The organism is Streptomyces sp. NPDC001933 (assembly GCF_042890955.1).
Lineage (GTDB): Bacteria > Actinomycetota > Actinomycetes > Streptomycetales > Streptomycetaceae > Streptomyces.
Map to the genome: position 1 here is coordinate 1 of NZ_JBIASS010000037.1, position 45,379 is coordinate 45,379.

Annotated in this window: 39 protein-coding genes and 8 pseudogenes; 28 read left to right on the forward strand and 19 right to left on the reverse strand. The window is 68.7% G+C overall.

The window, feature by feature from the left end; genetic code table 11:
* Positions 1-126, reverse strand: a pseudogene (locus tag ACFYY7_RS41120) (glutamine amidotransferase); the annotation flags it as partial.
* Positions 127-134: 8 nt separating this feature from the next.
* Between ACFYY7_RS41120 and ACFYY7_RS41125 the strand changes: the two are divergent.
* The 3 genes from ACFYY7_RS41125 to ACFYY7_RS41135 all read left to right on the forward strand — a co-directional run bounded on the left by ACFYY7_RS41125 (position 135) and on the right by ACFYY7_RS41135 (position 3,750).
* Positions 135-557: a hypothetical protein gene (locus ACFYY7_RS41125; RefSeq protein WP_388670322.1), complete on the forward strand. Its 423-nt coding sequence runs from the start codon at positions 135-137 to the stop codon at positions 555-557.
* A gap of 645 nt (positions 558-1,202) precedes the next feature.
* Positions 1,203-2,237: a hypothetical protein gene (locus ACFYY7_RS41130; protein WP_388670209.1), complete on the forward strand. Its 1,035-nt coding sequence runs from the start codon at positions 1,203-1,205 to the stop codon at positions 2,235-2,237.
* A gap of 64 nt (positions 2,238-2,301) precedes the next feature.
* The gene (locus tag ACFYY7_RS41135; RefSeq protein ID WP_388670212.1) at positions 2,302-3,750 is read left to right on the forward strand and encodes an amidase; all 1,449 of its coding nucleotides are present in this window, start codon (positions 2,302-2,304) and stop codon (positions 3,748-3,750) included.
* Between the two features lie 782 nt (positions 3,751-4,532).
* Here ACFYY7_RS41135 and ACFYY7_RS41140 read toward each other — a convergent pair.
* Entirely contained in the window at positions 4,533-5,156 is a 624-nt protein-coding gene (locus ACFYY7_RS41140) for a hypothetical protein (protein WP_388670215.1), read from the reverse strand.
* A 303-nt stretch (positions 5,157-5,459) separates the two neighbouring features.
* Between ACFYY7_RS41140 and ACFYY7_RS41145 the strand changes: the two genes are divergently transcribed.
* The gene (locus tag ACFYY7_RS41145) at positions 5,460-5,699 is read left to right on the forward strand and encodes a helicase associated domain-containing protein (RefSeq protein WP_388670218.1); all 240 of its coding nucleotides are present in this window, start codon (positions 5,460-5,462) and stop codon (positions 5,697-5,699) included.
* A 121-nt stretch (positions 5,700-5,820) separates the two neighbouring features.
* A complete protein-coding gene (locus ACFYY7_RS41150; RefSeq protein WP_388670221.1) occupies positions 5,821-6,246 on the forward strand; it encodes a hypothetical protein in 426 nt (141 codons plus the stop codon).
* A gap of 212 nt (positions 6,247-6,458) precedes the next feature.
* On the opposite strand, the gene ACFYY7_RS41155 is transcribed toward ACFYY7_RS41150, so the two are convergent.
* The 3 genes from ACFYY7_RS41155 to ACFYY7_RS41165 all read right to left on the reverse strand — a co-directional run bounded on the left by ACFYY7_RS41155 (position 6,459) and on the right by ACFYY7_RS41165 (position 9,396).
* The gene (locus ACFYY7_RS41155) at positions 6,459-7,286 is read right to left on the reverse strand and encodes a PhzF family phenazine biosynthesis protein (protein WP_388670224.1); all 828 of its coding nucleotides are present in this window, start codon (positions 7,284-7,286) and stop codon (positions 6,459-6,461) included.
* Positions 7,287-7,437: 151 nt separating this feature from the next.
* Positions 7,438-7,656 carry a hypothetical protein gene (locus ACFYY7_RS41160; protein WP_388670227.1) on the reverse strand — a complete coding sequence of 73 codons (219 nt, stop codon included), beginning with the start codon at positions 7,654-7,656 and terminating at the stop codon, positions 7,438-7,440.
* A 729-nt stretch (positions 7,657-8,385) separates the two neighbouring features.
* The gene (locus tag ACFYY7_RS41165; RefSeq protein WP_388670230.1) at positions 8,386-9,396 is read right to left on the reverse strand and encodes an alpha/beta hydrolase; all 1,011 of its coding nucleotides are present in this window, start codon (positions 9,394-9,396) and stop codon (positions 8,386-8,388) included.
* Between the two features lie 96 nt (positions 9,397-9,492).
* On the opposite strand from ACFYY7_RS41165, the gene ACFYY7_RS41170 reads away from it, so the two are divergent.
* On the forward strand, positions 9,493-9,873 hold the full coding sequence (locus tag ACFYY7_RS41170) for a MerR family transcriptional regulator (RefSeq protein WP_388670233.1): 381 nt from the start codon (positions 9,493-9,495) through the stop codon (positions 9,871-9,873).
* A 67-nt stretch (positions 9,874-9,940) separates the two neighbouring features.
* A complete protein-coding gene (locus tag ACFYY7_RS41175; RefSeq protein WP_388670236.1) occupies positions 9,941-11,206 on the forward strand; it encodes an MFS transporter in 1,266 nt (421 codons plus the stop codon).
* Between the two features lie 31 nt (positions 11,207-11,237).
* Here the strand turns inward: ACFYY7_RS41175 and ACFYY7_RS41180 are convergent.
* The 3 genes and pseudogenes from ACFYY7_RS41180 to ACFYY7_RS41190 all read right to left on the reverse strand — a co-directional run.
* Positions 11,238-11,471: pseudogene (locus ACFYY7_RS41180) on the reverse strand (transposase family protein); the annotation flags it as partial.
* Between the two features lie 396 nt (positions 11,472-11,867).
* On the reverse strand, positions 11,868-12,308 hold the full coding sequence (locus ACFYY7_RS41185) for a DUF6896 domain-containing protein (RefSeq protein WP_388670239.1): 441 nt from the start codon (positions 12,306-12,308) through the stop codon (positions 11,868-11,870).
* Positions 12,309-12,571: 263 nt separating this feature from the next.
* Positions 12,572-13,660, reverse strand: coding sequence for a serine hydrolase domain-containing protein (locus ACFYY7_RS41190; RefSeq protein ID WP_388670242.1), 1,089 nt, complete (start codon positions 13,658-13,660; stop codon positions 12,572-12,574).
* 787 nt (positions 13,661-14,447) lie between these two features.
* Between ACFYY7_RS41190 and ACFYY7_RS41195 the strand changes: the two genes are divergently transcribed.
* Positions 14,448-14,642, forward strand: a complete 195-nt coding sequence (locus ACFYY7_RS41195; protein ID WP_388670245.1) for a hypothetical protein — start codon at positions 14,448-14,450, stop codon at positions 14,640-14,642.
* A gap of 300 nt (positions 14,643-14,942) precedes the next feature.
* Here the strand turns inward: ACFYY7_RS41195 and ACFYY7_RS41200 are convergent.
* Positions 14,943-15,797, reverse strand: a pseudogene (locus ACFYY7_RS41200) (transposase); the annotation flags it as partial.
* A 94-nt stretch (positions 15,798-15,891) separates the two neighbouring features.
* On the opposite strand from ACFYY7_RS41200, the gene ACFYY7_RS41205 reads away from it, so the two are divergent.
* The 4 genes from ACFYY7_RS41205 (at position 15,892) to add (ending at position 18,161) form a co-directional block, all read left to right on the forward strand.
* The gene (locus ACFYY7_RS41205) at positions 15,892-16,464 is read left to right on the forward strand and encodes a winged helix-turn-helix domain-containing protein (RefSeq protein WP_388670302.1); all 573 of its coding nucleotides are present in this window, start codon (positions 15,892-15,894) and stop codon (positions 16,462-16,464) included.
* Complete coding sequence (locus ACFYY7_RS41210; RefSeq protein WP_388670304.1) at positions 16,380-16,946, forward strand: transposase; 567 nt, start codon at positions 16,380-16,382, stop codon at positions 16,944-16,946. Before ACFYY7_RS41205 ends, ACFYY7_RS41210 begins: the two co-directional genes overlap by 85 nt.
* 73 nt (positions 16,947-17,019) lie before the next feature.
* Positions 17,020-17,172 (forward strand): hypothetical protein, encoded by a 153-nt coding sequence (locus ACFYY7_RS41215; RefSeq protein ID WP_388670248.1) that lies wholly within the window; start codon positions 17,020-17,022, stop codon positions 17,170-17,172.
* Positions 17,173-17,186: 14 nt separating this feature from the next.
* Positions 17,187-18,161: an adenosine deaminase gene (gene add / locus ACFYY7_RS41220; protein WP_388670251.1), complete on the forward strand. Its 975-nt coding sequence runs from the start codon at positions 17,187-17,189 to the stop codon at positions 18,159-18,161.
* Positions 18,162-18,369: 208 nt separating this feature from the next.
* On the opposite strand, the gene ACFYY7_RS41225 is transcribed toward add, so the two are convergent.
* A complete protein-coding gene (locus tag ACFYY7_RS41225; protein ID WP_388670254.1) occupies positions 18,370-19,089 on the reverse strand; it encodes a DJ-1/PfpI family protein in 720 nt (239 codons plus the stop codon).
* Positions 19,090-19,235: 146 nt separating this feature from the next.
* Here ACFYY7_RS41225 and ACFYY7_RS41230 point away from each other — a divergent pair, with 146 nt between their 5' ends.
* Together ACFYY7_RS41230 and ACFYY7_RS41235 are read left to right on the forward strand one after the other, a co-directional pair.
* Entirely contained in the window at positions 19,236-20,207 is a 972-nt protein-coding gene (locus ACFYY7_RS41230) for a GlxA family transcriptional regulator (protein WP_388670257.1), read from the forward strand.
* 566 nt (positions 20,208-20,773) lie between these two features.
* Positions 20,774-21,448 carry a GNAT family N-acetyltransferase gene (locus tag ACFYY7_RS41235; protein WP_388670307.1) on the forward strand — a complete coding sequence of 225 codons (675 nt, stop codon included), beginning with the start codon at positions 20,774-20,776 and terminating at the stop codon, positions 21,446-21,448.
* A gap of 104 nt (positions 21,449-21,552) precedes the next feature.
* On the opposite strand, the gene ACFYY7_RS41240 is transcribed toward ACFYY7_RS41235, so the two are convergent.
* The gene (locus ACFYY7_RS41240) at positions 21,553-21,702 is read right to left on the reverse strand and encodes a hypothetical protein (protein ID WP_388670260.1); all 150 of its coding nucleotides are present in this window, start codon (positions 21,700-21,702) and stop codon (positions 21,553-21,555) included.
* Positions 21,703-21,924: 222 nt separating this feature from the next.
* Between ACFYY7_RS41240 and ACFYY7_RS41245 the strand changes: the two genes are divergently transcribed.
* Complete coding sequence (locus ACFYY7_RS41245; protein ID WP_388670263.1) at positions 21,925-22,422, forward strand: NUDIX domain-containing protein; 498 nt, start codon at positions 21,925-21,927, stop codon at positions 22,420-22,422.
* Positions 22,423-23,007: 585 nt separating this feature from the next.
* Here the strand turns inward: ACFYY7_RS41245 and ACFYY7_RS41250 are convergent.
* Positions 23,008-23,130, reverse strand: a pseudogene (locus ACFYY7_RS41250) (IS5/IS1182 family transposase); the annotation flags it as partial.
* A gap of 162 nt (positions 23,131-23,292) precedes the next feature.
* A pseudogene (locus tag ACFYY7_RS41255) lies at positions 23,293-23,496 on the reverse strand (hypothetical protein); the annotation flags it as partial.
* A gap of 122 nt (positions 23,497-23,618) precedes the next feature.
* Between ACFYY7_RS41255 and ACFYY7_RS41260 the strand changes: the two are divergent.
* The 5 genes from ACFYY7_RS41260 (at position 23,619) to ACFYY7_RS41280 (ending at position 29,369) form a co-directional block, all read left to right on the forward strand.
* Positions 23,619-24,095, forward strand: a complete 477-nt coding sequence (locus tag ACFYY7_RS41260; RefSeq protein ID WP_388670266.1) for a hypothetical protein — start codon at positions 23,619-23,621, stop codon at positions 24,093-24,095.
* Between the two features lie 101 nt (positions 24,096-24,196).
* Positions 24,197-25,519, forward strand: a complete 1,323-nt coding sequence (locus ACFYY7_RS41265) for a radical SAM protein (protein WP_388670269.1) — start codon at positions 24,197-24,199, stop codon at positions 25,517-25,519.
* Positions 25,516-26,097: a hypothetical protein gene (locus tag ACFYY7_RS41270; RefSeq protein ID WP_388670272.1), complete on the forward strand. Its 582-nt coding sequence runs from the start codon at positions 25,516-25,518 to the stop codon at positions 26,095-26,097. The genes ACFYY7_RS41265 and ACFYY7_RS41270 overlap by 4 nt, the downstream gene beginning before the upstream one ends.
* A gap of 455 nt (positions 26,098-26,552) precedes the next feature.
* Complete coding sequence (locus ACFYY7_RS41275; protein ID WP_388670310.1) at positions 26,553-27,275, forward strand: IS6 family transposase; 723 nt, start codon at positions 26,553-26,555, stop codon at positions 27,273-27,275.
* A gap of 516 nt (positions 27,276-27,791) precedes the next feature.
* On the forward strand, positions 27,792-29,369 hold the full coding sequence (locus ACFYY7_RS41280; RefSeq protein WP_388670313.1) for an alpha/beta fold hydrolase: 1,578 nt from the start codon (positions 27,792-27,794) through the stop codon (positions 29,367-29,369).
* 35 nt (positions 29,370-29,404) lie between these two features.
* Here ACFYY7_RS41280 and ACFYY7_RS41285 read toward each other — a convergent pair.
* The 4 genes and pseudogenes from ACFYY7_RS41285 to ACFYY7_RS41300 all read right to left on the reverse strand — a co-directional run.
* A pseudogene (locus ACFYY7_RS41285) lies at positions 29,405-29,829 on the reverse strand (transposase); the annotation flags it as partial.
* A 350-nt stretch (positions 29,830-30,179) separates the two neighbouring features.
* Positions 30,180-32,633, reverse strand: a complete 2,454-nt coding sequence (locus ACFYY7_RS41290) for a GH92 family glycosyl hydrolase (RefSeq protein ID WP_388670275.1) — start codon at positions 32,631-32,633, stop codon at positions 30,180-30,182.
* Between the two features lie 307 nt (positions 32,634-32,940).
* A complete protein-coding gene (locus ACFYY7_RS41295) occupies positions 32,941-33,282 on the reverse strand; it encodes a hypothetical protein (protein WP_388670278.1) in 342 nt (113 codons plus the stop codon).
* A gap of 194 nt (positions 33,283-33,476) precedes the next feature.
* Positions 33,477-33,820, reverse strand: a pseudogene (locus ACFYY7_RS41300) (IS110 family transposase); the annotation flags it as partial.
* Positions 33,821-34,127: 307 nt separating this feature from the next.
* Here ACFYY7_RS41300 and ACFYY7_RS41305 point away from each other — a divergent pair.
* Positions 34,128-34,427: a hypothetical protein gene (locus tag ACFYY7_RS41305; RefSeq protein ID WP_388670281.1), complete on the forward strand. Its 300-nt coding sequence runs from the start codon at positions 34,128-34,130 to the stop codon at positions 34,425-34,427.
* Positions 34,428-34,435: 8 nt separating this feature from the next.
* Here the strand turns inward: ACFYY7_RS41305 and ACFYY7_RS41310 are convergent, their stop codons facing one another.
* Positions 34,436-34,972, reverse strand: a complete 537-nt coding sequence (locus ACFYY7_RS41310) for a transposase (protein ID WP_388670284.1) — start codon at positions 34,970-34,972, stop codon at positions 34,436-34,438.
* A 358-nt stretch (positions 34,973-35,330) separates the two neighbouring features.
* Between ACFYY7_RS41310 and ACFYY7_RS41315 the strand changes: the two genes are divergently transcribed.
* The 3 genes from ACFYY7_RS41315 to ACFYY7_RS41325 all read left to right on the forward strand — a co-directional run bounded on the left by ACFYY7_RS41315 (position 35,331) and on the right by ACFYY7_RS41325 (position 37,559).
* A complete protein-coding gene (locus tag ACFYY7_RS41315; RefSeq protein ID WP_388670287.1) occupies positions 35,331-35,759 on the forward strand; it encodes a hypothetical protein in 429 nt (142 codons plus the stop codon).
* A gap of 4 nt (positions 35,760-35,763) precedes the next feature.
* Positions 35,764-36,036 (forward strand): DUF6529 family protein, encoded by a 273-nt coding sequence (locus ACFYY7_RS41320; RefSeq protein ID WP_388670290.1) that lies wholly within the window; start codon positions 35,764-35,766, stop codon positions 36,034-36,036.
* Positions 36,037-36,293: 257 nt separating this feature from the next.
* Positions 36,294-37,559 (forward strand): cytochrome P450, encoded by a 1,266-nt coding sequence (locus ACFYY7_RS41325; RefSeq protein WP_388670293.1) that lies wholly within the window; start codon positions 36,294-36,296, stop codon positions 37,557-37,559.
* A gap of 94 nt (positions 37,560-37,653) precedes the next feature.
* Here the strand turns inward: ACFYY7_RS41325 and ACFYY7_RS41330 are convergent, their stop codons facing one another.
* Positions 37,654-37,929, reverse strand: coding sequence for a GNAT family N-acetyltransferase (locus ACFYY7_RS41330; protein WP_388670316.1), 276 nt, complete (start codon positions 37,927-37,929; stop codon positions 37,654-37,656).
* Between the two features lie 806 nt (positions 37,930-38,735).
* Between ACFYY7_RS41330 and ACFYY7_RS41335 the strand changes: the two genes are divergently transcribed.
* The 4 genes and pseudogenes from ACFYY7_RS41335 to ACFYY7_RS41350 all read left to right on the forward strand — a co-directional run bounded on the left by ACFYY7_RS41335 (position 38,736) and on the right by ACFYY7_RS41350 (position 45,285).
* On the forward strand, positions 38,736-38,963 hold the full coding sequence (locus ACFYY7_RS41335) for a ferredoxin (protein ID WP_388670296.1): 228 nt from the start codon (positions 38,736-38,738) through the stop codon (positions 38,961-38,963).
* Positions 38,960-40,330, forward strand: a pseudogene (locus ACFYY7_RS41340) (NAD(P)/FAD-dependent oxidoreductase); the annotation flags it as partial. The gene ACFYY7_RS41335 and the pseudogene ACFYY7_RS41340, both read left to right, overlap by 4 nt.
* Positions 40,331-40,462: 132 nt before the next feature.
* Positions 40,463-41,584 (forward strand): cytochrome P450, encoded by a 1,122-nt coding sequence (locus ACFYY7_RS41345; RefSeq protein ID WP_388670319.1) that lies wholly within the window; start codon positions 40,463-40,465, stop codon positions 41,582-41,584.
* Between the two features lie 752 nt (positions 41,585-42,336).
* Complete coding sequence (locus ACFYY7_RS41350) at positions 42,337-45,285, forward strand: helix-turn-helix transcriptional regulator (RefSeq protein WP_388670299.1); 2,949 nt, start codon at positions 42,337-42,339, stop codon at positions 45,283-45,285.
* Positions 45,286-45,379 lie beyond the last annotated feature (94 nt).

Sequence of the window (45,379 nt, forward strand, 5' to 3'; positions counted from 1 at the left end):
GAGCCGTGCGAAGACCTCGCGGGCGAACGCGACCGGTTCGGTCGGCCCGGCCGTAATGAGGTCGCCGTCCGTCACCGCGTCCGCGTCGACGTAACACTCGCCGCCCTTGCACCCCGTGGCGGTGATCTCTGCTCGTGCCCAAGCGCACCGGCCGCACAGGCGGGACGGGGCGATGGGCCGCCGGGCGGGCCACCCGCTCGTTCGACACCATGCAGGTCGTCGCCCAGACCACGGCCCCGCTACCCGCGCGCCCGGGCTGGGCACCGGAAACCTTCATGGAAGGCTCCGACCTCCCCTTCGAGGACCTCTTGGCGGCCGACCCCCGCTTCACCGGCGCCGCCGCCCGTCCCGTCATCAAACCCGAAACACTCGTCATCGACCACGGCTCGCCGTTCATCTCCGCGGGCTTCACCCGCGCCTGCCACAGTCTGGGCATCGAAGTACACGAGGCACGGCTGCGCACCACCATCGACAAGGCCATCGTGGAGCGCGCCACCCGGCTTCAGCCAGTACTAGGTGTTCTGCCGATGGAGGTTGGTGACAGGGTTCACGGTTGAATGATCTTGAAATGGGTGAGGGCCTTCTGGCCTGGTGTGGATTGCGACATCTGCACCGGCGACCAGCAAGGCACTCGTGCCTCACCGTAATGCACCCCTGCCCGAGAGGACCTGGGGTTCAACGGTCTGACGACGCTGCCCGAGTCGTTCTACGCGCTCACCGAACTCGAAGACGTCACCATCGACTTCGGCCTTCTGAACCCGCCCGTCCGGCAGCGTCTCGCCGCCCTCGCCCGCAGCGAGCCCGACAACCCCACCCGCGACTGGATCCGCGCCGTACAGGTCAAGCTGTTCCTCAAGGCGGACCGTACGGACGACGCCTACCAGGCCGCCAACCGGACCCTCGCCCGCCGCCCGGACTTCCGCGGCCTCGCCGACGTAGCCGCCTCAGCCGGCTACCGGACCTGGCGAGGCGACGCCGCCTGACGGCGCGTTGAGGCCGGCCGACGGCTTCCCGTCGGCCCACCACCGGTGCCCGCCGCGTGCGGCACCACCGGAACAAAACCGCAAGAAGACCTCAAGATGAATGGAGCAGAGCGTTGATACACGACAGCCTGGCGATCCTCCGCCGCGCCGCCGGGGACGGCACCGTCACGCTCTCGGCCATCGGAGCCTGCCTCGGCCGAGGCCGTAGCGAACCGGGAAATGGGCCTTGCGCCGCACTTCGGAAGCGTCAACTGGACGGCGCCGCCCAGTTATCGGGCCTTCCTCGCCGAGCACAACACCTTGAGCTGTGGACGCGAGACGGACGGCGGATCGGCGGAGTTCACCATCGTCGATGACAAAGCCATCGCCGAGCTGAACACGGATCTGGTGCACCTGCCCGAGCATGTGGGCCGCGGGGACGGCCGCTGGCTGTCCACCAACCATCTGGTCGGATTCGGCGTCGACAGGGGCTACGAGGCGGTGTGGTGCTTCGATGTCACCCAGCCGGACGCGGAGGGCGAGTACCCGGTCTACTACCACCACCAGGACGCCCGGGAGGGGCTCGCACGCTATGCCGATGGCGGCGACTGGGAGTTCGCGGACGAGGCACGGCCGGACTATTCCTCGTTCGCGGCCTGGCTGGGCGCGATGAGTGCCACGTTCACCGCACGCCGGCCGCCCAGCTGGTTCCAGGATCTGGGCGCGCCGTTTCTGAGGTTCCACAACGCCGCGCGCCCGCCGAACGCGGCCTGCGAGCCGTGCACCAGCAGATCCTGCGCACTTCGCCGCCACCGGAACCGCCGCGATACAGAGATGCTGCAGACGGCCGGGGCCGGAAGGAACACGACCGAGGTGCTGGCGGACTGGCCGCAGAGGACTTCCTCACCCTGGACCGGGCAGGGAACATCCACGGCGCCTCGTCCTGCGCCACCCCCACCCGCTGTCTGCTGCGACGCGCTGAACTTCTTCACCGACGCCGAGAACGCTGGCGCCCGGATGTCCCTGGCCGTGTGGTCGATCAGCCGGAGGCGGAACACATTGCCCGGCAGACGTTCGGGCCCCTTCTGCTGCCGTAAGCGCCCCGAGCGTCCTCGGGCCGGGTGGGGGGGCCTCCCGTTTCTCGTGACCATTCCCGAGCCCGTCGGCCTCCAGTCGCTGCCCAGAGTGCTGGACAAAGCCGCTGCTGAAAGTGAGAAAGGCCACACCCCGACATGGTCCCCCGCGTCCGCTAAGGTCGACTTAGACCCGCCCTGAACTGGGATTTTGCGTCGGCCACAGCAATGTGATCGCCGCGGGTCTGGCCTTTTCTGGAGATTGCATGACCGATCTAGCATTTCGCTCCGCAGGTCAGCTCGCTGCCGCAGTCGCGGCGAAGGAGGTGTCGAGCGTTGAGTTGCTCGACCACTACCTCGCCCGTGTGGAGCGGCTCGACCCGAAGGTGAACGCCATTGTCGCCCGGGACGAGGAGGGTGCGAGGGCCGCAGCGCTGGAGGCCGACCGCACGGTCTCGCGCGGCGAACCGCTCGGCCGCCTGCACGGCGTCCCTGTGACGATCAAGGACAGTCTCGAAGTTGCGGGCATGCGGACCACCGGGGGTTCGGCTCGCTGGGGGGAGCATGTCTCGACGAACGACGCCGAGTCGGTCGCACGGCTCAAGAACGCGGGAGCGATCGTGTTCGGCAAGTCCAACATGCCGCCGGACGCCCGGGACTGGCAGACCTACAACGAGGTCTACGGGACCACGAACAATCCGTGGGACCCGACCCGCGGACCCGGCGGTTCGTCCGGCGGGTCCGCCGCGGCAGTCGCCGCAGGGCTGACCGGCCTGGAGCTCGGCGGCGACACGGCAGGCTCGATACGGGTGCCTGCCCACTTCTGCGGCGTCTACGGGCTGCGCACGTCATTCGGGATCGTGCCGAGGTACGGGAGCGTCTCGGGACATGCTCCTGGGACGCTGGCGGATTTCGACATGGCGGTACTCGGCCCGCTCGGCAGGCACGCCGACGACCTCGACCTGGGTCTCGACGTCCTCGCGGGAGCGGACCACGACCGCGCCCCGGGATGGCGGCTGGAGCTGCCCCCCGCCAGGTCGAGCACCCTGCGGGAGTTCCGGGTCGCAGCATGGCTGGACGACCCGTTCTGCCCCGTCGACAGCGAGCTGGCCGCGATCATGCAGACCACGCTGGAAGCGGTGCGGGCCGAGGGCGCCGTCGTGGTCGAGGGCAAGGGACCGGTCGGGCTCGAAGAGACGATGGCCCTCTACCAGCCGTTGCTGATGGCGCAGAGCGGGCTGGTCGAGCCGGACGAGTCGTATGCCGGGCTCGTGGAGCTCGCCTCGGCGGAAGGGGACGCGGGCGGGTTCGCGTCGGACCTGACGCTCCGCTTCCGTGACTGGCACGACCTCGACGAACGTCGGCAGCACTCTCGGCGCCGCTGGGCCGAGTTCTTCCGCGACGTCGACGTGCTCATCTGCCCGGTGAGCCCCACGGCCGCCTTCCCCCACGACCACCGACCCGACCCCGGCTGGTCGGTCCGGACACTGCGGGTCGACGGCACCGACCGGCCCTATCGCGAGATGCTCACGTGGATGGCGCCGTCGTCGCTCAACCATCTGCCCGCGGCGGTGGCACCTGTCGGGACGACCCGGGACGGGCTTCCTGTCGGCATCCAGGTGATCGCCCCCTACCTGCACGACCGCACCGCGGTCCAGTTCGTGCGGTGCCTTGCGAAGGTGATCGGCGGGTTCCGCCGGCCGCCGGGATTCTGAGAGCCGCCACCGGGCTGCCGGCCTGTGGCGTAGCGGCGGGCGACCTGGCCGCCGCGTTCTCGCCGTGTGCGGAGCACTTCCCTGGCCGAGGGTGCCTGCGGGCAGGCCGGGTCGGTCGTGGTCAACCCCCGTCGCAGATCGCGGGGGTGCCCCGCCAGGCCCGTCGATAGGGAAGGTGCAGTCTGCGGTCTGTGACCGGACAACCTGGGCTGCTACTCCTCGCACCGGGGCCGCACCACCCCCGGGACGCTGTTGGTCAATTCGGTCCCGCGCGTGACGTCGGCTTTCAAGACCTGGTTGTGGTCTTGAAGGCCGACGTTGTCGCATGGGTGTGGTGCGGGGCCGGCTTTGTGGGCGGCGCGGACGTCGTCGACGCTCGTGTCGGCGACGTCCCGCGACCAAGTCGGGAGAACGGGACTCTCCCCGGGGCCCTACCCCCCGATTCGGCATCCTTCGGGGTGGCGTCACCGGTGACGCCCCCTTCTTCTTCGGCTTCCGGCAGGTCCCCTCCTTGCACCGCTGCTCCTCGCGCTTGGCGCCCTGAACCCTCAGCGTCTCGTCGTACGCGGGCCGCTCCCTGGGCCGGGGAGACCTGAAGCGGCTGGCAGGCGCTCAGGGGAGGTGCAGGGCGGCCTACGCGGCGAGACCGATGTTGGTGACGTACTCGTACTGCCCCCCCACCGCGCCCCCGGGCGCTTCCTTCGGCCTTCGTCGGTTGGGCAGGCGGAGGACCGGGAGTCTGAGCCCGGGCCTGGTGTCCGGCTCAGTGCCGGTCCGCAGGCTCAGGCTGCCGAGGCCTTGACGCCGCCCTTGCCCCGGTAGTCCGGGGTCTGCGTCTTCTTCTGGGACTGCTTGTGCTGCTCGGTACGTGTCGTGGTCGTGGCGGTGGTTGTCTTCTTCTGGTCCCGGAGCTTGGCGACCCGGTCGGTGACGCAGGTGTCGTACCCGCCGCACTCCGTACGCGCCTGCTGGTAGAACGGGTCCGCGTTGGACTTGTCGGCGACCGCTTTCGCGGTGTCGATCGCCTTTTGGGACTTGATCAGCTCAGGAGCGACTTGGCGGGTGGCGTCCTGGGTGAATCCCTTGGAGGTGTCGAAGCCGCGGAAGAGGACCTCGATCTCGTTGTTGTCCTTGATCTCGTTGTAGTCGTCGATGATCCGTTTCGCCAGAGCCGGGTCCTTGCGTGCCTGCTCCAGCAGCTGCTGGTTCCTGCGGTCCAGGTGGGCCGCGTAGTCCTGGCTGATGCCGTCGGCGATGACCCCGGCAATGGCGTCAGCCATCTGATTGGTGCCCGTGCTGCCCCGGAACCCGGCCTTCGGGGTCTTGAGACTGCTCCACCCCTTCCAGGACATCGCGGGGTCGGTCGTGCTGGTGGTTCCCTTCGGCGTCACCGTGGGCCCGGTCACGGTCGTGCTCTTGGTCCCCTTCGATGTGGTCGGTGTGGTCGATGTGGTCGTCGGGTTGGTGGAGCCCGGTCCCTTCGGAGGCTGCTTCGGGTCGCGCGGTGTCGTCCGCGTGCCGCCGATGTCGCCGTCGTCGTCCGGCGGTCCCTGGAGCCGGCGGCGGTCGGCCTCGGCCTCGGCCAGGTTCGCACGGCCGTGTCCAGCTGCTGCAGCTTTTCCCGGCGGTCCGGACGGGACTTCTTCGTCTCTTCCTCAAGACTGGTGCACGAGTACGTCGATCGGCCGGTACGAAGGACACAAGACGATATGTGGGCACTCAACCTTGCGGCCGCACGTCAGTTCAATGGCCGTGAGGGGCACTTGCGGGTACCTCGCAAGCACGCCGAGCACGTGGAGTTTGAAGAAGGCATGGGAGGTCGTCAGGGCGGCGCTGAAGGGGTCGTGGTGGTCAAGCTCGGCACGTGGCTCGACAACGTCCGCAAACGGGCCGACAGGCTCACCGGGCATCGCCGTGGGGATGTGGATGCCCTCGGTATGCGCTGGTAGACGCGGGCGCGGCAGGGGAACGCGCGAGGGGCGGGCACAGAGTGCCCACACCTGTCAGAGAAACGGTGCCGTGGAGGGCGCGGCGGTCTGAGGTGAGGGCGTAGCGGCGGGCGGCGAGGGCGTGGTCGGGGTCGATGCCGATGTCGTTGCAGAACCGGGTGAGGGTGTCGGTGGCCTGGTCGTCGGAGAGGTAGGCGGGGGCGACTTCGAGGAGCAGTTCCCCGACCTGGTAAATGTGGGTGGCAAGGTCGCCTACGTGCTGATCCCACCCACCGCCGGCGCCAAGACCCTCGCCCTGGAATTCGCCCGCTACCTCGGCATCCCCGCGAGCGGGCACATGTCCCAGGCCCAGATCGTGAGCACGCTCCGCCGCACCTACACCGTGGCCGGCGTGCAACTGGTGATGATCGAGGAGATCCACCGGCTCAACCACCGTACGAGGCGCCTGTCGCAGGCATATGGACGGTGCGGTTTCCGTCTATGGCGCCAGGGCTGTTCCGGGTACAGCCGCTGCCGTTCGAAGCAACCGCTTCCTGCTCGGAGGTAAACCGGTCATCGCCTGCGTGGCGGCCAAGGTCACCGGCTCCGCATCGCCGGGCTGCGGGGCGATCCCGGGGGCCGGCCGCCACGGATCCGGATCGGGTGAGTCCTTCAGCAGGCCGTCGGACTTCACGTCCAGTGCGATGCCGAGGGAGTCCAACACAACGATGTTGGCCTCGCTCGTCCCATCAGCGTGGCTGATCCCTGGGAATCGGTCAGTTACGTGTGCAGGGTTCCGTCGAGAATGGTGACCGCGTACCCGGTGAGATGGACGCGGTCACCGAGCACGGCGGTCCTGACAAGCCCGGTGCGCGCGGATACCTGCAGGCCGGTGAGTACGTTGCGGCCGATCCGCGCCGACCAGTAGGGGGCCAGGGCGGTGTGGGCGCTTCCTGTGACCGGATCCTCGAGGATGCCCTCGGCGGGTGAGAAGAAGCGGGAGACGAAATCGTACTCCAGGCCGGGTCCGGGCGCCGGGGCCGTGATGATGACGCCGCGTAGGCTCTCACGGCGGGTGAGGTCGGCTATCGCGTTGAGGTCGGGGGTCACGGACCGGACGGTGGCCTCGTCGGGCAGGACGGTCAGCAGGTCACCGAGCGCACCGGTACGGAAGGCGGCCTCCGGCTTCACCCCCAGGGCCTCCGGCAAGCCTTCCGGCACCGGGACTTCCGTGCCGGGCGCGGCTGGGAAGTCCAGGGTGATGCTGCCGTCCTCGTGTGCATGCGCGGTGAGGATGCCGCTGAACCGGCTGCGGAAACGCAGCGCGCCGACAACCCCTCGCTCCCGCCGCAGCGTATGCGCCGTGGCCAATGTGGCATGGCCGCACAGATTGGTCTCGACGAGCGGAGCGAACCAGCGGATCTCCCAGTCCGCGCCGTCGCCTGCGGGGAGCTGCCGCGCGAAGGCGGTCTCCGAGTGATTCATCTCGGCAGCAATACGCTGCATCCAGGCAACTTCAGGCCAGTCTTCGGCATCAAGCAGGCACACGCCCGCAGGGTTGCCGGCGAAGGGCCGGTCGGTGAAGGCGTCTACGATGTGGATACGCATGGCGCGACTGTATCGGCACCAATCGCAGCGAAACCAAGTCCAATTCGAGATAAGTGGACTGTTTTTCAGTTCTGAGTCCCCACTCGTAATCCGATCCTGCCGAAGGTCGGTGCCTGGCCGATCTGCTGGGATGGGCCGACAGCCGCGCCGCCTATGCTCCCGGTACGGCTTTCGCCGCCGGCTGCTGTTGTACGGCCTGCCTGGCCACCAGCACCGCCGGCCTCACCACCCCGCCGGCCCGGACCGTACCGCAGCCGATCCTCGAGTCGGCGGGGTTCCACGCGCGCATCTCGACGACCTGGTCCCCGAAAGGCGCGAGGAACGGTGCTCCGGTGCGTCCGGTCACCGTCGGATCGACGTACCCGTCCATGGCCAGGTCACGCAGCCGACTGTCCGGGCGGTGAGCTGCGCCGCCGCATCCTGACCCCGCTCGTCGCCGCCGTCGAAGACGGTCTGGACCGCGGTGACTTCCACGACTGCGCCCCCAGGGCGTCGCCACCATCGCCATGGCATTCCTCGACGGCCTGACCAACCAATTCCTCACCGGCCCCGATGCCCCGTCCCTCGACGACGCCCGCCGCCTGGCCGGACACCAACTCGCACGCAGCCGGCCACCACATCACCCTCCCCTTCCCCCAACCCCCGCCCAGCCGGGCCACCCCCGCCGCCACGCACCACGAGCCCCCTCACCCCCACCACCAACACCTGAACACCCCGAACCGGATGCAGCCAGGCCCGGTGAACTGCTTCACGACGCCATCGGAATCGCAGACGCGCGCCCGCTGACCACGGACGAATGCTGGGCAATGAACAGTTCCGCCCGTGATGCAACCGTCCCGGCTGCGGTCGGCGAGGCGGTTTTGTGAAACCTCCGTCGCGAACGAGGCCTGAGTCGCGCCGTCCTGGGGGGTGCTGTCCGTACTCGTCGGCATTCGGGCCCGCTGGAGTGCGTGCACGCCTCCCGAACTGCCCGAGAAACGCTGCGCCTCGTCAGGCTCTGGCTCAGTTTCTGTGAAGTGGAGCCGTTCCTTGGTGCCCGACGGCGGGCAGACCGACACGACAGCGGTACGGAGCGCGGTTCCACCCGATATCGGTTGGGCTACAGGCATCCACCCGCTGCCGGGGGCGGGTTCAGGGCCCGGTTGAGTGCGGTCATGCGGTAGTTGGTGATGCGGGCGCTGAGCTCGGCGTCGGGGGCGAGCAGTTCGCTGGCGTGGATGCCGCCGGGGTAGACGTGGAGTTCTACGGGGACGCCTGCTTGCATGAGCCGGTTGGCGTAGGCGATGTCTTCGTCGCGGAAGAGGTCGAGGTCGCCGACGTCCAGGTATGTGGGCGGCAGTCCGCTGAGGTCCTCGGCCCGGGCGGGCGCGGCGTAGGCGCTGACGTGGTCGGTGCCGAGCCTGTCGCCCAGGAGGGACTGCCAGCCCTGGATGTTGGCGGCGCGGTCCCAGATGCCGATGTCGGTGATCTCGTGGCTGGACGGTGTCGTGTTGCGGTCGTCGAGCATCGGGTAGGGAAGCATCTGGAAGGCCAGGTGAGGGCCGCCGCGGTCGCGGGCGAGCAGGGCGACGCCGGCGGCCAGGCCGCCTCCCGCGCTGCCGCCGTAGAGGGCCAGTCTGCCGGGGTCGACACCGAGCGCGGAGGCATTGCGGGACATCCACAGCAGCGCGGCGTAGCAGTCCTCGACGGGGGCGGGGTCGGGGTGTTCGGGTGCCAGGCGGTATTCGACGGAGACGACGACCGCGTCGACCGCTTCGACGAGGGGCAGCACCTGCCGGTGGTCGGTCAGGATGCTGCCGGTGATCATGCCGCCGCCGTGGATGTACAGGATGCCTGGGAGGGGCGCGGTGTTCTTGCTTTCTGTGGGGCGGTAGACCCGTATGTTCACTTCTGGGCCGTAGGTCGGGCCGGGCACGGAGAGGTCTTCGTACTGCACTCGGTCATTGGGCGGCAGCGCCGCGAGGGCTGCCTGATTCATCTCCTCGTACAGCTTGCGCTGGCGCGGGATGTCGAAGTTGATGAGACCGCCTGGTCCGGTCAGCGTGTGCAGGTTCCGCAGACCCTGGTGGATCTGGGGGTCGATGCGGTCGGTCGTGCTCGGGTCGGACATGTGGGTGAGCCTTTCCTTTCGGAGGTCGAGGTGCAGTAACGTAAAACCCTCACGTGAGCGTGAGGGTCAAACGGAAGACGTTGTGAGGTGGGCCACATGAAGATCGGCGAGCTCTCGCGGATGACCGGTGTCAGCGTGCGCGCGCTGCGCTATTACGAGGAGGAGGGGCTGATCCGGCCCGCCCGGGGCAGCAACGGCTACCGCGACTTCTGTGACGGGGCCGACGAGGTGGTCCGGCAGATCCGCGGGCTGATCGAGTGCGGGCTGCCCACCCGGATCATCCGCGACATCCTGCCGTACCTCGACGGCCCGTCGGATCTGCTGCCGCAGGTCCCCTGTGCGCAAATGCTCGACCAGGTGTCTGCCGAGCGGGAGCACCTCGACAGTCGCATCCGGTGCCTGACCCGCAATCGCGATGCCGTCGACGCCTATCTCCGGGCCGCCCGGAAAGCGGCCCGCGCGACCGTGGAGGCGTGAGGGCGGGCGATGGGGCCCGGATCCGGATTTGACCCTCACGCAGACGTGAGGGTTTTAGCCTCCGGGCATGACCTCCGACACTCACTCTCCGCGTTCTACGAATCGCCCGTCCACCACTGCGGGTTGGCCCCTGAGTGGGCTCCTGGTGCTGGCCGGATCCGCGTTCGTCACCATCCTCACCGAGGCTCTGCCGGCCGGATTGCTGCCCGCGATGAGCGCCGACCTGGGCGTGAGCGAGGCGCGTGCGGGGCTGCTGATCACCGTCTACGCACTGGCCGCGGCCCTCACCGCGATCCCGATGACCGCCTGGACTCTGATCCTGCCCCGCCGCACCCTGCTGCTGGCACTGCTCCTCGGCTTCGCTGCCACCAACGTGGTGACGGCGATGTCCACCGGCTTCGCCCTGACGCTTGCCGCGCGGGTCTTCTCCGGGGTGTTCGCCGGCCTGCTGTGGGCCATGGTCCCGGCCTACGCCGCGCGGCTGGCCCCGCAGCGCAGCGGCAAGGCGATCGCCACCGCGCTGGCCGGCATGACCGTCGGGCTGTCGCTCGGTATTCCGGCAGGTACCGCGCTCGGCGGACTCATCGGCTGGCGCGCCACCTTCGGGCTGCTCACCGTGCTGGCCGTGGCCCTGGCCGCCACCGCGCTGTGGCATCTTCCGCAGCTGCCCGGCGAGACGGCGAACCGCGGCTCCGGGCTGATGCGCACAGTCCGTACGCCCGGAATCCCTGCCATCAACATCGCGTCGCTCCTGATGGTCCTCGGGTTTTACGTGCTCTACACCTACATCGCCCCCTTCGTGGAACAAGCGGAGCTGGCTGTCGGCACCGGCGCCGTGTTGTTCCTGTTCGGGCTGGGCTCCATGGGGGGCGTCTGGCTCGCCGGAGCCACCGCCGACCGCCGGCTGCGCGCCGCCACGGTCGGCCTGCTGGCCTTGGCCGCTGCGTGCCTGGCGGTATTCGGCGCGGTCGGGCAAAGCACCGTGGCCGTGGTGCTCGGTGCGGTGCTCTGGGGCGTTACGCATGGCGGCATTCCGACCCTGACGCAGACCGCGGGGGTGACGGCGGCCCCGTTCGATGCCGACACGGCCAACTCCCTCTGGGTCACCGGCTGGAACACCGGCATGGCCGGCGGCTCCCTGCTCGGCGGCGCCGTCCTGGACAGCGCCGGGACACGGGCCCTGCCGTGGACGGCCTCCGCCCTGCTGGCTGCCTCCGTACTGACTGCCGTGCTCGCCCGGCGCGACGGCTTCCCTTCCCCCGGCCGCATCCATGCCCGTGACCGCGATCGCGCCCAGCAGGGCTCTGCCGTCACTGCCGCGCCCGAGAGATGAGGCGGGGGCCCGCCCCGGCCGGGCGCGGGGCCTCGACGGCTTCGCGGACGTACCGGTACACGGCCGCGATCCCGATGCAAAACCCGGCCGCGAGGCGGGCGTAGGTGTCACCGCACCGCAGGTGCGCCAGGACGAGCAGGGCCTGTCGTCCCGGCGCCAGGCGCCGCCAGCGCGAACCGATCTCCCGACGATGTGCGGACAGCCGGCTGGCAACGTGCCACAGGTGAGTGTTGGACAGATCGATCGCCGACGGGCAGACAAGCACGCGAAGCTCCTGGTGAGCGGTGGATCTTGGCCGTGACACCGTCTGCCAGGAGCTTCGTCATTCAGCACAGCCGGGATTCCTCAACCCGACCAGCCCGTCAGCAGGTTGGAAAAGGCTCACTCCTCCGCGACGGACGGGCCTATGAACCCCTGCCACCCACCGCACTCGCGGCTTGACAGGCCGCGTTACTGAGGTTTTCCGGGTGGAGTCGGTGGTACGAGGGTCAGACCGGTGGCGGTGAGGCAGCCGTTGATCAGGTGGGGCCGGAGCTGGATCCTGCGTAACTCGCGGCGGAGGACACGGTCGAGGTCGTCAGGTGCGGGCTGACCAAGCTGAGACGGAGTAAAGGATCAGTCGAAGGCTGCTCTCACGTCAGCTGAACTGCGGAAACGCCGATCAACTTCGACTTGCGTTCGACGCCGGGCCTTCGAAGGTGTCTCGAAGCGGCCCTGCCGCAGTGAACCAACCCGGCCTGACCTCGGTCAGTACGTCCTCCAGTCCCTCGACCGCTGAGCGCAGGTCCTCCGCCAAGGGGTCAACAGGCGTCGGCAGACTCTGGCCGAAGAGGCGAAGGCGCCAGAAGTCGAAGATCTCCGTTCCATCCGCGGCGAAGTCCACGTCGATGTCGATCCCTTCCGGGCTTGCCAGTCGACAGCCCACCCCGTGCACCGCATACGAGTAGCCGCCGACGTCGCCGCGGCGGCTGATCTCGCCGGAGTGGGCAAGCACGAGCAGGTCCGCTAGCCGATTCAGCGAGGGCACGGACTTCCGAACCGCAGCGCGGGCAGCGCCGAGAGCGCCGACGAAGCCGAGCACCAGGTCCCGTGCTGCCAGCACCTGGTGTCTTGACGCACCCTCGCTCCCGGACTCCCGCAACACACCCTCCGGGCCGCTATCAGATGATCTGGGTTGGGATTTTTCCACGAGCCCAGCTAGGCCATGGTTAAACGACAAGCTAAGGGCTGTCGACCCAGTTCAACCTGTCTGCCCGGAGCATCGTGTGCTTGTCTACCCATCAGGGCTCGATCTTTCCAGTTCCACCCTTCGATGCCTGTCCGGTCTGCTGAGCGCCCGGCGTCGCGAACGCGGCACGCGGCTGTTCAGTTGCCGACCAGGGCGTCGTGGATGGCCCACCCCACGTCGCCGGCGCACCAGCTGATGTTGCCGAGGACGGCGACGTCCAGGCCTTGTTGCGGGTAGTGATAGAGGCGGGCACTGGCCCCGTCCTCCTCGCCCGTGTGGCCCCAGCGGACGATGGTTCCTTCGTCGTCGAGGATGTGGGTGAGGCCGAAGCCGTACATCCACCGGTAGCCGCGGACCTTCTCCTCACGCTCGTCGACCTGCGGAGTCAGCGCCAGGCGCGTGGTCTCCTCGTTCAGCAGCCGCCTGTGGCGCAGTGCGTGGGCGAAGGCCGTCAGATCGGCGGCGCTACAGGTAGCCCCTCCGTCGGCGGCGGCCCCGGGGGTGGTTGCGTAGTGATTGGTCCGGTACGGGGTGGGGCTGCCGGCGGTGGTGAGGTATCCCTCGGCAATGTCCGGCCCCAGGTCGTCCAGGGCCGGGAATCCTGCCGCGCTCATTCCGGCACGGGCGAATACATCGTTGGCGATGACCTCCTCGAAGGATCGGCCGGTCACCGATTCGATGAGCAGGCCGAGCAGGATGTAGCCGGCGCCGTTGTACAGATGACGCTCCCCGGGAGGGAAGTGGGGCTGCTTGCCGGCAAACAGCGACAGGTAGTCCTTGTTGCTCCGTAGCAGGTAGAGCGGGTGGGAGGAGGTCAGGGCGGCCCATTCGGCCTCCCAGTCGTCGCTGCCCTCCTCGAACCAGTCGCCGATGCCCGCCGTCATCGTCAGGGCGTGGTGGACCGTGACACGCGGATCGAGCTGGGGCATGTGCTCTTTCACGAAGCCCACCAGCGCGTCGTCGAGGCAGACCTGCTTCCGCTCGACGAGCTGCAGGACGGCCACCGCTGTGAACATCTTGGACACCGACGCCACCCGGAATCGCGTGTCGCACGTGTTCGGTATGGACCACCGCCGTGACGCCATCCCGAACGCACGGGTGAATACCGGCTCCCCATGACGCGTGACCCGGACCGTGCCGGAGAACCCCTTCCCCTGCGCCACTGCGGAGACGGCCTCCTCCAGGCAAACCGGATCGAATCCGTCAGCCCTCGTCACGATCGTCACCGCAGACCCCTCACAGAAGAAAGTTCACCAGTCATCAGTGATGATGATCGTCACCAGTCCGCCTGCGAGCAACCGCTTTACCCTGACCGCACGCGCCGCGGCGAGAGTGTCACCCAACCCGGGTCGGCCGCCGGTCCGTTGACCACGACGTACATTCCGTCACCTCGCGGATCGCGTGTCGTCGGTATCCCCTCCGGCCCCGCGGTTGAGCAAGCCACAACGCTGCCTTCCGAGCCCGCAACCGCCCTCAGTCGCCCCCCGCCCTCATGAGTAGATGACGACATGGGATGCGCCACCACCCCACCTGCTTCGGGCGCGACGTCATCAGAGCCCGAGAGTCACCTGTCATGTGTCCTGCTCGGCAGCCAGCGCCCAGACAGACCATGCATCCCGGCCCAGCGCCTGGTGAGCTGTTCCGAGTTTCGCGGCTGGTTTGTGTGGTTTCAGGCGGCGTTCGCGGTCGCCTGGCATCGGCATGCTGGGCTTCGAATTCCTCGGGCGGGAGGTAGCCGAATACTGAGTACAAGCGCTCGGTGTTGTATCAGCCGACCCACTGCTCGATGCCGGTTCGGGCTGCGAGCGCACGGGCGAGGCCCGCCTGCGGCGGGAGGGCGGGCGCCGACCCGGTGCGCAAGGGACGGCCGTGGGGTCTGCATGACCACTGTGCCGTCGTGGTTCCCGATCGGCCGCGGTAGCCACCATCGTCCTCGGCCTCTTCGTTTCTCGCGACGGAGAATCGTGCGGTTCCGCGGGAACTCCCACGGGGCAGCCAGCATCTCCAGTGATCATGAGGGAACGCGTTGAAGCACTGAGTGGTACCGGGGTGGCCCTGGCCGGCGGATTCGTCGGGCTGCTGGGATGGGCCGCAGATGCCGAACTCCGGGCGCGCGCCGGATTCGAAACAGGGCCGGACTGGAGCGTGCTGCACGCGGAGCTTCCGCTGACCGTTCTCGTCGGAGTGGTAGCCGCATTGTCAGCGTAGTTGCTGCCCCGACGGTGGATGATCGGACCGTCCGTTGTCGGGTACGCAGGACTCCCCGAGTCAGTGCCGGACCACAAGCCCTAAGGGGTCCCGCTCCTCGGTTCCTGTCTCGGTGGAGAGCATGCTTCACTCGCCGAAGTTGCCTCGACTGCAAGGAAGCGTCTCGTTGGATCGGAACCCCACCTGTTGCTTCTGCTGGCTTATCGTCGACCTCGAACAGGACGGGGAGGCGCAGGAGCTCCGGCTGGGCCTGGCGCACTCAAGTAAGGTGCGGCAGCTGGTCTACTCTCAGCTTGGCGTTTATCCTCGGCGGGCTTGGTGTTCCTTGATCGATTCGGCGCGTTTGACCGTCTTGCCGACATCGTGATGCCTGGCCCGGTTTTTCTTCTTCGAGCCTGCAGGCCGTCCCGGCCCTGGCCGGGACGGTTTCGGCGCGGCCGCGGGCCGGGCCGTGGCCGCGCGGACGTTGTGAAACCCCCGCCGCACCCGGGCGGGGGTGAGCCGGCGGGGCTCGGTCGGTCGTTCCCAGGGACGGCGAAGGTCCTCCGCGAGTGGCCGGGCCAGGCGGAGCTGGGTGTGGGCGGCGATGATGAGCCAGGTCCACAGGTCGGCGGTGTCCGCGTGACGGACCTTCGGGGCGGTCCAGCCGAGCGTCTGTTTCATGAGCCTGAAGGTGTGCTCCAGGTCGAATCTGCGGAGGAACGACTGCCACCAGCGCTCCACGTCCGCCGGGGTGGCGGCGGTGGCCGAGCACCACAGCCAGACCGGTTTCGGGTCACGGTCGCCCGGCATGCGCTCGACCTTCAGGCGGATCAACGCGCCGTGCAGAATGGGCAGTTCCTCTTCTGCGTGCTCCAGCCAGGGGCCGCGGTGGGTGAGCCGGGGGTGCATCCGGTCCCAGGCTCTGGCCTCGGCCTTGCCATAGCGGGTGGTGTCCGTGACCGTAGTGACGTCGGGTTCGTGCCAGCTTTCGGGCTTGGCGAAGGTCAGGGCGCCGCCGTGCCGACGCGGCCGTCCGCCCTTCGGCCCGCAGCGGACGGGACCGGGGTCGCGGAGCATGACGCGGTCCGAGCGCAGGCGTCCGACCAGGACGACGGGCAGGTCCGCCAGGGCGTGGGAGAGGTAGGTGACGTCGTAGCCGGAGTCCATACTGACTTCGGCTCGTTGGGGTGAATCTGCGCGAAGTCCCTGAAGGGCCTGGAGTGGTGGCTGTATCCCGTGGTGTGTGAGGTATGCGGATGGGGGCGGGCTGACCGCCGCGGGACGTCGGCGCCGGGAGACGGTGCGTATGCAGGCAGCCGAGCTGTTCGAGCAGAGGATCAAGCCGCCGGAGGCCGCGCGGCGGCTGCGGGTGAGCCTGAAATCGGCCTACCAGTGGCACCAGCGGTGGCGGGAGGGCGGTGTTCAGGCTCTGGCCTCCCGTGGTCCGAGCAGGTCGCGATGCCCCCTGTCCCCGCGCTGCTTGGAGAATCTGGCCGTGTATCTCCAGCAGGGGCCGGCCGCGCACGGCTGGGTGGAGGACCAGGTGTGGACGGCCGCTCGGGTGACCACGCTGATCGGCAGGAAGTTCCACGTCTCCTACAGCATCTCGGGTGCCACCCGGCTGATGCACCGGCTCGGGTTCTCCCCGCAGGTCCCCGCCCGGCGGGTCGCCGAGCGCGACGAGCAGGCCGTCACCGTGTGGAAGGAGGCGACCCGGGCGGAGGTAAAAGGGCGAGGGCGGCCTGCGGGGGTTACATCTGCTTCGAGGACGAGGCAGGCTTCACCCGCAGACCGCCGCGAGGCCGGACCTGGGGCCGACGCGGCCGCACCCCGGTCGTGACGGTGAGCGGACGGCGCTCGGGACGCCTGTCGGTGGCCGGGCTGATTGCGATGCGGCCCGGCTCCCGCACCCGGCTCTGCCACCGCCTGCGCACCCACCCCTCGGGCAAGGGCAAGCGCCGCAGCATGAGCGAGCGCGACTTCATCACCCTGGCCGACGGCACCCACCAGCTCATCAAGGCACCGATCGTGCTGGTGTGGGACCGGCTCAACACCCATGTCTCCCGCACGATACGAGAGTTGATCGACGCACGGGAATGGCTGACGGTGTTCCTGCTGCCCGCTTACTCGCCCGACCTGAACCCGGTCGAGGGGGTGTGGGCGCACGTCAAACGCAGCCTGGCAAACCTCGCCGTCGTCGCCCTGGACAGGCTCGAAGTCCTCGTACGCAACCGGCTCAAACGCCTTCAATACCGGCCAGAAACCCTCGACGGCTTCATAGCCGGCACCGGCCTGGCCCTCGACCACCCAGCCTCACCCTGACGAGCTGAAGTCAGAAACGGAGCAGGAAGAAGCCCATGTCGACATCGCTGTGGGCGACGAAGCACGCTGCCAGATGCTCATCGACCGACGTGTGGCCGCGCCCGCTCCCAACATGACCCTGGTACGCCGTGTCGACGAGGCCGGCTTCAAGAAGCTCCTCTTCGACACCGTCGCAGCACCGGTCCCGGTCCCGGCGTCCGCGCCCACCATCCCCGCGACCCCGTGAGCTGGAAGCAAACGATGAACATCCTCTCAAGCACACCCACACCGCGCTACGAACTCCACTGCCATCTGGACGGATCCGTGCGTCCCGGCACGGTCGCAGACCTGGCTCGCGAGCAGGGCATCGTGCTGAATAGACCCGTCGAGGAACTGGTCGTCGCCCCGGCCAACTGCGACAGCCTCACCACTTTCCTCACCTACATCGACACCCCTCTGCAGGTGCTGCAGACCCCCGACGCGCTCACCCGAGCCGCACGCGAACTCGTCGAGGACTGGGACGCCGACGGCGTGGTCCACGGCGAAGTCCGCTTCGCACCCCAGTTGCACGGCCGCGAGGGGATGACCCTCGACGAGGCCGTGCAGGCAGTGGCCGAGGGCCTGGCCGCAGGACGTGAGACGACAAGTGTGCGTACAGGGCTGCTGCTGTGCTGCCTGCGCCACCAGAACCCCGACGGGAGCGTCGCCGTCGCCGAGACCGCGCTGCGTCAACGCGAGCATGTCGCCGGACTCGACCTCGCCGGCGACGAGAAACGTTTCACCGCCCGCTCCCACCGCGCCGCCTTCGACCTCGCCCACGCAGGCGGCCTCCCCTGCACCGCGCATGCGGGGGAGGCCGCCGGGCCCGAGAGCATGTGGGAGGCGATCGACATCCTCGGCGTCCGACGCATCGGTCACGGCGTCCGCTGCACCACCGACCCCGCGCTCCTCGACCGGCTGCGGGCCGACCGCATCGCCCTGGAGATGTGCCCCACCAGCAACGTGCAGACAGGCGCCGTACCCACCCTCGCCGAACACCCGGCCGCCCGCCTGCTGGCCGACGGCCTCCCGGTCACCATCAGCACCGACACCCGCACCACCTCCGCCACCAACCTGAAGCGCGAGTTCGACGCACTTCGGCACAGCGCTGGCTGGCACGCGGACCAAGAGGCACTGGCACAGAGAAACGCAGCCCGTGCTGTCTTCGCCGCGCCTTCCGAACCCAGCACGGCGTAACAGCACCTCGGGACACGCGAAGACGCCCGTGCCGCCGGGGCATCCCGGCGGCACGGGCCCCACAGGCCCGGTCGCCGGGCCGCGACACAATTCCGGGTGCCGTGTCCGCCTCCTCCGGCCCGGCCGGGTCTGGGCTCCGACCTGGCCATCGGGCCTCATGACCACTGCGCCGTATGCCTTCCCCCTCCCGCCCAGCAGCCCACGGCGCTCAGTTACTCAGGTGCGCCAGCAGGGCAGGGTGGTCGGTGAGAGCGTTCTGGAGCAGCTGTCGGGCGAAGGGCGCGTACTGGCCGCTGTCGGCAGCTGTCCAGTCGATCGGGCCGAAGGGCGGCTCGGGGTCGTACTCGATGAACAGCTGGACCATGCGCGCGACCTTGTTGCCGGCGAGGCGGCCGACAAGGTGCAGTGCCATGTCGATGCCGGCCGAGACGCCGGCGGCGGTGATGAAGTGCCCGTCCTCGACCCAGCGCCGGGTGACCGGCGTTGCCCCGAAGCGGGCGAGCAAGTCGCGGTACATCCAGTGCGTGGTGGCCTGGCGGCCCTCCAGGAGCCCTGCCGCCGCGAGCAGTAGCGAGCCCGTGCACACCGAGCCGACGATCTGTGACCGCGCCGCGGTCTCGCGTAGGTTCCCCAGCAGATTCTCGTCGGCCATCGCGGCAAGGGTGGGGACGAGGCCGCCGGGCACGATCATTGTGTGCGGATCCGCTATTTCCTCGAAGGTGTGACTGGGTACCAGGGACAGCGGGGTGTCGCTTCCTATCGGCTCGATCCGCTCGCCGATCACGACGGTGCGGTAGCCGGGAACCAGATCAGCCAGCGCTGCGAAGACCTGCAGCGGGCCGACGATGTCCAGCGGCGTGAGGCCCGGGTACAGCACGAAGACAATGGTTTTCACCGGGGCCGACGGCACGGGCGAGGTTTCGGTCATGACAGGACTCCTGAATGTCGGTGGGTGGCCGGTGGCCGGCCTGACCACCCTCACCCACCACCGCAACCAGAGACGGGAGCCTCTGGACTCTATGTCCGGAATCCTGGGATACCTGTCCTGCAGACGGATTCGGTAGGGTCGTAGGCATGACGACAGCTGTCCGCCACCGCGTGGTGGTCGTGGCCTACGACGACGTCGAACTCGTTGAGGTCGCCTGCGTGACCAGCGCCTTCGACGGGGCGAACCGCCTCGGTGCGAGTCCGCCCTACGATGTCCGCCTGGTCACCCCGGAGGGCCGCCCGGTGCGCTGCTCCTCAGGACTGGTCCTGGGTGCGCAGGCGGCGCTGGAGCGTACCCACGGACCGATCGACACGCTGCTGGTCGTCGGCGGGCCGGGCCACGCCGCGGCGGCGCAGAACACCTGGCTGGTCGAGCACGTGCGCCACCTGGCCGGAATCAGCCGTCGGGTCGCATCGGTGTGCACGGGCGCCAGTGTTCTGGCGGCGACCGGGCTGCTCGACGGCCGGCGCGCCACGACCCACTGGGCGTACGCGCACGACCTCGCGCAGCGTCACCCGGCCGTCCAAGTCGACCCCGCGCCGCTGTACCTCCGCGACGAGCACGTCTGCACATCGGCCGGGGTCACCGGGGCGCTCGACCTCACCCTCGCGTTCGTCGAGGAGGACCACAACCCGGCCCTCGCCCGGACGCTGGCCCGGATGATGGTGACCTACCTCCAACGGCCCGGCAACCAGGCCCAGATCAGCATGTTCGTCGACGCACCGGCTCCGGAACACCGGACCGTGCGACGGACCGTAGAGCACATCACCGGGCACCTCGACGGCGACCTCAGTGCCACCGCGCTCGCCTCGTACGCGGGAGTCAGCGGGCGTCATCTGGCCCGGCTGTTCCTCGACCACCTCGGACAGACACCGGCCCAGTTCGTACGGACCGCCCGAGCCGAGTCGGCCTCACAACTCCTCGTCTCCACAGCGCTGCCGCTGGCATCGATCGCGAGGCGCTGCGGGTTCAGCTCCGCCGAGACGATGCGGCAGGTCTTCCTGGACCGCTACGGGACCACACCCAGCCAGCACCGCGCGGTCCACAGCTCCGCGTGAGCCGAACCTGCAACGCGAGCGGCCGGCCCCGAACGTGATCGCTACGCGAACCAGCAGTGGACGCCTCGCCCCTGGCCGTTTGCCCCTGGCCGTCGGCACTTCTGACGAAGGCAGCCGATTCACTCACGGTCTCGTCAGCGGTCTCGGCCTCGGCCACCTCGCCGTCCCCCGAATGCTGTTCGACCCACGATGCGGCAACGTCACGCAATCGGAACCGCCCGGCTCCACCGCGATGCGCGATACCGGAACCGAAACCCTGGCAAACCATCACGCTTCGGCCGCGCCCGACCGATCGCACGCATGCGCTACAGTTGATCTTGCCGGTTCACCGAAACTCGCGGTGACCGACGATGCGTTGGTGGTCCAAGGAAAGACGCTCCACTTCCCGTGGGGAAATGCAGGTGCAAGGCTTGCCCGAGCGCTCGCTCACGTAGCCCTTCCCTCCACCGGGAAGGGCTACGTCACGTTCCCCTGATGCGACGCCTGGAGAGGGCCACCTGAGCCCTGCCCCGCCTTCGCCGCCAGGACCCGCTCGCGACGGGGAATCTCAGCCCCGTGGTCGAACCATCGCCGACTTCGGCGTCCTGACGCTGCCCGCGTTCCGTGGGAACGGCCACGGTCGCCATGTCGTACGTGCCCTCGCCCGGCATGCGCTCTCCCGCGGCCACGAACCGCAGTACCGGTGTCAACTCGACAACCACGCTTCCGTCGCGCCGCACCGCGCCGGTACGACGAAACCAGCGATCTACCGGCGCTGGGGCACCCTGCCGGACCTGGCGCTCGACGCCCTGACCGCCCGTCTGGGCCGGCTCAGGGCACCCAGTAGCGACTGCACGATCTGCGACCTCAGCGACGCGATCAAGCTGTATGTTGCCGCGTTCCAGCGCATGCCGCCGGAGGCGCTCGCCTCGCTGCTCGCCGACTGCGGAGACGACCCTCAGCGGCGGGAGGACTTCATGGCCGCACTGTTCGACCCGCCACGGGCCGCTGTCGGCCAGGTGCTCGACGGCGCTCTCGCACGCGGAGACCTGCGTGACGACGTCGACCGCGGCCTGCTGCTCGACCTGCTCGCCTCACTCGTCCACGACCGCGCGCTGTTCGGTCACGCCGTGACCAGCGACGACGAGGTGGAACAAGCCGTGCACACCCTGCTGCGCGGAGTCGCCGTCGACTACCCGAAGCTGGTGGAGATCAGCCGCAAGAAGGACGGGGACCCGCAGATCCACCACCGTCACGCGTGAGAACAGTGACCCGGGCTGTTGAACGGCCCCGGTTCTCGAAGGCTCTGCGGGTCGGGCGGCCCCGCAGAGCGAGCTTCGAAGAGCAATGCCTTTTGCGGGCCGACCTACGGCTGCAACGCGACGCCGGCCTCGCGGAGCAGGGCGGCGAGGTCGTCCGGGATCGGCATGGGAGTGTTGATCCCGACCCGGGTACGACCGGTGCTGCGGGTCGGCCCCGCGGAGACGCCCGTGGACCTCTCGGTCCGCGTGGTCACCTCTACCCCAGCCGTAGTGGTGCTGCGGGCCGAACCCGCAGAGACGCCGGCATGGCTTTCTCCCCTGGAATGATCTCTGCCGCTTGGTGAACCTGGCGTACGCCAGGGGCTGCGGAGATGGTCTGAGGCATGGCAAGTCCCCGACCGGACAGTTCATGCCAGGTCGATCACCTGCGGTGGTCCGCCGGGGCCTTCTCCCCCGACGCCCGATATCGTTCCCGGATGTCCCTGGTGAACCTGCGTCACGCAGTCCGCGCGATCATCCTCGACCAAGACGACCGCATCCTGCTGTGTCGGTTCGCCATCCCGAAGCCAGAGGGCACGACAGTCGTCTGGGCTGCCCCCGGCGGAGGTGTCGAATCCGGCGAAACTCTCCTTACGGCCCTGCGTCGGGAACTGCGGGAGGAGGTGGGCCTAACCCTCGACGCAGACCCGCCCCACGTGTGGCACCAAGAGGTCGTCGCCCCCGGACACGCGGCCGGTTACGACGGTGTAATCAACGACTACTTCCTCATACGCACCGCGTTCTTCAATCCTCGCGGCGCGCTGTCCGACGATGAACTCGCCGCCGAGAACATCACCAGGCTGGAGTGGTGGTGGCCGCAGGACATCACCGACTACCACGGCACCGACCTGTTCTCCCCCCGCGACCTCGCCGGCCCGCTGGCAGCACTCATCTCCAGCGGCCTTCCCGACAGGCCGGTACCCCTGGGCCTGTGAGTCGTGGCCACCACCCCAGCCGATCGCCTCGCAGGCTCAACACGGCTTGGACACGTGAAATTCTCCCTGCAGATTTTCGTGACCGTCCATGAACCGCCCCAGGTTCGGTAGAGATCTCAGCTTGTTGTTGTGACCTGGAGTTTCGTCGTGGCGAGGTAGTGGATGGCTTCCCCCAAAGGAGTGGCGGCCTGGGCGGGCCTGCCCGCCGTGCGGGAGGCCAACGCTCGGGCGAGACCGAGCAGGTGGTGCCGGTCCGGTGCGGTATACACGAGGAGATCACAGACTGCCGCACTGCGAGGCGGCGCATCGGGGGTGGGGAATGACCGTGCCGCACGTGAGTACTGCGCTTCGCCCGGGGGACTACCTCCAGATCTCTTCGGAGCGGATGGCCGTCGACGGGGTACCGGACGGAGAGGGGTACGCCCGGATCGAGCGGGTGGAGCTCATCTCCGACATCGGCTTCCTGGCACGAGGCTCCGCCCACATGCGGACCCGGGCAGCCCGGGAGATCGCGGTCGTGCTCTGCCACGGCATGCCGGGCCCGGTCATGCTGCGCGAGGGTGATCAGTGGAGCCTCGACGAGGTGGACGGCGACCGGGCCCGGCCTCGCCGCAGGCGGTGGCCGATCTGGTCGGCGGGCTGCGGGATGACCGCACGGATGCCGCGTCGGCGGAGGCGCCTGCGGATCGCGCGGGAGGAGGATGTTCGGGGCCTCGTCGATTGCTGCATCAGGTAGTACGACATCGACGCTGTCAGGGACTCCCCGCGCACCAGCATGGTCACCGACTTCGCGCCCCGAGCCAGGAACACCGCCGCCTGCCCGGCGGAATTCGCGCCAGGCTCCCTTCCGTCCTTGCGTCCGGCACTGGCCACCTCGTGGGTGAAGCCGGAAGGCCGCCCGAGGTCTACGTCGTCCAGAGCACGAGCGACCTCCGGCCAGGAGCTGACGTCCGGGCAGTATCCGGTGAACTGGTTACTGACCTCGCTCACGGCCCATCGGTCTGCCTCGCGCATGAGGCTGACCTCGCCGGCACCCAGAACCATGTCTCCGCCGGAACAGGCCAATAACTCCGCCCCCGCGCACTCACGTCAGCCAACCTAGGTCACTCCGACACACGCCCTAGTGCTTTCTTCCGAGGCCGGGTGCGACCGAGGACCGATCCGGAAGAGGAACCTCCACCTTTAGCGTGGTGGTCATGAGTGAAGCTGGGCAGATAGCCGCCTCGGACTGCGCCGTTGCCCTTGTGCGCGGGTACGCGGAGCGGGACGCCGTCGCGGTGGCGAGTTCCCTCGTCACGCTGGACACGTCCGGTCAGGAGAGGGCGTACGCAATCCTCGGGGCGCAGCTCCAGTCGACTCTGAGCATCGTCGAGGTTGTCGGCCGGGACATCGAGGTCTGCCGTCTGGTGCGTCTGGCTGACTCCGTCGCTTCGGCCGCGCCGCCGCACTACGAGTTCGCCGTCACCGAGGCCGTACGTGCCTGGGCTCGCGACGACCCGGGTGGGGTTCGGCAGGTGTGCGGCAAGGACCTGGTGGGTGCCCTGCATGTGTCGGCCGTCTTCGTCGCGGCGCTGGGACTGGCGCTGTGGGGCCAGGACACTTTCCTGGGCGTTCTGACCGAGTACGGGCAGACCACCCAGGACCTCATGACGGGACACCGGCCCGACTTCTAGCCGACTCGCACCCAAAGAACTCTCGCCGGCTTCGTCGTCGATGCCCCCATCCCTGACCGAGGCCGGCGAGAACCCCCACGTAGTGAAGGAGAGTTCCGCGTATGCCCAGCCGCGCCACCTTGGTCGAAGGTCTCATGGATCGCTTCCCGGACCTGCCTCGGGAAGCGGTGATCAAGGAGGACCTGCTGCGCGGCGGCATCGCCTTCGATGCCGCCGCGCTGAGTGACAACCACGACGGGGACGTCAAACCGAAGTCGTACTTCATCTTCTCCTTCGACCATGGCACCCTGCCCGAGCTGGGCCAGGCCGCGCTGCGCCGCCCGCCGGAGGAGATCGTGCTGACTGGCGGGCCCTATGGGCTGCGCCGCACGGTGGTGTCGGTTCGGGTGAACCCTGCCTCGCCCTATCGGGTGGCTCCCGGCGCTGAGGGGAGGCTGGGTCTGTATCTGGATGGGGAGCGGATCGCCGATGTCGGTCTGCCGCCGATGCCGGACTATTACCGGCACACCCTGGCGAGCGGGAAATCGGTGATGGAGGTCGCCCCGACCATCCAGTGGGGCTATCTGATCTATTTGACGGTGTTCCGCGTCTGCCAGTACTTCGGCGCCAAGCAGGAGTGCCAGTACTGCGACATCAACCACAACTGGCACCAGCACAAGGCCGCGGGTCGCCCCTACACCGGTGTCAAGCCCGTCGAGGAGGTACTGGAGGCGCTGGAGATCATCGACCGGCACGATGTCGCCGGCACTTCAACCGCTTACACGCTGACCGGCGGGGCGATCACCTCACGGGTCGGAGGGCTGGACGAAGCCGATTTCTACGGGCAGTACGCCAGGGCGATCGAGGAGCGGTTCCCCGGCCGCTGGATCGGCAAGGTCGTCGCCCAGGCCCTGCCCGAGGACGCCGTGCGGCGCTTCCACCACCACGGGATACGGATCTACCACCCCAACTACGAGGTGTGGGACCGGCGTCTGTTCGAGCTGTACTGCCCCGGCAAGGAACGGCACGTCGGACGCGACGAATGGCACCGGCGCATCCTGGACTCCGCCGAGATCTTCGGGCCGCGCAACGTGATCCCGAACTTCGTCGCGGGGGTCGAGATGGCCGAGCCCTTCGGTTTCACCGGTGTCGGCGAGGCCATCGACTCCACCGTCGAGGGCCTGCGGTTCTTCATGTCGCACGGCATCACCCCGCGCTTCACCACCTGGTGCCCGGAGCCCACCACCCCACTGGGCAAGGCCAACCCGCACGGAGCACCGCTGGAATACCACGTCCGGCTCCTTGAGGCGTACCGGGCGACGATGCAGGAGTTCGGACTGAGCTCGCCGCCCGGATACGGCCCGGCCGGCCCCGGGAACGCCGTCTTCTCCGTCAGCTCCTTCATGGACGCCCTCCCCGCGCAACCGCGGGAGGCGAAGAAGTGAACTTCCGTACACCGATCCCGGCGCTGTTCCCCGGCGCCTCGGGCCGTATCGTCACCGCGCTGACCGCCCACCAGGCGACGAACACCGAGGCACCGCTGTCGCCGACGGACCTGGCCCGTGACGCGTCCGTTGCCGCCACCCAAGTGGAGGCCACGCTCTTCCGCCTCGGTCTCCTGGGCCTGATCGAGCCACGTGAGCGTGGAGGGGATGTGCGGCTGGTCGCAGGGCACGTCGTGTGGAAGGCACTGGACGGCTTGACCGACTTGCGGCAGCGCGTGGTGGAGGAAGTCCGCGAACGTGCCGCTGCGGACCTCACGCCCGCCCCTGCCCGGCTCACCATCGCCGGTCCCGTCGCCGACGGCACTGCCACCCACCCGGCCGACGTACTGGAACTGATCGTCGTCCCACCCTCCGCAGCCCCCGAGAACTGGAGCGAGCAGGCAAACCGCATGGCCGCGCGGCTCTCCCGACACCTGGGCAACGTCGTCACCCTTCGCACAGCGGCGACCGACGCCGACGCCGCCCGCTTCGCCGGACCCGAGGCATCCCTCATCATCCCGCCAGACAGTGCGCGGTAAATCACCGACAACCGCTTCCAGGAGATGAGGGGATATGTCCCTCCCCTCGTACGTGGAGTCCTTGATTGCAGGGGAAGTTAGGATTGCCGTGGAGGTCATATTCCACTCGTCGTCCGGCTCCTTCAGCGCGATCAATATGGCCGCGCCGGAAGAAGCTGCCGGTCGAGTCGGTTTCATCAAAGTTGCTGTTCAGCGCTCTGTTCCAGCAGAGCTCGTGCGGATTCCGCGTAGCGCATAGCGCTCCACCTCGTCGAGGCCGAACACCTCGGCGAGGTGGAGCGGATCGGGCCCGTGGGTCAGGGCCTCTTCGAGTTGCCGGTCAACGCGGAGCCACTCCAGTGTCGTGTACTGCCCGCGCACTGAGGCACTGATCCAGTGGCTGCTGGCGCGGCTGGGGCGCTGTCACGTTGGCGGGTGGCGTGGGAGGATCCTCGGGTTGATCACGGTGGAGGGGGATCGTCCGTGGGGAGCGTGTCGCCGTCGTACGGGGGCACCGGTACCCGGTCGAGATCATCGCGCACTGTGTGTGGCTGTACTTCCGGTTCCCGCTCAGTTTCCGTGAAGTCGAGGAGCTGATGCTCGAACGCGGTGTCATCGTTTCCCACGAGACCGTGCGCCGCTGGTGTCTGAAGTTCGGCCAGGCGTACGCCAACGCGCTGCGCCGCCGACAGCCACGGCCGGGGGACAAGTGGCATCTGGACGAGGTCTTCATCAAGATCAACGGTGAGCAGAAGTATCTGTGGCGGGCGGTCGACCAGGACGGCAATGTCCTGGACATCCTGGTGCAGAACAGGCGGGACGCGGCCGCGGCCAGGCGCTTCTTCCGCAGGCTGATGACGACGGGCGGGGTGCCGCGAGTGGTCGTCACCGACAAGCTGCGTTCCTACGGCGCCGCCCGCCGCGAGGTCATGCCCTCGGTGGAGCACCGCTCCCACAAGGGATTGAACAACCGGGCCGAGAACAGTCACCAGCCGACGAGGCAACGCGAACGGGCCATGAAGGGCTTCCACAGCGTGGGCGGGGCCCAGCGGTTCCTGTCCGCGTTCAGCGGCATCTCACCCCACTTCCGGACCCGACGCCACCTGATGACCGCATCCGAACACCGAGCCGAAATGACCATCCGCTTCACCACCTGGGAGCAGATCACCGGCGTCACCAGCCGGCCTACCGCGGCCTGAGCCCAGGCCGGCACCCGGCCCCACCACACCTCGACGCACCATCAGACACCCACACACCCAACAACGTGACAACTCCCGGCGCAAGCCCCGGATTTCTGGTCGCTCGGACTCGGAGAGTGACAGGCCTTCAGGTAATACCGGGGCCTGGTTCTCGTCGAAGTGGTCAATGGGACGGGGCCTTCGCGACGCTGCCCCGTACTCACGCAGCAGGGGGCTCCTGAGACGGGCCGAAACTCGCGAATCCGACGGCCGCACACCATGCGCGCCCCGCCCCGCCCCGGCCGGACCGACCGGCCCGTGGCCTTCCTTCCCGGCGTGTCCCGGCGCCGCCTCCCCGTCGCGTCCGGGGGAGGTAGTACGCAGGGCGCACGTCGGTGGCCCGTCCTGCTGCACCTGACGTACCGCCAGTTCATGCCTCACGGCGATGTGTGCGGGCGGAGCGCGCTGGAAGGCTCGACCTGCCCGGCCCGGACGCTCTCCGGACCGACCGTGTTCGTCACCGTCAGGAGAAGCACCATGATCACCCCCGGCACCGCCGTACGGCGCGCCTCGGCTGTGGGACTCGTCCTCGCCGCCGGCCTCACAACCGGCCTGGCCACCCCGCCCGCCGCCACCGCCGCGGCGCCCGCGGCCGCCGACGCGGCCCCCGCGGCGGGGCTCGGCCGCTATTACCAGCAGCGCCCCCATTGGCACCGCTGCGCCCAGGGTGCGGACGACGAGACGGGCCGTGCCCTCGACACCGCGGGCGCACGCTGCGCGGACGTGACCGTGCCGCTCGAGTACGGCAAGCCTCGCGGCCGGACCATCACCGTCGCCATTTCCCGCCTGAAGGCCACCGACACCCGTCACCGGATCGGCTCCCTCCTGATCAACCCCGGAGGTCCGGGCGGCCCGGGCCTCGGCACGGGGCTCGCCGTGCGCCCCATGATGAAGGAGACCGGTGCCCGCTACGACCTGATCGGCATGGACCCGCGCTTCACCGGCCGCAGCACCCCCCTGGACTGCGGCCTGCCCTCCGGCCCCGGCCTGCTCTCGGCAGGCCCCGACCGGGCCGGCTTCGACCGCCAGACGGCCCGCGCCAGAAGCGTCGCGGAGCAGTGCCGGGCCACCAACGGCCCGCTCCTGCCACACGTCACGACCCGCAACACCGCCCGCGACATCGACGTCATCCGCAGCGTCCTCGGCGAGCGGAAGATCTCCTACCTGGGCTTCTCCTACGGCACGTACCTGGGCACGGCCTACACCCAGATGTTCCCCACCCGCCACGACCGGGTGGTCCTCGACAGCGCCCTGGACCCCGACCGCTACAATCCCCGCCTCCTGAAGGGAGCCGACGCCGAGAACGAGAAGGCGTACGACGACTGGGCCAACTGGACGGCGACGCGCCACGGCACCTACGGCCTCGGCCGCACCCGCGACCAGGTACGCGCCACCCTCGACGACGTGATCGCCACCTCCGCCCGCGAACCGCTCACCGTCGGCACCGCCCTCGACGTCTTCCGCCTCGACGGCAGCCAGGTCCCCGCCCTGCTCTTCACCGAACTCGCCAACGACACCGACCCGGCGCGTGCCTCCCTGGCCGAGCACATGTCCCTGCTCGCCAGGGCCGCCGAAGGCCGCCCCACCACCCTGCCGCCCGCCTTCGCCGACCTGCTGCGCAGCGTGTTCACCCCCGCCGGTTCCTCCGTCGCCAGCGCCCAGACCGCGATCCTGTGCGGCGACGCCCCCGCCCCGCGCGACCCCGAGACGTACTGGCGCGACATCGAACGGGGCCGCGCCGCCCACCCGTTGTTCGCCCCGCTGACCGAGAGCATCACCCCGTGCGCCTTCTGGGACCGCCCGCGCGAGGCACCCGTCCGGGTCCGCCACGACACCCGGGCCCTGATCGTCGCCTCCACCGGTGACCCCCGCGTCCCCTACACCAACAGCGTCGCCCTGCACAACCGTCTGCCCAGCTCCCGCCTCCTCACCCTCGCCGGCGCCAACCAGCACGTCAATTACGGCGTCTACGGCAACACCTGCATCGACTCCACCGTCAACTCCTACCTCGCCACCGGCCGCCTGCCCGCCCACGACCGCACCTGCGCCAAGTAGCCCGGCAGCCGCGCCACGAGCCCTCGGCCCGGACGTCAACCCGACACCCTGGCCGAGCGCCCCGATTTCTTCATGCAGGCGAAGGTGTGCTCGACTCGGGCGCGGACTTTGCGGTGGGAGGTGTTGTGGGCTTCTTTCCAGGCCGGTAGCTCGGTCTGGCCGGGTTCTCGGCGGTGCGGGATGATCAGACCGGTGCCGCGGTAGCCACCGTCGGCGATCACGGTGGTCTTGCCGACCGAGCTCTGGCTCCGGACATTTCCCATGCCTTACAGTCATAGCGGTTGCCGGGCACAGGCCGGCCGACGGAGACGACAAGGCGTGAGTCGGCATCGATGACGACCTGGTGGTTGGTCGAGTAGCGGAAGTCCTTGGACTGCTCCGCCATGCTGTGGTCCCGTGTCGGCACCAGGGTGCCGTCCACGATCAGCACCGTGCCCTGGCGAAACCGCTTCCGCTGTGGTGCAGCGCGAGCAGCGGCCCGCTCGCTGCCCACGTCATCCGCCGTGCGCTGACCGGCACCGGCGAGGCTGAACGCTCCATTCGCGCCCTTGTCGTCGTCGCCGTCGGCGTCGAGGAAGGCCGCGCCGCCTGGCAGGGCAAAGGCTGCTGCGCGGTCCCTGCTGCGCCTACAGCCGGGGCAGCCTCTGCGGCAGCGGACGCGTGCGGCTGTCTCCCCGGATCCGGCTGCTGCTGGTGCTGCCGCCCGAGCCCGTATCGGTCGAAGCCACAGTGTGATGGTGACGTCGACCGATACTTGGGCCTGCGATCGAGAGATGTGCGGCCGTCACTCACCGGACGGAAATTGGTGGGTCAGTGAGGCAGGGTGCCCGGGTTGGTTGCCCAGCCGGTGTCGGCGCGGTCGCTCAGCTCGAACGACAGGGAGCCGCCTCGGCGCACGAACGAGCCGTCCACCCAGGAGGACTCGTGCTTCGCACCGTCGAGGCTCACCGAGTCCACGTAAAGGTTGGTGCGGGATGCCTGGGGTGCGTCGATCGTGATCTCCTCCCGGTTCCCGACGCCCGCGATGACGGCGTGCGGGAAGACCGGAGCGCTCAGCAGCAGGTCGGCCGAGCCCGGCGCCTTCGGGTAGATGCCGAGCGTCGCGAAGACGTACCACGCCGACATGGTGCCGAGGTCGTCGTTGCCGGGGAGGCCTGCGGGACCCGTCCCGTACACGGTGTCGAGGATCTGGCGGACTGTTTCCTGGGTCTTCCACGGCTTGCCGAGTGCGTTGTACAGCCACGGAGCGTGGATGCCCGGCTCGTTGGTGGGGTCGTAGCGCAGCGCGTCGCCGCCGCGGATGGACCAGGAACCGTCGGGCTTGTGGAAGAAGTCGTCCAGGCGGGCCACTGTCTTGTCGTGTCCGCCCATGGCGGTGGCGAGCCCCTGGACGTCCTGCGGCACCATCCACAGATAGGTGGCGGCGCTGCCCTGGGCGAAGCCGAGTTGGGAGGCGGGGGTGAACGGGGTCACCCAGGAACCGTCGGCGTTGCGGGCCTGGATGTAGCCGGCGGTCGGGGTGGCGGCGGGATTGAACACGTTCCGCCAGTAACCGCCGCGCTCGCTCAGCGTTTTGTACTCCTCGTCGCGGCCCAGCTGCTTGGCCCACTGTGCGAGAGCCGCGTCGGCGACGGAGTCCTCGAGTGTCTCGGCGGCGCCGCCCCAGCAGTGGCACTGATCCTGGGCGGCGTAGCCGGACTTCATGTACTGGGCGAGGTTGGGACGATTACCCTCGCACTGGCCCGGGCAGCCCGCGTCCGACAGCCCGGAGGAGTGCGGCACGGTGGCCTGGCGGTACAGGGAGTCGAAAGCGCCCCGGACGTCGAAATTGCGTACGCCCATGGCGTAGAACGTCGCCAGGGTGGCCGCCGAGGGATCGCCGGTCATCACGTGGGTGGCGCCGCTGACGTGCACCCAGCGGTCCCAGACCCCGTCGTTCTGCTGCGCGAAGTTGTACAGCGACTGGGCGAAGTCGCCCGCGACGCGCGGTTCCAGCAGGGCGAGGAGCTGCACCTGGGCCCGGTACTGGTCCCAGCCGGAGAAGTTGCTGTACTGCCCCTTCGGGCCGCGTGCGAGGGCATGGACCTTGCGGTCCATGCCCACATAGGTGCCGTCGCGGTCGCTGATCAGGTTGGGCTGCTGCAGAGCGTGGTAGAGGGCGGTGTAGAAAGCGGTACGGCGGTCCTCGTCGCCCCCGCTGATCTTGACGGACTTCAGCGCACGGTCCCAGGCACCCTTCCCGGCCTTCGCCACGTCCTCGACGCCCGCGGTCGGGGCGATCTCACCGCGCAGGTTCGCCTCCGCACCGGCCAGGGAGACGTACGAGATCCCCACGCGCATGCGGACATCGTTGTCATCCGACGGGTCGAAAGCAACATATCCGCCGGATCCCCGGCCTGCCCGGTCAGCGCCGGTGAGGTAGCCCTCGCCGCCGTCGGCGCTGGTGGACCCGGGGGAGAGCCGGCCGTCGTGCCAGGTTCCCACGCCGGAGAAGCTGCGGTCGAAGGCGGCGGTGAAGTACAGGCGGTAGTAGCTCTTGCGGTTGTTGTTGGGGGTGCCGCCGTTGGCGCGCCGACCGCAGAACGCGCCGGTCTCCACCCAGCCGGTGACCTTGTTGTGCGCGGTGTCGATGTCGACGTGGGCGTCCTCGCTGCCGTTCAGGGAGTTGGAGACCCGGAACAGCAGGTTCGCGGGCTTGTCCTTGGGGAAGGCGAAGTCGGCTACGCCGGCTCGCTCACTGACCGCCAGGTCGGTGGTGACACCCGAGTCGAGGCCTACCCGGTATCGACCCGGCTCGGCCTTCTCGTTGGCGTGCGAGAAGTTCGCCGCGTACTTCGCGTCCTTGGTGTCGGCGGTGGGTGAGGAGTCCACATTGCCGGCAAACGGCATGATCGGCACGTCACCGGCCGCTCCAGGGTGACACCCCGCGCCATTGATGTGAGTGAGGGAGAAGCCCCGCAGGCGGGTCGTGTTGTAGGAGTATCCGTTGGCGGCGGCGGTGTTGGTCTGGTCGCCCGCGGTGCTGGTGGGCGACCAGGCGATCATCCCGAACGGCACATTGGCGCCGGGGTAGGTGTTGCCGCCGTTGCTGGTGCCGATGAGCGGGTCCACGTACTGAACGGGGTGAGGAACCGGGGCCGCCGCGGTGGAGTCGGCGATTGCTGCGGGACTTCCCAGGAGCGGGAGGAGCAGCCCTGCCGAGATCACGGCGACGCCGACGGCGGTGGCCGGACGACGGTCCCGTGTTCTCCGGAACTTTTGCATGATGAAGCACTTCCTTTTCGTGCGTACTTGGCATTCCGGGCTGACCTTGTGGAGTCCAGTTCCCGGAACGATCGTGAAGATAGAAAGGGCGCGCAGGTACGGCAAGGCCCCTGGTGCTACTTCGGATGAATTCGTCGTGAACCGTGGCATGTCGAGGTGCGAGGGGGCTCGTTAAGGGGTTGCGTGAGCGAGTCCGGCCGTAGCGTGGAACACCTTTCCCTCTCCGCTGAGCCGGAGTGTGTCGCCTGCGGGAGCGTACACAGCGCGGCCGGGACCGAGCCCCACCGAGCGCTTTCCGAGGCGCCGGTCACTTCACCCCGGACACACAGCACGATCTGGGGCGCGTCGACCGTGAGCGCGAGCGGCGCGTCTGTTCGTACGAGGTCGAACCGCGAGAGTCTGAAGTCGTCGACAGCGGCCGGGTACACGTGCCCCCGGTCGCCGCGTCCCACCGCGCGGCGACGGCTCGGACAGGGAACGCGGTGAAACGGATGGTCTCCAGCAGCTCGGCCGCATCCACGTGCTTCGACGTCAGCCCGCAGCGCAGGACGTTGTCAGAACTCGCCGTGATCTCCACGCCGAGGCCGGACAGATATGCGTGCGCGATGCCTGCACCGAGGAACAGCGCCTGCCCGGGTGCCAGCTCCACATGATTCAGCATTAGGGCGGGCAGCAGGCCGGGATCGTCCGGATGGGCGTAAGTGACGGCTGCATACGCGGCGAGGTCCGCCCCGTAAGACCCGCCGCCCGCGGACGCGCGCCGGACGGCCTCGGTGACGGCGGGGAGGAGACCGCCCGGCGGTGTCAGGAACGCGGTGAAGACCTGTCGGAGGGCGGCAGCGGCTGATGAGCCCAGTCAGTCCGGAAGATGTCCCGGAGCTGTTCGGCGTCAGCCTTGATGCCGCGCTGTCGGCCGGCCCGCTTGAGTGCGGTCTGCAGCTGGGTGCGGGTCAGCTGGGCTGCGCAGGTCGGGGTTGGGGCTGCCCGGAAGATCTCGCGAACCTCAGGCCGGCACAGACCGTTCTTCCAGAGTCGGCCGCTGCCAGGGCGGACGGGTAGTACTCGCGCAGCAGGGAGCGGAGCTGGTTGGCGATCTGCTGCCGGTTCCAGGTGGCGTCCTGCTGAGCGCGGGCGAGGACCGCGATGGCCCGGGCGAAGGCACTGTCGTCAGGGAGCGACCGGTTGGCTTTGTTCACGACTCGAGGTTCTGGCACACATTCCGTGATGCCGCACCGCCTGTACTCGTGCTCGCGCCGGGTCAACCTGCTGACCTGCTGTTTCCGCTCACTTACCGAGCCGATACAGCGATCGGCCGGCCGTCATCACAGAAGTTGTGCCAGAACCCGACTCGCGTCAGCAGTTGTTCACCGTTGCGGGAGGCACCTGCGCGGCGGCGATACCGATGTTCACGGCTTTGGGTTCTGGCTCACTTTCCGTGGAGGGCTGACTGAGTGTGATGTCAGTGGTGTGGTGGGATGGCCGGACTCTGCTGCCGTGACCTGCTGGGAGTCTGCCTTGATGCCCGTGTATTCGTCTCTGACCCACGCCCTGGCTGAGGTCTTGGTCGATGTCCTGTGGTTCATCGGGGGCAGTGAAGACGAGCAGATGGATCCGGACGATGCCGTCAAGGTCCTGGAGGGTGTCTCCCACCTGGTCAGCAAGCTGTCGAGCGACCAGCGGAGCGAATTGATCGACCTGCTCGGGACGATGGCCGAAGCGGAGTCCGACCCTGCGCGGCGTGGGTTCCTGGAAGGGTTCCCGGAGGGCTTCGGGCTCCTTGATGATGTGGTCTGACCTGTGTCTCAGGAGTAGAGCAGGACGCGTTTGCGGAGGAGGGCGAAGCCGGCCCGGCCGAACATCTGACGTTTGAGCATCTTGATTCGATTGACGTGGCCTTCGACGACGCCCGAGCTCCAGGGCAGGGTGAGGCCGGCGATGACGGCATCGAGGCCGCGGTCGATGCCTGCGGCGAGGGTGTGGAGGCTGGGGCGGTCGTCTCGCCGGACGGCATCGAGCCACTGCGGCAGCCGTTCGCCCTGGCGCTCGGTGAGCATTTGACCGAAGGAGTGGACGTGGCTGGTGAGGGCGTCCATTTCAGGGCAGTGGACCCGAACGGCCTTGAGCCGAAGGTGCTCCGTCTCGGTGAGGGTTTTTGGTCGGCGGAGGATCCATCCGGCGACCAACGCGAGGTGACGGTGGCCGAGCGGTGACGGGGCCCGGCGAGAGCCGTTTCTCCCGGAAATAGGTGCGAACCCGCTGGTAGCTGCCCTGATAGCCGAGCGGCACGATCTCCTCCCACACCCTCCAGGCGTTCGTGCAGCCCTGGTTCCAGCGGTCATCCAGATCCGCGCCTCGCTCGCGACGGTGTGAAGTTCCTGACGCTCGTCGGGCGGAACGCTGCCACTGCGTGCTCCAGCGGTTCGGCCCCGGCTGGGAGTCCTGGTCCGAGCGCGAGCGCGCGGGCGGCTGCGACGATCACCGTCACGGAGAAGGAGTACTCAATGGCCCTCTCGCAGGCCCAGGTGGCCGCGGGGACCGTCACGTTCGTCATGGACAACGCCGACACCCTGGCACACGCGCTGGCCGTCTCGGGGTCGGCTCCGGCGCCCGGAGCGCCGCGGCGAGCGCGACCGGGCAGTAGCGATGGCTCCCGAACCCGTTGCCCGCCGCCACACGGTCACGCGTGTACTGCTCCAAGTGGTGACCGCGGCCGCACTGGCCGTGAACGCCTACGTCCACGCCGACCTCGCCTCTGCCTTTGACCCGATCGGACAGCAGATCAGCCAAGGAACGCTGTTCCTCCTCGAAGCCGCCGCGGCGTCCCTGGCCGCGCTGCTGGTCCTGCTTCTCGGTCGACGGCGACCCGTGTGGGTGTTCGCCTTCCTGGTGTCCGTCTCCGCCCTGGGCGCCGTGCTGCTCTACCGGTACGTGAACGTGGGCACGCTCGGTCCGCTGCCGAACATGTACGAGCCAGCCTGGTGGCCGAAGAAGACCGCCAGCGCGATCGCCGAGGCCGTCGGCGCCGTGACCTCGCTCGCTGGCTTCCTGATCACCGGCCCGCCACGCTCTGCATCCGCTCAGGCCAGCGCCCCTCGGGGCGACAAGGCTGGCGGCGTGGGCGGCTGATCACATGCCACGCCTCGCCCCGCGCACCGAATCCCGGCAGCTCCTGGGGGTGCTGTGGCTGCTGCTGCCCCTGGCGGTGACCGGCGGCCTCATCTGGTACGGCCTGGTGCACACCCCGGAGCACCGGCGCAGCCTATTCGGGGTGCAAGGCCACGCCGTCATCCTGCTCAAGGCCCAGCTGGGCAGCGCGCTGCTGGGCCTGGCGCTGATCCAGCTGCTCCTCGCGCTGTGGATGTACGGCCGACTGCCCGACGGCAGAGCATGTGTGAAAATGTGACGTATAGGCACATTGCTGAAGACAGGCGAGAGGAGTGCATCATGATCGCCAAGCTGCTTCGCAAGCTGTCCTTCACCCGCAACTACGGTGCGTACGGGGTCCACGACTGGGGTACGTCCGCCGACAAGGTGTGACCGCACTGCCGGCGAGTGCTCCCGGGCGCCCGCCGGCTCCCGGCCATGCTGCCGACGATATCGGCCTGGACAGGTACGAGCGTCAGGGGCGATCTCATGGGCCGAAGGAATGAGCCGCCACGCTTGCCCGAAGGCAGCTTCGCGGCCTGGAGCCGCGACCGGCTGGCACTGGCCTGCCGTGGCGCCGTCGAGTGCGGGGACGTCTGGCAGCTGGAGCCGGGTGTCTACGTAGCCGCTACGGCCGGCCCGTGCGCGGAAGTGCTGCATCGCTCGCAGGACTTCCCCAAGCCATCCTCGCCTCTCTTCCCACCGTTGAAGCGGGCCATCAGCGAGCTGACGCCCGAGGAGCATGCGCACGCCCGCGCCGCCCGCATGCGCGGACTGCGCACGCGGGCGGTGGCGGCCCGGATCGGTGAGATCGCGCCCGGCACCGCTCGATTCGCCGACCAGTGGCCCACGGGCCGGGACGTCGAGATTCTGCCCGTAGTCCGGCCCGTCCTGGCAGAGATCGGCGTGCGCTACCTCTTCTCCGAGGACGCTCCCACTCTGCTGCCCTTCGCCTGGCAGCTTTTCGTGGCCCGGGAGCTGCTCGTACGCCCCTCGCGCTGGGTACGGCCGCGCTGGGTCCCCACATCGGCACGGCGGTTCCGCACACGGCAGCAAATCGCCTTCACCGACGCTTTGCGGCCAATCGTGCGCCGCCGCCGTTCATCGGGCCGGCTCGGTGACGACGTGCTGGGACAGATGCTCCGACCCTCCCCCCGCTACGGCATCCTGTCGGAAGGGGCCGTCCTCGACACTCTCCCCGGAATCACCGTCGCCACCTTCGAGACACCCTCCCGGGCAGCCGGATTGATCCTGCTCCACCTGGCCCGGTACCCCCAGGCAGCGGACCGCGTCGCGGCCGAAGCCGCCCTGCTGCCCGCGGACCCGGCCGCGACGACCAGCACCCACCTCGACAGCCTGCATTACACCCAGGCACTGGTACGCGAGGTGCTCCGACTGCAGCCCCCCAGCTGGCTCCTGACCCGGCGCGCCCCACGACAGACTCGGCTCGCCGACTACACCATCGATGCCGGGTCCACCGTTCTCATCTGCCCCTACACCGCCCACCGCGACGCACGGCAACACCCCGAGCCGGACCGGTTCCGGCCCGAACGCTGGCTCGACTCACCGGCGAAACCGGGGGTCTTCCTCGCCTTCGGTACCGGGCCGCACGGCTGCGAGGGAGCCGCTCTGGCCATGGCCATGCTCACGCTCCTGACCGCGCAGACCGCCCGCCGTTACCACTTGAGCGAGCCACTCGGACCGGAACCCGGCTACCAGCTCACCACCTTCGAAGGTCTCGCAACCCCCGGCCTGCATCTGCGCGCCACCGTGCGCGGCTGAGGGCGGTGTGCTTCCGCTGCCAGGCCGTCTCAACCCGCGAACAGGAACGTCGATCACGTCCGAGCGCCATTCCACACACGCTCGGATGACCGGCTCACGGTCCGCTCATGGCGTGTCGCCGGTCGAACTCGCCGGCGAGCATTCCCATCCTGACGAGGTCGTGATGCCGGCCCGCGAAGAAAACGTGTTCCCGCAAGCGCCCCTCCTCGGTGAAGCCGAGCCGACGAAAAAGTGCCAGCGATGCCTCGTTATGGGCCAAGATCGCCGCCAGACATTTGTGATAGCGCCGCTCGGCGAACATGAAGCGCAGCAGCACCACCACGGCTTCTGTCGCGTAGCCCTTGCGCCGGTGGTCGACGCCGATCGTGATATCGAGCCGGAACGACGGCCGGTGCGATGTGAGCCGACTGCGCCGACCACCTCTCCCGCGACCGTCGTTTCGACTGCCAACCGGAAACGGTCGTCATCGCACTCGGCAACGGTCTGCTCCTTCGCCCGGACGCGGTAGCTCTCGGCGGACCGAGGCAGATCCAGCCGACCCCCTCGCCGCCCGTCACCATCGGCGAAACGCGCGAACGCCATCCAGTCGTCGGGCTCGACAGCGCGGAGGCGTACCCGCTTACCGGACCAGGACGATGCCATGCCCTAATGATCACGCTCAGCGCACGCGAGGCCGAGAGCCACACCGAGGCAGGCGTTGCCCGCCGTGCTCTGTCCCACCACTGATCGTCGTCTTCGTCCGGAGCAGCGGGTCGCGCAGCGGGCGCAAATCCGACTGTGTCGGAGGTGTGTCGCGAACACCCAGAAACAATGAGAGAGGGCGGGAGTCAGCGAGACCGACTCCCGCCCTCTTCTGTCGGCATCCGCCCTGGCCAGCGCTTGACCCCGGGCCATCGGACTCGCCGGTATCGGTGCCGCTGTTACGCTGAAATGGCAATCCAAAAGAGCACCGAGCACCACTTACGTAACCAAAATGCAGCCGCAACCATGGATACGTCCCTAGTCAGGCGCCGATCGTCTTAGCCGCGATGATCAATTCTCTCCATGGAGACCCGACGAGTGCGGTGCACCCCCTCACACTTCGCAGGGGTGGGTAGCGGCCGGATCATCCCTCGTTGCGCGCCGGAGTGGTGCCGGCTTGAGGGTCTGCAGCTCCCACTCCCTGTGGAGGTCGGGGTGAAAGTTGTCGTTGATCTTTCCCGATGCGAGGGGTATGCGCAGTGCGCGTTCCTGGCTCCGGAGGCGTTCCGGATGCACGGTGAGGAAGCGCTCATGTACGACCCGAACCCCGATGACGCCCAGCGCGACCAGGTACTACGCGCTGCGGCGGCCTGCCCGGTCCAGGCGATCCTGGTCGACCTGCTGGAGGCGCGGCACGCGCTGGCGGAGGCGTCGCCGTCATGACCAGTGCCGACAACCTGTGTGCGTTCAAGCGCGATGGCCGCATCGTGGTCGTCGGGGCTTCGCTGGCGGGGCTGCGGGCCGCGGAGGCTCTGCGAGACGAAGGTTTCACCGGATCGTTGACCATGATCGGTGACGAATTGGGCGAGCCCTACGACCGGCCTCCCCTGTCCAAGCAAGTACTGACCGGGTGGGTGCCGGCTGGGGGCACCACTTTGCCCCGCCGTCGTCGCATCGATGCGGAGTGGCTGCTGGGCGTGCCCGCCAGCGGGCTGGACCGCGCGACGAACCACGTGCGTCTCGCCGACGGACGCGAGGTTCCCTTCGACCGGGTGCTGATCTCTACCGGGGTACGGGCCCGGCCGTGGTTCGTCGAGTCCGAGGCGGCCCTGGACGGAGTGTTCGTCGTACGTACACACGAGCAGGCCGAGAGCCTGCAGCGAGCCCTCACCGCCGGTCCCTCCCGTGTGCTGGTCATAGGTGCGGGATTCACCGGCTCCGAGATCGCCTCCGTCTGCCGCGAGCGGGACATTCCGGTGACCGTCGCCGAACTCGCGCCGGCCCCGCTGGTCGGGGCGCTCGGCACCATGATCGGCGAGGTTGCCGCCGACATGCAGCGCGCTCACGGTGTCGACCTGCGGTGCGGTGTCAAGGTCGCCCGGCTGGAGGGTGACGCGCAGGGACGGTTTCGCCGTGCTCACTTCGACGACGGCAGTACGGTCGACGCCGATGTGGCGGTGGTGGCACTCGGGAGCATCCGCAACACCGAGTGGCTGCGGGAGTCGGGGCTGGCGGCGGGCGAGTGGGGACTTACCTGTGACACGGGCTGCCGCGCCCTCGACATCAATGGCCGCGTCACAGACGACGTTTTCGCCGCGGGAGATGTGGCACGTTGCCCGAACCCCATCTACGAATACCGGCTCATCTCACTGGAGCACTGGGCCAACGCCGTGAAGCAGGCAGAGATCGCGGCACACAACATGGTCAGTGCCCAGGCGGACCGCTGGTCCAATCTGTCCATCCCGCTGTTCTGGTCGTTCCAGTTCGGCGTCAACATCAAGTCCGTCGGCGTACCGGCCTTCGCCGACGAGGTGGTCGTCACCCAGGGATCGCTGGACGACTACCGTTTCGTCACCGCATATGGCCATCGAGGCCGCGTCACGGCTGCCGCGAGCTTCAACAACGGTAAGTGGCTGGGACACTACCGACGGTTGATCGAGACGGCTGCACCCTTTCCGCCCCCCTGCCCCACGCCGGACCAACCGGCAGACATGAAACCGGTGCCCGTCGACTTCCCTGGCCCCGCCCTGCTCGCGCAGAGCGCCGCGGTGGTCGTCACAGGGCATGACCGGTGTGAGCGCCGCGTCACAGCCGTGCACCAACACCGGCAGGAAGAAGGCCAGACGACCACGACCGGGACGCCCGGCACGCTGCAACAGATCTTCGACTACTCCACCCGAGCCGACCCCTACCCGCTGTACGCCGAGTTGCGCAAGACGCCGGTGGCTCGGCAGGAGGACGGCAGCTACGTCATCAGCACCTATCGCGAGATCACGGACATACTCAATGACCCGCATCTGAGTTCCGACCTGCGCAATCTGTCGCGTCCGGTGCCCCCAGCCGAGGGAGGGGCCACGTCGTCGTTCATCCACATGGACTCGCCCGAGCACGATCGCCTGCGGCGTATGGCGATGCGTCACTTCGGTCCCCCGCACACCCCTGGGCTGGTGACCGGGCTTGAAGGCTTCCTGACCGCCACCGTCGGCAGCCTGGTCGACGATTTGGTGGGCAAGGAGCAGATCGACGTCGTCGACGATTTCGCCTTGCCGTTCCCCGTAACCGTGATCTGTCACTTGCTCGGAGTGCCACGCGGGGACGAGCCGAGGTTTCACCTCTGGGTGAACGACATCATGAACTCGATCGACTACGACCCCAAGACCGACGCGAAGGAGAAACTGGACAAGGGCGTACAGGCCCGCAAGGACTTGCGCCAGTGCCTCGGCGAGCTGGTGGAACAGCGCCACGGCCAGCCGGGAGACGACCTGCTGTCACGACTCGCCAACGACGACGGGCCCGACGGTCGGATGGCCGACGCCGAAATCGTCGCCACCGCCAGACTGCTCCTCATCGCCGGCCATGAGACCATCGTCAACCTCATCACCAACGGCATGCTGACACTGCTGCGCCACCCGCAGGTGCTGCAACGACTGCGCGACGGACCGGACCTCGTCGTGCCGCTGGTCGAGGAACTGCTCCGCTACGAGCCCCCCGTGCACATCATTCCCTGGCGGGTGGCGTACAGCGACGTCACCGTCGCCGGCACCGTCATCCCTCAGGGCTCGCAGATCATGCTCATGCTGGCCTCAGGCAGCCGCGATCCGAAGCGCTTCCACGATCCGGACCGCTTCGACCCGGATCGGCATGACAACCAGCACCTGGGGTTCGGCAGCGGCATCCACCTGTGTTTCGCCGGCCCGCTGGCCCGGCGGGAAACCCAGATCGCGCTGACCGAGCTGGTGCGCCGGCTCGACCGCCCCAGGCTGGTCGCCGACCCGCCGCCGTACCGGCCCAGCCCCGTTCTTCGGGGTCCGATCCATCTGGACATCGAGCAGGGTGACGGTTGACGCGGCAGCCGAGGTCCCGCAAGCACGTCGAGCAGCAAGAGACGGAGAACGGCCTGTCAGGCGCCGTCAGTGCGGTGCTGACGGGCCCGTGGTGGTCAAGCTCGGCGCCTGGCTCGACAACGTCCGCAAACGTGCCGCGAAACTCCCCGAACAACGCCGCGCAGACCTCGATCAGCTCGGGATGCGCTGGTAGACGCTGCGGACCGCATCACCCACTTCGCGAAGGCCATTCTCGTCCTTCACCACGCATCAGCGTGAGGTTGGAAAAGGCTCCCTACGCTTTCCTGCGGGATGCGGTGAGCCGCCACATCCAGGCCGTCCTCGCTCTGGCCCGCCGCCGCGTCAACGTCCTCTGGGCCCTCCCCCGCGACGGACGGACCTGCGAACTCGTGCCACCCACCGCTCTCGCGGCTTGACAGACCGCATTAGGAATCAGTGCCGTGTAGGTGGCCTCTTCGGCCAGGCCCAATCCCACTCCAGCATCCGGCCCGTCCTCGGGCGTCCGCTGGTCCGTAGCGCCACGGCGGCAGAGCGGACCGATGTGAGGCTGGGGCAAGTGACACGGAGGTCTCTGCCCCCAGGTGGGCGCGATGGCAGCACCTCGGCCTCGGAACTCCACAGTGAGCGCCTTCTGCACCACGCCTTTGAACGTGGCCTATCCCCCTGCTGCCCCGCCTTGTAACCTCTGGTCATATTGTTCACGGAAGGCGAGGGTTCGGACACGCCGTCGCCTGTCTCCGACAGTGGGGCGAATGTCTACCAGCGATTCTGACACATGCGACCTGCCGGCGATCGCATCACCCGGTTTGGTCGGACGCGAGCGCGAACTCGCCGCCTTGAAAGCCGCATTGTCCGACTCGCCGGTGCTCGTACTGGTCGAGGGTGAGGCCGGGATCGGTAAGAGCCGGCTGATCCAGGAACTGCTCGCTGCGCATACTCCGGCCCGGCAGCGGGTGCTGCTGGCGGCATGTCCGGCCGTTCGGCAGCCTTTTACGCTCGGGCCGGTGGTGGATGCGATCCGGTCGGCCACCGAGGATGTCGCCCGGCTCGGCCTGAGCGGGTTGGCGGGGGTGCTGCGGCCGATGTTCCCCGAGTGGGCATCGGCGCTGCCGCCGGCACCCGACTTGGCCGAAGACGCGGCAGCGGCCCGACACCAGCTCTTTCGGGCCATCGAGGAGATCCTCGTACGGCTCGAGATCGGGTTGCTCACGGTTGAGGACGTGCACTGGGCGGATGAGGCCACCTTGGAGTTTCTGCTGTTCCTGGCATCACGTCCGCGACAACAGGTCAGTCTGCTGGTGAGCTACCGCCCGGAGGAAATCGCGCAGGACTCTCTGCTGCTGCGGTTGTCGTCGCGGCAACCGGCGGGGGCGGCGCGGCTGCGGCTGTCGTTGGAGCCGTTGGATGTCCCCGGGACTGCCGCGATGGTGTCCTCGATGCTGGGTGGGGAACGGGTTTCCGACGAGTTCGCGACCATCCTGCACGACCGGACCGACGGGCTTCCGCTCGCGGTCGAGGAGTCCGTCCGGCTGATGTGGAACCGCGCTGATATGACCCGGCAGGGTGATTCCTGGGTGCGGCAGCGACTGAGTGAGATCGACGTACCGCCGACAGTGCGGGACGTCGTACTGGAACGCAGCGCACGGCTCGGCCCGGCGGCGCAGGCTGCGTTGCGAGCGGCCGCCGTACTCGCCGACCCCGCCCCCGAGGAGGTCGTCGTCGAGGTGATGGCTCCGGAAGGCGATCCGGCGAGCAGGCTGGCAGGCCTGGTGGAGGCAGTGGGTTCGGGGTTGCTGAGGGAGGACCAGCGCGGGCTGGTCTCGTACCGGCACATGCTGGCGTGCCGCGCGGTGTACGAGGCGATTCCTGTGCCGCAGCGGCGGGCGATGCACCTGCGTGCCGCACACGTTCTCGAAGACACCACCCCGTCCCCTGTTGCCCAGCTCGCGCGCCACTTCCGGGAGGCCGGCGACACGACGGCGTGGTGCCGGTACGCGGAACAGTCTGCCGACCTCGCCCTCGCCTCGGGTGACGATGCGACGGCGGTCACTCTGCTGCACGATCTGCTGACCAACGCCGGCCTGCCGCCCGCCGACGTGGTCCGGCTGGCCGGTAAGATTCCATTCCACCTGCTCAGCGGGCACGAACGCTACCGCGAACTGATGGACGCCCTCCGCCTCGTGCTGGACACTGGCGGGCCGACGCCGAGCGAAGCGGCGGAGATCCGCTTCCACGTCGCCCGGCTGCTGCAGCAGATGGAGGGGTTCGAGCAGTCCCGGATCGAGATGGAACGTGCGCTGCCCGACCTCGGGCACGACCCGGCGAAGTCAGTTCGCGCAATGATGTTTCTCGGCCTGCCGTACGGGACGACGACACCGGCAGCCGAACACCTCAGGTGGCTGCGGCGCGTGGCGAAGGTGCCGGCCTCGATCGCGCCGGTGGACCGGCTGCCTATCCGGGTCGGACGGGCGAGTGGGCTTTTGCTGCTCGGTGAGGAGGAGGGGTGGGCCGAGGCGGCATTGATCGCCGATGACGCGTCCACCGCCGCGGAAAGGCAGCAGATCACGGTCGGCCGTCACAACGTCGGGCACATGGCGCTGATCTGGGGGAGGTACCCGGAGGCGAGGCGGGCGCTCACGCTGGCCGCAGGAATGACCGACACGTATCAGTACCAGAAGCTCCACAGGAAGGGGCAGGTGACGCTGGCTCAGCTGGACTGGCTCACCGGAGACTGGGACGGGCTGGCCGACCGGGCCCTGTCGCTGGCCGGTGACGAGGAACTCCTGCAGCCGGTGAGCCGCCTGACGCCGGCCTTGGTCACCGGCTTGCTGCATGCGGCCCGCGGCGACCAGGACAGAGCGGACGAGTGTCTGCGGCGCGTCCTTGAACAGGCGGACCGACATGGCGGTGCGGAGTATTCCGTCGAACCTGCCGGCGCCCTGGCCAGGCTCCGGCTCGGCGCCGGGCGGGTCGACGACGTGCTGCAGTTGACCGACGGGCCGATCCGGTTCCTGGAACGCAAGGGCACGTGGATCTGGGCCACCGAACTCGCCCCGGTCCGGGCCGAGGCACTACTCATGGCCGGCCGCATCGACGAGGCCGGCGACTTGGTCGACGCATTCGCAGCAGGAGTGCGTGATCGCCGCGCACCTCGGCCGCACGCCGCCCTGTCGACCTGCAGGGCGATCCTGGCCCAGCATCAGGACGATCCCCTCAGCGCCGCCGAACTGTTCGCGCGTGCGGCCGACGCGTGGCAGGGCCTTCCGCAGCCGTACGACGCCCTGCTCAGCCGTGAGCGACAGGCCCGTTGTCTGCTGCGTGCGGACCAGTCCGATGCAGCTCTCTCCCTCCTTACGGAAACCTTCCAGGGGTTGTCCACCCTCGGCGCTCGTGGCGACGCCGAGCGCGTCATGCACACACTGCGTGCATCCGGTGTCGGGGTGAAGCGCCCGTCGTGGCACGGTGGACGACGAAGCTACGGCGATCAGCTGTCTCCCCGTGAGCTCGACGTAGTCCGGCTGCTCGTCGGAGGCCGGACCAACCGGCAGATCGCCGGTGCCCTCATCCTGTCGCCGAAGACGGTCGCACGGCACGTGGAGACAGCGATGCGCAAGCTCGAGGTCTCGTCCCGGACGGCGCTGGCCGTGAAGGTCGTCGAAGCCGGGGTCGTCGTCGACAGCCCTGCCGGCGCGCACCGTTAACTGACTTCGGCTTGTCAGGGTGACGTTGGGGTGTCGAGGGTCAGGGCGGTGCCGGCTATGAAGCCGTCGAGGGTGTCGGGGCGGTATTGAAGTC

Bases quoted from the DNA above. Each gene is read 5' to 3' on its own strand.
- ACFYY7_RS41320 (WP_388670290.1), top strand. From the start codon at position 35,764: ATGCCACGCCTCGCCCCGCGCACCGAATCCCGGCAGCTCCTGGGGGTG.
- ACFYY7_RS41280 (WP_388670313.1), top strand. From the start codon at position 27,792: ATGATCACCCCCGGCACCGCCGTACGGCGCGCCTCGGCTGTGGGACTC.
- ACFYY7_RS41135 (WP_388670212.1), top strand. From the start codon at position 2,302: ATGACCGATCTAGCATTTCGCTCCGCAGGTCAGCTCGCTGCCGCAGTC.
- ACFYY7_RS41155 (WP_388670224.1), bottom strand. From the start codon at position 7,286: ATGCGTATCCACATCGTAGACGCCTTCACCGACCGGCCCTTCGCCGGC.
- ACFYY7_RS41165 (WP_388670230.1), bottom strand. From the start codon at position 9,396: ATGTCCGACCCGAGCACGACCGACCGCATCGACCCCCAGATCCACCAG.
- ACFYY7_RS41260 (WP_388670266.1), top strand. From the start codon at position 23,619: ATGAGTGAAGCTGGGCAGATAGCCGCCTCGGACTGCGCCGTTGCCCTT.
- ACFYY7_RS41130 (WP_388670209.1), top strand. From the start codon at position 1,203: ATGGGCCTTGCGCCGCACTTCGGAAGCGTCAACTGGACGGCGCCGCCC.
- ACFYY7_RS41170 (WP_388670233.1), top strand. From the start codon at position 9,493: ATGAAGATCGGCGAGCTCTCGCGGATGACCGGTGTCAGCGTGCGCGCG.
- ACFYY7_RS41195 (WP_388670245.1), top strand. From the start codon at position 14,448: ATGAGGGAACGCGTTGAAGCACTGAGTGGTACCGGGGTGGCCCTGGCC.
- ACFYY7_RS41265 (WP_388670269.1), top strand. From the start codon at position 24,197: ATGCCCAGCCGCGCCACCTTGGTCGAAGGTCTCATGGATCGCTTCCCG.
- ACFYY7_RS41215 (WP_388670248.1), top strand. From the start codon at position 17,020: ATGCTCATCGACCGACGTGTGGCCGCGCCCGCTCCCAACATGACCCTG.
- ACFYY7_RS41310 (WP_388670284.1), bottom strand. From the start codon at position 34,972: ATGACCGCTGGAACCAGGGCTGCACGAACGCCTGGAGGGTGTGGGAGG.
- ACFYY7_RS41230 (WP_388670257.1), top strand. From the start codon at position 19,236: ATGACGACAGCTGTCCGCCACCGCGTGGTGGTCGTGGCCTACGACGAC.
- ACFYY7_RS41160 (WP_388670227.1), bottom strand. From the start codon at position 7,656: ATGGACGGGTACGTCGATCCGACGGTGACCGGACGCACCGGAGCACCG.
- ACFYY7_RS41225 (WP_388670254.1), bottom strand. From the start codon at position 19,089: ATGACCGAAACCTCGCCCGTGCCGTCGGCCCCGGTGAAAACCATTGTC.
- ACFYY7_RS41350 (WP_388670299.1), top strand. From the start codon at position 42,337: ATGTCTACCAGCGATTCTGACACATGCGACCTGCCGGCGATCGCATCA.
- ACFYY7_RS41245 (WP_388670263.1), top strand. From the start codon at position 21,925: ATGTCCCTGGTGAACCTGCGTCACGCAGTCCGCGCGATCATCCTCGAC.
- add (WP_388670251.1), top strand. From the start codon at position 17,187: ATGAACATCCTCTCAAGCACACCCACACCGCGCTACGAACTCCACTGC.
- ACFYY7_RS41290 (WP_388670275.1), bottom strand. From the start codon at position 32,633: ATGCAAAAGTTCCGGAGAACACGGGACCGTCGTCCGGCCACCGCCGTC.
- ACFYY7_RS41175 (WP_388670236.1), top strand. From the start codon at position 9,941: ATGACCTCCGACACTCACTCTCCGCGTTCTACGAATCGCCCGTCCACC.
- ACFYY7_RS41145 (WP_388670218.1), top strand. From the start codon at position 5,460: ATGTGGGCACTCAACCTTGCGGCCGCACGTCAGTTCAATGGCCGTGAG.